This window comes from Pseudomonas sp. Irchel s3b5, assembly GCF_900187435.1.
Taxonomy (GTDB): Bacteria; Pseudomonadota; Gammaproteobacteria; order Pseudomonadales; family Pseudomonadaceae; genus Aquipseudomonas.
In genome coordinates this window covers 22,447-80,117 of sequence record NZ_FYDY01000010.1, presented here as the reverse complement: position 1 = coordinate 80,117, position 57,671 = coordinate 22,447, and the positions used below count along the sequence as shown (strand labels likewise).

Genomic DNA, 57,671 nt, shown 5'->3' with positions numbered 1-57,671 from the left:
CACGTATCTGAAATTGTTGTACCTGGAAAACGACGCCCATGCCGAAGCGCTGTCGGCGGACCTGTCCAGCCTGATGCTCGACATGCGCCTGGCCCAGGACGGCTACCAGCGTCTGGCGCCGAATCTGTTGCTGGCACCGGGAGACGAATGACCACAACGTCTACACTCTGGCGCGACGGTCTTTCGATTTCAGGAGTGCCAGATGTCCGCCAGCGGTGCCAGCCATCACCTGCGTTTGCCTTCCGTTGACAGTTTGTTGCGTCATGCGGCGTACCAGCCGTTGGCCGAGCGCTTTGGACGCGACGCGTTACTTGCCGCACTGCGTCAATTGCTCGACGAGTTGCGCGACGATGTTCAGCAGCGTTTGCTCGCGCCGGTTGAGGTCAGCCCCGAGGTGCTGGCGGGTAGAGTCGGCGAGCGGTTGGCCAGCCAACACCGCAGCCATGTGCGGCGGGTATTCAACCTCACCGGCACCGTCCTGCACACCAACCTCGGCCGGGCGTTGTTGCCCGAAGAAGCGATAGAGGCCGTACAAATGGCCGCTCGCTATCCGCTCAATCTGGAATTTGACCTGCAAACCGGCAAGCGTGGCGACCGCGACGATTTGATCGAGGGCCTGATCCGCGAATTGACCGGCGCCGAAGCCGTGACCGTGGTCAACAACAATGCTGCCGCTGTGCTGCTGACCCTCAACAGCCTGGGGGCGCGCAAGGAAGGCATCATTTCCCGGGGCGAGCTGATCGAAATCGGCGGCGCTTTTCGCATCCCCGACATCATGGCCCGTGCCGGGGTAAAACTGCACGAAGTCGGCACCACCAACCGCACCCACGCCCGCGACTATGAAGCGGCCATCAGCCCGCGCAGCGGCTTGATCATGCGCGTGCACGCGAGCAACTACAGCATTCAGGGATTCACCACGAGTGTGCCGACCGCCGAGTTGGCGCAACTGACCCATCAACATGGGTTGCCGTTGCTCGAAGACCTCGGCAGCGGCAGCTTGCTGGATCTGACCCGTTGGGGCTTGCCCGCCGAACCGACGGTGCGGCAGGCGCTGCAGGACGGCGCGGACATTGTCACGTTCAGCGGCGACAAACTGCTTGGTGGCCCGCAGGCCGGGCTGATTGTCGGAAGCAAAGCGCTGATCGCCAAGATCAAGAAGAACCCGCTCAAGCGCGCCTTGCGTGTCGACAAACTGACCCTCGCCGCCCTCGAAGCGGTGTTGAACCTGTACCGCAACCCGGACCGTCTGGCTGAGCGGTTGCCGAGCCTGCGCCTGCTGACCCGGCCGCAAAACGAAATTCTGGCCCAGGCTGAACGCCTGCGCCCGACGCTGGCCACGGTAGTGGGCGAGGAGTGGACCGTCAGTGCGTTACCGGCCCTGGGCATGATCGGCAGCGGCAGCCAACCGGTGGCGCGGTTGCCCAGCGCCGCATTGTGTCTGCGGCCGCTCACGTCGAAGCGTTTGCGTGGGCGTGCCTTGTTGAATCTGGAGGAAGCCTTTCGACGTTTGCCGATTGCCGTGCTCGGTCGCATTGACGATGACGCCCTGTGGCTGGACTTGCGGCAACTGGATGACGAACCGGCGTGGCTGGCGCAGCTCGATCAATTGCACATGGAGGGCGGGGCAGGGTGATCGTCGGCACCGCAGGGCACATCGACCACGGCAAGACGGCCTTACTCCAGGCGCTCACGGGCCAGGCAGGTGACCGACGCCGGGAAGAACGCGAACGCGGCATGACCATCGACCTCGGTTATCTCTATGCGGCGCTGGAGCCGGGAGCGGGCCTGACCGGTTTCATCGATGTGCCCGGTCACGAGCGCTTCACTCACAACATGCTGGCCGGGGCTCAAGGCATTGATCTGGTGTTGCTGGTGGTGGCTGCCGATGATGGGGTGATGCCGCAGACCCGCGAACATCTGGCGATTGTCGAACTGCTGGGCATTCCCCGGGCAATCGTTGCGATCAACAAATGTGACCGGGTCGATAGCGCCAGGATCGAAACCGTACACCAGCAAATCCGCGCCTTGCTGGCCCCAGGACCCTATGCCGATGCACCGCTGATTGCAGTGTCGAGTATCACCGGCGAAGGCGTCGAAAGCTTGCGCCAACTGCTGTTGCAAACCCAGCGCGAAGTGCAGCAACGCAGTACCGAAGGCGGCTTTCGCCTGGCGATCGATCGGGGATTCAGCATTGCCGGTGCGGGCATCGTGGTCACCGGCACGGCGTTGTCGGGGCAAGTGGCGGTGGGCGATACGTTGTTGCTGGGGCCGCAGGGCAAACCGGTGCGAATTCGCGGGTTGCATGCACAGAACCAGACGGCAGACAGCGCTTTTGCCGGTCAACGCGTGGCCCTGAACCTGAGCGCGGATCGCCTGGTGCTGGAGCAGATTCACCGTGGTCACTGGCTGCTTGCCGACTGGCTTCACGCACCCACCGAGCGCCTGGATATCGACCTGCAGCTGCTGGCGAGCGAGTCTCGCGCTTTCGAGCACTTCCAACCGGTTCACGTTCACCTCGGCACGCAGGACGTGACCGGGCGAGTGGCCTTGCTCGAAGGCGCCAGCCTGCCACCGGGCGAGCGCATGTTTGCGCAAGTCTTGCTCAATTCACCCGTGCACGCCGTGAAGGGTGACCGGCTGATCCTGCGCGACCAAAGCGCTCAGAGAACGCTCGGTGGCGGTCGGGTGCTCGACCCGTTTGCCCCCAGTCGCCAACGGCGCAGCCCCGAACGCCTGGCGCAATTACACGCTTTGGCCAACAGCGAGAAACTGGAAGAGATCCTGCCGGCGTTGTTGTCCTTCAGTGATGTCGGACTGGACCCGCAACGCGTGGAGCGTCAGTTCAATCGACCTCGCAACACCTGGGCGTTGCCCGACGACATTCGAATGATCGACACCCGGCAAGGCCCGTTGCTGTATAGCACCGCCCGTTGGGAAGCGCTGAAAGCTCCATTGCTTGCGCACCTCGCACGCTTTCATCAACTGGAACCCGACCAGATGGGCCCGGACCGCGACCGCTTGCGGCGCTTTACCGGCACCGCGCTCGACCGCCCGACCTTCATCAGCTTGCTCGACGAGTTATTGGCCAGTGGCGACATCGCCAGCAGCGGTCCGTGGCTGCATCTGCCCGACCATCAGGTGCGCTTGAGTGAAGAAGACGAAGCGCTGTGGCAACGCTTGCAACCGCTGTTCGAACAAGCCGGTTTCGACCCGCCGTGGGTGCGCAACCTGGGGCATGACGAAGCGACCGTGCGCGCGCTGTTGCGCAAAATGGCGCGTCTGGGCCTGTTGCATCAAGTGGTGCGTGACCTGTTCTACACCGACAGCATGATCCGTCGATTGGCAGCTATGCTTGTGCAACTGGCGGCCGTCGACCCGGTGATTCAGGTGACGGCGTTTCGCGATGCCGTCGGTTTGGGGCGCAAGCGCAGCATTCAGATTCTGGAATACTTCGACCGCATAGGCTTGACCCGGCGCTTCGGTGATCGTCGGCAGATTCGTCTGGACAATGCATTGGCTCAACACCCCGAGCCCTGATTTCAAGGAAGGCAATCGCGCCCGGTGGCGCGGCCGGGCTTCAAACCCGGTTGGGGACGGCATCCGTTCCCGGGCAGGTTCGACTCCGGCTGCCTTCCGCCAATTCTCTGCGCCGGGTCGATATCCCGCCCGGCGCTCTCCACGGCAGTCGAACTGGATGGATGATGCACTTTTTGATTTCACCGTATTTGAAACATGGACGAAACATTCAAGCCCTATGATTCGCGTCATCGAAAACAAAGGGCAAGGAAGAGATGAATCGGCCATCAAGAAGCGTGCGCAAACTGCTCGACTCCGTCGCCTCCAACAATGAGGCAGCGGCGCTCGATGTGATGCGTGCAGCTGAGCAACTCAAGGACGAGGTGTTGCGCCAACGGTTGCTCAACCTGATCCACCAGCTCCATCAGGACGCCTATGATTTGCGGATGGCGCGGGATGAGATCCAGGGCGGAACCATCAAACTGGCCTAGACGAGCGAAAAAAACTTCAAAAAAGAAGCCACTCAATCGAGTGGCTTCTTTGTTTTTGGCCGGGATTAAATACCGCTGAACATGCCGATGATCACTGCGTTGACCAAGTCAATGAAAAAGCCGCACACCAACGGCACGATCAGGAAGGCCTGGTGGGCTGCGCCGTACTTTTGCGTCACGGTCGTCATGTTGACAATGGCGGTTGCCGTGGAGCCGAGGGTAATGCCGCCGAACCCGGAAGCGATCACGCTGGCTTCGTAATCGCGCCCCATGAAGCGGAAGACCACAAAATACGTGTAGACGACGGTCAACAGAATTTGCAGGGTCAACGCGCACATTATGAACATCAAGGCGCCGCTGAGCTGCCATAACTGAAGCCCCATCAGGGCCATGGTCAAAAACATGCCCAGGCAGATATCCGAGATCAGTGCCAGACCCAGGCTCGCGCCGCTCCAGGTTTTCAATCGCGAATCACCCAGCACGGCCAGAACGATGTGGTGAATGACGATGCCCGCGAACAGGCAGCTGACGAACTTGGGCAGGGTGATGCCGGCATCGACCAGCAGCAGGTTGAGTCCATAGCCGAGCATCAGGGTCAGGTTGAGCCACATCCATGCCCAGAGCACGTCGTAGTAGTCCAGTGCCTTGCTCGGTTGTTGCTCGAGAATGCCGACTTCCAGCTCCGCATCCCGGGAAGGCGTCAGGCCATGACGATTGATCAAACGATTGGCGATAGGGCCGCCGATCACGCAAGCGGCGATCAGACCGACAGTGTTGCTGGCAATCCCCAGTTCATGGGCGTTACTGATGCCCAGTTTTTCGACGAAGATCGGTGCCCAGGCCAGGGTGGTGCCGACTCCACCGGTAAGGGAAATCGAGCCCACCATCAAACCCGCCTTGGGATCGAACCCAAAGGCTTCGGCCACACCCATGCCCAGCGTGTTTTGCAAAACAATGAATACGCTGGCGAGCACCAGCAGGATCAGCAGCGGGCGTCCGCCTTTGATGAGTTGGCGCATGTCCGATCGCAAACCAATACCGGCAAAGAAGTAGAGCAGCAACGTGTCGCGGATCTGCAAATCGAATTCGATCTGAATATTGAGGCCGAAGTACAGGAGCGACGTTACCGCCGCACAGACGAACCCGCCGACCACCGATTCGGGAATGCAGTATTGGCGTAGAAACGTGTTGTGTTGAACGATGGTTTTACCGAGGAACAGCAGGAGTATCGCAAGGGTAAAACTCACGAGTCCGTGAACTTCAAAAAGCTGGGAGGTCATCGAAAGCCCGCCTGGAAATCTGAAAAGTGCATTATCAGGATATAGCCGTCCAATGTTCAGACCTGCGTCAATGAACGGTGATTGGAACATAGCAGGAAAGCCGAAGCCTTCCTGTTTTCCCCCAAGGATCATGATTGCGAGTCGCAGAACTCGGCTAGTGCCCGAATCTCGGGACCATCACCCAGCGGCTCGCAAAGGGGAGGCTGCCGAAATCTGACAACCATTTATCGGTGAACTACGCTGCGAAACAAGCCTCTATCTGAATTTTTTGTGAAGTAAGGAAATGACCCATGCGGAGCAGGGTGCTCGCTGTATTGTTGACTGTATTCGGTCTGTTCTGGTCAGCGTTGTCATGGGCTGATGAAACACCCAAGGTGATCGATGCGCCCGCTGAACTGAAAGTGGCCAACCGCAGCATCATGGTGTTTCGAGCGACGATCCTCGGCGAAGCGCCGGCGTCGCGGGTCAAACGGGCGAAAGGGGTCATCGGCGAAGCCTTGGATGAAGCGGATGACCTGAGTGTCACCGTTGATCCTGTGCTGAAAAGCTACATGGTGCTGTTGGGCAGTCGCCGTGCCTTTATCGTGTCGCCCAAGGATTACGATGAAACCGAGTACGAATCGGCGCAACAGGCAGCCGAAGCGGCGGCTGCAAAACTGCGACAGGTAGTGGCCGAAATCCAGGAAGGCCGCAGCCTGCGGTTGATACTGCGGTCGGTGGCTGCGGCGTTGCTCGCCACGGGGATCTACCTCGGACTACTGCTGTGCATGGTGTTTCTGCGTCGCCGGGTGCTCAAGCGACTGCCCGAACTGATGCACAAGCACACTCAGGCGATCAAGGTCGGACGGGTGCCGTTGTTCGACGCCAAGTTTCTCTATCCGCTGGTCAGCCGCCTGCTCGAGTTTCTGCGTTGGGTCATCGTGTTGTTGCTGACGTATGAGTGGCTGGGGTTTGTCCTGTCGCGTTTTCCCTATACCCGGCCATGGGGTGAAAGCCTCAACAACTATCTGTTGGAAGTCGGCGATTATTTATTGCAAGGCATTCTCGGCGCGATCCCCGGCCTGGGCGTGGCGTTGGCGATCTTTTTCATCGCTCGCGGCGCCACGGCGTTCATGCGCCGGATTCTGCGCCGCATGGCCATGCCCGGCACCTTCAGCTGGCTGAACCATGAAACCCTGCAACCGACCCAACGCCTGACGTCCCTGGCCATCTGGCTGTTTGCGTTGGCCATGGCGTATCCGTACCTGCCGGGAGCGGGTACCGATGCGTTCAAAGGCTTGTCGGTACTGGTCGGTCTGATGATTTCACTGGGTGCTTCCAGCGTGGTCGGGCAGGCTGCGGCCGGGTTGATCCTGACGTACACCCGAACCTTGCGCCCCGGTGAGTTCGTGCGCATTGGCGATCACGAAGGGACAGTCACCGAACTGGGTATGTTCACCACCAGTATTCGCACCGGTCTGGGCGAGGTGTTGACCTTGCCCAACTCGATGATCACCGGCACGGTCACCAAGAACTACTCACGGGTCGTACAAGGCCCCGGTTACGTGGTCGATACCGTGGTGACCATCGGCTACGACACTCCGTGGCGACAGGTCGAAGGGATGTTGCTGGAAGCTGCAAGGCGCACGCCCGGGATTCTCGAAAACCCACCCGCGCAAGTGTTTCAAACGGCATTGTCCGATTTCTACCCGGAATACCGTCTGGTGGCCCAGGCCATTCCAAGCCAGCCTCGGCCGCGCGCGGTGTTGCTCAGCCTGTTGCACGCCAACATTCAGGATGTGTTCAACGAGTACGGCGTGCAGATCATGTCGCCGCACTATCTGGGCGATCCGCAACAAGAAAAGTGGGTGCCCAAGGACAAGTGGTTTACGGCTCCGGCGCAAGAACCCAAGGATCTTTGACCGCCACTGGAAGGGAGTTCGCACCATGCTTGAGTTTCTGCTCCACGCCTTGCGGACCGACCCGGAAATCGCGGTGTTCCTGGCCGGGGCACAAACCGAAGCGGCGTTGATGGCGGGGTAGTCATGGCTTTTTCTGACCACGTGTCGCGCGCGACCTTCCTGGCTTACTAATTATGATTTAATTCGATTCAAAGAGATTCGCTTTGAATCAAGGTTGCGCATGCTTGAGCTGACTGCATTGGTTGGCAAAGGAGTAATGATTATGGCTACATCCGTCAAAACCCGATCTGTAACGGCTCACGTACCTGTAGATCTAGCCGAGAAGGTCGATGAAATGGCCGAGCGTCTGGAACGATCCAAAAACTGGATCGTCAAGCAAGCTCTATGCGCCTGGATTGACCTGGAAGAGGAGCGCAGTCGTCTAACCCGTGAAGCCCTTGCTGATGTAGACGCAGATCGCGTGATTGACCATCAGGCTGTCCAGGCCTGGGCTGACAGTTTGGGAACAGACACGCCGTTACCGGTGCCACACTGATGGCGGTGAAGTGGACTGGCAAGGCACTTTCCGATATCTCCCGTCTTTACGAGTTTTTGGCAACAGTAAACAAAAACGCCGCCATTCATACGGTCCGGCAACTTACTTCGACAGCAGGTATTTTGCTCGCCAATCCTCGCATTGGTGAGCGCATCGAGGAGTTTGACCCGCGTGATGTGCGTCGAATCCTGGTTGGTCACTACGAACTACGTTACGAAATCCAGGGTACAACCCTCTATCTGCTTCGCTTGTGGCACACACGTGAGAATCGATAGCGATTTGAAGTCTGTCGCTCTCAAAACCCGCGCTCCCGCATAAACACCGCCATCAAATGGGTCGCACCATCCCCCAGCAAACTCCGGCGTTCGCCTTCGATCTTCAGGTGGCCGCGACTTTGCTTGGATCCGGGGTTTAACCCAAAGTTATGAAATCGCTGGCGTGCAGGTCCTGAACGCCCACCAGTTGAATTTCGATCTCGGGTGTGGCCCCCGCATTCACGCTGCCCTGGAGAATGCCATCGGCAAAGCGCAGTTGACCGGTGGCGTTGGCAGGGTCGAAGGCGTTGCTGCCGATGAAGGTGAAGGCGTCGACAGCGACGGTCTGCGGGTTGGCGTCCAGGCCGGTGAAATCCAGGTGATCGCCCTCGGTGCTCTTGAACCCGTTGATCACATCGAGCAAAGCCCCGACGCCCATGTCCGACAGCGCACTGAACGCGAAGGTATCCGCGCCAGTGCCACCAGTGAGGTTGTCGGTGCCTGCACCACCGATCAACCGGTCATCGCCCGAACCACCCACCAGCGCATCGTTGCCCGCGCCACCGTTCAGAACGTTCGCGGCGCTGTTGCCCGACAGGCTGTCGGCGTAGGCGCTTCCCGTCAGGTTTTCGCAGGATTTCACGGTGTCGAGCCCGGAACCCACGGTGTTTTGTTGCGCAGATGTCGAGAGGTTTACGGTCACGCCGGACAAGGCGCGGTCATAGGACACCGTGTCAATGCCATCGCGCCCGTCCAGTACATTGTTGCCAGCTCCGGCGAACAGCGTGTTGTCCAGCGCATTGCCCGTACCATTGGCGGCGCCAGTGCTATCGACATACAGATGTTCGACGTTATTGCTGAGGGTAAAGGCCGCCAGGCTGCTGTGCACGCTGTCGATCCCACCAGGCGTTGCATTGCTGTTGGTCTCGATCACGGCGTCATCGGCGTTGTCGACGTAATAGGTGTCGTTGCCATCGCCGCCGCTCAGGCTGTCGGCTCCTGCTGCACCATCAAGCACGTTGTTTGCGGTATTGCCGGTGATGAAGTTGTGCCGCTCATTGCCGGTGCCGTTGATGGCCGACACGCCGGTCAGCACCAGGTTCTCGAGATTGGCGCCCAGGGTCCAACTGACCGAGGCCTGCACCGCATCGATCTGTGAGGTCGAGGTGTTGGTTTCCACCTCGCGGTCTGATGCGTTATCGACCACATAAATGTCGTTGCCATCGCCACCGGTCATGGTGTCGGCGCCCAGGTTTCCATCCAGCGTGTCATTTCCCGAACTGCCCACCAGGGTATCCGCCTGAACGGTACCGGAAATCATGTTCCGGGCGTTGTCGAAAATCTCCTGCACGCTGTTGTTGTCGTTGGGGTTGCCCTGGAAGCCAAGGTCATTGGCGATGTAGTCGGCCAGCCGCTGGCCAACGATCTCTGCCGACTCTTCGTGCAGGTGCCAGACGTCGTCGGGATACGCCAGCGGCTCGACTTCGTAGCGCAAGGGGAGGTCGGTGTAGTCCGCCGCCAGCTTGACGTCTGCACGCTCGGCGGCGATGGCTTCCTGGGCGGCCCGGACATAGCCAACGCCCTCGACGATGGAGGCAATCTTCTCCTCCGAATAACCACGGGCACGCGCCGCGTCCTGCTCGTAGTGACCGGTTTCCATCAAGTACACGTTGAAGTTGCCGAGTTGGGCATGCAGGTAATCAAACACCTTGAGGGTCGCGGCCTTGTAGGCCGCGGCGGCCGCTGCTTTGTCCGTGGCGCGGCCGATCTCCTGGGCCGCTTCCTCGCCCTGGCCCCAAATGATGCCCATGGTGACGTTACTGATCGATTGAAGTTCGGTGAGCTGGTCCCGCAGTAGCGTCACGGCGCGCAACAGCGCAGCCCCGGGTTGATTGGTGTCGGTCAGCCACCAGCACAACTTGAGTTCCTCGGCGCTGAGCGTCGACAGGCCGGTGACTGTGCTGCCGCCCACCGCAATGTCGATGCCGTTGCCATTGCCATCGGTGAACTGGCTGCGAACGTCGTAGGGGGTGTAGCGGTCCAGGTCGTTGACCAGCATCGAGGTGCCGGACTGATTGTCGTCCTCCGTCATGCGCAGTAGGCGCGCATTGGATTGGCCGAGGGTGGGCAGGTAGAGGATGTCCTGCTGGGCGCGCTCGCCGAACACGAAGTCGCTGGCGGTCAGGGTGTTGAGGTAGTTGCCGCTGAGGGCGATTTCAAAACGATTGCCATCGGCATCCGCTTCGGCGGACTTGATGTAGGTCTTGTCGCCAGCCGCGTTGAGGGTGATGTACAACGTGCCATTGTGACCATCGCCGAGGCCGAAAAAGCCCAGGCCCGAAACATCGATCTTGTCGACACCCACGGTGAAGTCATAAATCGTGTCGCTGGCCGTGATACCACCGGTGTCGTAGTCGCGGTAGCTGTCGAGCACGTTGCTGTAGCGGAAGGTGTCGGCACCCGCGCCGCCGTACAGCGAATCGCGCCCGGCGCCGCCGTCGAGCATGTCGTCGCCCGCGCCGCCACTGAGGCTGTCGTTACCCGCAAGGCCGAGCAGGGTATCAGCCGAATCGCTACCCAGCAGCGAGTCGCTGGCGCTGGTGCCGGTGATCACGCTATTGAAGATGAAGTTGCTGGCGGTCAGGGTGCTGGCGAAGTTGCCCGAGAGAATCAGCTCGAAGCGGTTACCGCTGGCGTCGGCATCGTAGTCCTTGATGTAAGTGCGATTGCTGCTGGCACTGTAGCTGACTTGCAGAGTGCCGCCACGACCATTGCCCAGGCCGGTGAAGCCGAGGCCGGCGAGGTCGATCTTGTCCTGGGTGACATCGAAGTCGGTGAGGGTGTCATCGAAGCTTGTGGTTGCGTTGCGGTAACTGTCGGACTGAGTGACAAAACGGAACGTGTCGGCGCCGGTACCGCCGGTGAGTTTGTCGAGGCCCGCACCACCCACCAGAATGTCGCCACCGGCACCGCCGTTGATCGTGTCGTTGCCGGCCCCGCCGTAGAAGATCTCGGTCGCGGAACTGCCCAGCAGGGTGTCGTTGCCAGCCGTACCTTGCACGATGGTCATCGGCACCGTGGCACTGACGTAGCTGCCGTCGCCATAGATCAGCGTGGCGCCGTTGCTGGTGTGGCTGATGGTGTTGCCAATAATGGCGTTGCGATCAGTGCCGTCTTCATTGCGCTCTGCAATGCCGTAGGTCGACAGGTTGCTGCCGATGATGACGTTGCCCTGGAGGGTGTTATCGCTGCCGTTGAAGTACTTGCCGGACACGCCCAGGGTGTCGTTGTACGACTGAATAATGATCTCCGGGACGGGGCTGCCCAGGGAATTGTTGTTGAGCGTGTTGTCGATGATCTCGACGTGGTTGCTGCCGTAGATGCGAATCCCGGCGCTGGCGTTGTCGTGAATGTCGACGCCGCTGACGGTCACCTCGCTGGACAGTTTGATCAACACCCCTTCGGCGCCGTTGCCGTACACCTCGCCGCCGGTGATGGTGATGTTGCTGGGGGAGGGGATGTCCTCGCTGCCGCGCTGCACCACGATGCCATTACCGCCGTTGCTGTAGGCAACGTTATTGGTGAGCGTGAAGTCGTGGGTGCTGGTAACGATGTTGAAACCGTGCCGGTCGTTGTCGTAGGCAACATTGTTTTCGAAGGTGCTGTCGCTGAGGAAGTCGGCAACGAATCCGTCCAGGCCGTTGCCGTGGGAGACGCTGTTCTTGATGACCATGTTGACGGTTTGCTCGTGGGGGTCAAAACCGTACCCGGAGCAATCCTTGATCTCGACGCTGTCGAGGGTGACGTTGGAGTCGTAGCCCGCTTCGCCGGGAATGTAGCCGTTGAACCAACCGTCGATCTTGCCCGTGGTGTTGTCACGGTTGCCGTCGATGGTGAGATTGCTGACGCCGAAGTCGTGGGTTTGCTCGCCATAGGCGGAGCGGATGACGCCGGTGATTTTCGTGTCGGAACCGTCAGCCACCTTGACGGTGGTTGCGCCCATGCCATCGCCGTACAGGTAGACGTTGCTCTTGAGCATCAGGCAGCCGTCGGAAGGTTCCTCACCCCCCGAAACGATATAAGTTCCGGTCGGCGCATACACTTGCCCCCCGCCTGCAGCGGCCGCCGCATCAATTGCGCGTTGTATCGCCGCCGTGTCGTCAGTGATGCCATCTCCCTTGGCGCCAAAATCTCGTACATTGAAAATCATGAGTTTATCTCCGTATCAGGCGAAAACCTCGGTAAATGCCAATATTCCATCTGCAGTTACCGTTTTATGACCCGGAGGAGCTCAAAAGTTGTGACCGCACATCGGTCAGGCGTCAAAAAACAGATTTTACTGATTAACGGTTATAAAACATTTCGGAAAAATAACGTTTTGTTGACGACCGCTCGGGGAGCGAAGTCGCAGTGAACCAGCCAAAGAGTTGGCGGAAAATTGTCTGGAGTCGCAGAGAACTTCAAGAACAACGGCAGCAAGACGGGGATCAGTACGCTGAATCGGCTCTACGTCTACCGTGCGGTTTAGTGAGATACTGGCACTGTGACACTTTGGACTTCCCTTTTTACTGCATGGATTGCACCTCGTTTGAAAACCATAGCGCTTGCCTTTGCTCTAGTTATGCCCCTCGGCACCCCGTACGCTCTGCAAGTTGAGAAGCCCGAATGATGCTTACCAAACGGCGCAGCTCTTTGGTGGGGTTCATGCTTTTGGCGGTCGGTTTGGTGGGGTTTTCGACGTTGCTACTGCTGACGTCCGAGACTGAACGCCGGAAAACGCGTTTTTCAGAATACGTACAGAACATTTCCGGCATCGTGCGCAACCAGCTCGATACCAATGAAGCGGTATTGTCGGGTTTTTCTGCATTTCTTCAGGCCGTCGACCAGAGCGATACGGAAGCAGCCGCTCGCTATGCGGCAGCGGTTTTATCCGCGTACCCTCATATTTACATGCTCGAGGCGGCGAGGGCGGTACCCGTCGCCGAGCAGGCAGCCTTTGAAAAACTGTTGAGACGCACCTGGCGTCCGGATTTTGCACTCAAGGATTTCCCGAGCCTGGCTCAGCAACCTGCCCAGCATCAGGTCAATCTCAATGAGACCTGGCCCGTGTTGTTCATGTACCCGCCAGCCCCGGAGTCCAGTTCGATCTATGGCGTTCGGCTGGAAACCGTTGGGCATCTTTCATATGCACTGGCGCGAACCCGCAGCAATCAGAAACCCGTCGTATCACCCGTTTTCTCGATGTACGAAGGGGGTAATGCCTACATTCTGATGCAGTCCGTCAGTCGCACCGAGGATGCACGAGAGAGCACGCGCCCCAACTTTTTCGGCAGCACGATGTTGTCGTTGCTTTTGATCAAAACGGACTCGCTATTGCAGGCCGTCAACGATGCGAACGTCGATCCTTTCGTCCAAATCAGCGCTGTTCTGAAAACCGGGGCGGGTACAGAAAACAACGTATTTTCTACAGACACAGAGCAGGCTGGCGTCCTGGATCAGTTTTTCTTGCCGTGCCTGTCTGATCGGGTCGACATCAGAAACGCATCACAACCCATGACGTTGCTATTTGAGCGTCAACTGCGTTTTGGGGATGTTCTGACCGCCGAAACATGGGTGATTCTTGCCGTTCTGGCCGGGGCACTTGTCCTCATGCCACTTGTGTTGATCCGGCATTTCAAGGCGATAGAACGGGCTGAAGTCGAGCACGAACGAGCAACGTATCTGGCAACCCATGACGTACTCACAGAACTGCCCAACCGCTACCTCTTTGCCGATCGTTTTGAGCAGGCCATCGCCAACTGGAAAAAGGATGGGACGCAGTTTGCCGTGTTGTTGATCGACCTGGATCACTTCAAGGAAATCAACGACGAATGCGGCCATGAAGTCGGCGATCAAGTGCTTCGAACAGTCGCAAGTCGCATGCTTCAGGCGACCCGCTCGCGTGACACCGTCGCACGTTATGGAGGGGATGAATTCGTCATTCTGCTCACGGACATTACCAGCGCCGAGAGTGCGGAAAAAAAGGCGGAGAGGTTGTTTGGAGCCATCGCTCAGCCGGTCATGACAACCGCTGGCGAGCGAGCGCTCTCGTGCAGCATCGGGGTTTCGCTGTTTCCTGTTCACGGCCAGAGTCTCGACACGCTGCTTAAAACGGCGGATCAGTCCATGTATGGCGTCAAACAATTAGGTCGCAAAGGCATCGCAATGACTGAAACGCTAGAGGCCTGATCTGACGCAGAGATGATGGACTGCTTGCCGGCTGTGCTGCGTAACGGACCGAAACATGCGCTTTTGTAACGCGCCATGCATGAGGCCGTGCACCAATCGAAGGCGACGCAACGGGCTTTGCGTCCACTACCTCAGTCGTCTCGATGTGTTTTCCATGCCAGTTCGCTTTCCTGGACGTCTGGTTACCTTCAACTGACGTTTGCCTGGACCGCGGCCGCCGACTGGCACAAAGGCTGCAAGACCCGCATCGGATTTATCTGTACATATTTTCCTGGGCAGCCCGGTCAATGACGATCGAATGGGCTGACATGTCCGGAGTGATATCGGGTATGTAAGGCAGGCTTCAACACCACAAAAGAACAGGCAAAGGCGCCTGAAACCAAAAGGTTTCAGGCGTTTTTTTTTGATTTTTTAACCGTGATTCGCAGGGTAGGCACTTATGAAAACAGTCGCACAGTTGCTGAAACTGAAGGTCTTGCAAAACCAGCAGGTGCATAGCATCGCGCCGGATCAGACGGTGCTCGACGCACTGAAGATGATGGCTGAGAAGAACGTGGGTGCTCTACCTGTCATCGAGAAGGGTTTGGTTATCGGTGTTATCAGCGAACGCGACTATGCGCGCAAAGTCGTTCTACAGGGCCGATCTTCGGTGGGTACGCCGGTCAGGGCCATCATGAGCGCGCCCGTCGTGACGGCAGACAGTCGGCAGAGCATAGAGCGCTGCATGGTGGTCATGACCGACAGTCACCTACGTCATTTACCGGTGCTGGAGGGTGATCAACTGATTGGCCTTTTATCGATTGGTGATCTGGTGAAAGAAGCCATCGTCGAGCAAGCCAATCTGATCCGGCAGCTGGAGCACTACATTCGCGGAGATTAAAGCGACCAAGGGTAAGTGCATTGTCTCAACCCACGAGTAAAGGCCTGATCGTCCGGTGGCGGGCGTGTGGGTTGACAAGGACGCGGCCCGTCAACCCCTGTGCCTCAGTTGTTGATGTCTGCCGCGTAGTGGCAAGCCACCTGCCGGCTGTCGAGCAGGCGCAGGGCTGGCTCTTCGGTGCTGCAACGCTCGGTGGCGTACGGGCAGCGCTTGTGGAAGGCGCAGCCGGACGGTGGGTTCAGCGGGTTGGGCAACTCGCCGACGATCTTGATTTTCGGTTTGTTCGGGTCTGGGTGAATGGTCGGCGTGGCCGACAACAGGGCCTGGGTGTACGGGTGCAGAGGACGGGTGTAGATGTCCTCTTTCGGGCCCATTTCCACCGGGCGACCGAGGTACATCACCATCACGTGATCGGCGACGTGACGCACCACCGCTAGGTTGTGCGAGATGAACACGTAGGCCGTGTTGAACTCTTGCGTCGACTCCGCCGGAGTCGAAGAGGCACGATGGTGCGACAGAGAGTATCTCGCGGCGGTAGATAATTCAGAGTCCTCAGGTCGTGTTTGCAATTCAGCTTTCAAGTACTTTCACGCTCGATCACCAGGCAATCCAGCAGATTTATCCGCTGCACCTCGCCCTCCACCGGCAGCACTCCCAGGCTTTCCAGCACTCGCGTCGCCGCCATTACACCGATTTCCAAGGCCGGTGGTTTGATAGTGCTTAAACTCGGGAGCAGCATTTCGGCAAACGGGTAATCGCCAAACCCAAGCACCGCGCAATCTCCGGGAATATTCAGCCCCGTGCGTTGCCCGGCCAGCAACCCGCCGGCTGCGAGGTTGTCGTTGGCGAAGATGATTGCATCGGGAGGGGCAGAGGCCTGCATGAGTGCTTCCATCGCCTGTTTTCCGGCTTCAAACGGCGCCAGACCCACCTCCGGCGCAAATACCCACGGTTCCAGTCCCAGTTCACGAACACAGGTGATGTAGCCATCGCGGCGCTCCAGCGCACTGAAATCACCGGCGGCACTGTTCTGCACAAAGGCCATTCGCCGATAACCCTTGTCATGCAGGTAGCGCGCGGCTGTCACGCCCACGTCAAAGTGCGAAAAGCCGATCTGCATTGGCCCGCGCTCCGGTTGGTAGTCCCAGGTTTCAATCACCGGGATGTCCGCTTCAGCGATCATTTTTTCGGTGCCAACGCTGTGGAAGTGACTGGTCAATACCAACGCCGCCGGCGACCAGCCAAGGAACGCCCGCACCGCACTTTCTTCCTGTTCGACACTGAAATAACTCGACGCCAAAAGCAGCTGATAACCGTTGCGACTGAGCGTGTCGCTGAAACCCTGAATAGTGTTGGCGAAGATCGGCCCGGAAATGTTCGGGATCACCATGCCGACGATTTTGCCGCGCGCCGAGGCCAACCCTCCGGCGACCAGGTTTGGCACGTAGCCCAATTGCGCAACCACGGCAGCGATGCGCTCGCGTCGCTCAGGCGATACCTGCTCCGGCTGGTTGAAGAAGCGCGAAACGGTGATGGCCGAGACACCGGCCTGTCGCGCCACGGTGTTGAGGGTAACGCGGCCGGCGCCTCGGCGTTTACGAGGTAAATTTTCGCTCAACTCGCAATCCTTTTAAAAACCAAAAGATATATAAAACTAAATTATTAGTATTTGACGATCTATGTAGCGGTTGTTGATACTGTCGATGTTAGCGCTACCAAAGCGTTTTGTCTGCTACTCGCTCGAGCGAATGCCCAAGACATATTTCAGACGCTGTCGTCGCAGAACGGCAGCGGTTCAGGGCACACTTTCGAGCGGGTAGACCATGGGCAATTTTCCTGGGGCAAGAAACACATTGGCGCATTCGATTCGCGCTGCGGGGTGGTTATTTACCGGCTTAGCCGTGTTGCCGTCTGGTAATGCGTTCGCCGCCGACAACAGTGAGCCGACGCTTACATCCGTCACTGTCACCGCGACTCGTCGCGAAGAATCGCTGCAAAAAATCCCGGTGGCGGTGTCAGTCGTCGATGGCGAACAGCTGGAGCGAGACAACCGTAACAGCGTATCGAGCATCGTCCAGCAAGTACCGTCGCTGAATTTTCGTACCGGTGCCTCGAACAAGGACACCTCGTTGTTTGTGCGTGGCGTGGGGACGATATCCACTTCCCCTGGCGTTGAACCGACCGTGGCTACGGTGATCGATGGCGTGGTCTACGCTCGCCCAGGTCAAACGACCCTTGACCTGCTGGATCTGGAACGGATCGAAGTCCTGCGTGGCCCGCAAGGCACGCTGTTCGGCAAGAACGCTTCGGCCGGCGTACTCAATATCATCAGCCGGGCACCGACCGCCGAAACCCAAGGTTACATCGACCAATCGAACTACAGTGGCAACGAAAGCCGTACCCGTTTCGGTCTCGGTGGCAGTCTGATTCCTGACACTTTGAAGGGCTCGATCACCACCTTGTTCGGCAGCTATGACGGCAACGTCGATAACGAGCACAACGGTCAGGAGGTCAATGGCTACAACCACAAAGGCGCACGCGGCAAACTTGAGTTCACGCCTAACGATGACCTCAAGTTCACCTTTATCGCGGACTACATGCAGTCCCATGACGATGCACCGAATGGTGTGGTCAGCGAGTCACTGACGCCGGCCTTTGCAAATGCGTTGAGCCCGGTGCGGGCGTCCAGCGACAACCGCAAGATCAATACTGACACGCGCAGCCACGTCGATGACATCAACAAGGGCCTCTCTGGCCAACTCGACTGGAGTCTTGGCGATTACACACTGACCTCGATCACCGCGTGGCGTGGCTGGGATAACACCCAATATCAGGATGGTGATCGTCTAAGCACCATCACCGCCGCTTTTCCAGGCTCAGCCGACATAGGCGATCTGGCGTTCGATCAGTATTCGCAAGAGCTGCGCCTGGCGTCACCGAAGGGCGAGTTCCTGGAGTACGTTGGTGGCCTGTTCTACATGCACGGCAAGGACGATGAAACCTATCAGCGCACGTTGACCACTCCCACAAGCGTCAACCGTGGTATCGCCGATTACAGCACCAGCAACGATAGCTACGCGGTCTTCGGCGAAAGCACGCTGAACTTCACATCGGCCGTTCGTGGCATCGCCGGTCTGCGCTGGACGCATGACGATCTGGAATACGATCACCGCCAGGTTTCCACTTCGGCGACCGCCGTCACCGGCATCCAACCGGGCACCAGCAGTTCCGGGTCAGTGGACGAAGACGGCTGGTCAGGTCGGCTTGGCCTGCAATACGACCTGACCGATACAGTAACCACTTATCTGACCTATTCGCGGGGCTACAAAGGCCCGGCCTACAACGTGTTCTTCAACATGCAGCCGCGTGATACCGACGCACTGAAGCCGGAAACGTCCAACAACTGGGAGCTGGGGATCAAGGCCACGTCCTGGAACAATCGCCTGATCACGAACGTCGCGGTATTCCACAGCGAGTACGACAACTACCAGGCGAACTTCTTCGACACCGTGGCAGGGCAAGTGGTGACCCGTCTGGTCAACGCCGGCAGTGTCAGCACCGAAGGCGTCGAACTCGACTACGCCTTGCAGGCCACCCAGCAATTGAAGTTTTCCGGCGCGCTGGCTTACACCCATGCACGCATTGACGAGTTTGCCTGCCCACCGGGTGCCGCAGCGTCGTGCAACGTCAATGGCAAGCCGCTTCCGTACAGTCCGGACTGGAAGAGCTACGTGCGCGCCGACTACAGCATCCCGCTGGATAACGGTCTGGATGTCGAACTGGGTACCGACTTCAGCTGGCAGAGCGAAGTGCAGTACGACATCAGCCAGAATCCCGACACCAAACAGGGCGCCTACGGGATCTGGAATGCCAGCATCGCTCTGGCTGACTACAACAACGGTTGGCGAGTAGCGCTGCTCGGCAAAAACCTCGCGGACAAGTCCTATTCACCAATGCTGGCCACTGGCGGCAACTACATCTACCGCGCCGTGCCACGGGACGACGAACGCTATTTTGGTGTGCAACTGCACAAGGACTTCTGAACATGACTCGACAGCTGAAACTGGGGGCCTTTCTCATGGCCGGCGGGCATCACATCGCCGCATGGCGACACCCCGAAGTGCCGGCCGACGCCGGGCTGGATTTCACCCATTACAAACGCCTGGCGCAGATTGCTGAAGCCGCGAAGTTTGACGCCTTGTTCGTCGCCGATAGCGTCGCCGCGCCGAGGGATGAAATTGCCAGCCGCATGGCACGCTCGGCTTACTTTGAGCCGCTGACGTTGCTTTCAGCCTTGAGTGTGGTGACCGAAAATATCGGTCTGATCGCCACGACCACCACCAGCTACAACGAGCCGTACCACGTAGCGCGCAAATTCGCTTCCTTGGATCACCTGTCCGGCGGGCGAGCGGGGTGGAATTTGGTGACCTCGGATAACGCTGCCGAAGCACAAAATTTCGGCCGGTACGAACACATTGGGCACGCTGATCGCTACAGCCGCGCCCGTGAGTTTTGTCAGGTCGTCACGGGGCTGTGGGACAGTTGGGAAGACGACGCGTTTATCCGCGACAAGACGAGCGGCGGCTATTACGACCCGGCCAAGTTGCATGTGCTGGATCACGTGGGTGAACACTTCCGGGTCAAGGGGCCGCTGAACGTTGCGCGCTCCCCGCAAGGACAACCGGTGATTGTGCAGGCCGGCTCCTCTGAGGTCGGCCGCGACCTGGCGGCGCAAACGGCGGAGCTGGTATTCACGGCACAAACTTCGTTGGCCAATGCCCAGGCGTTTTACGCCGATCTCAAAGGCCGTTTGAGCCAGTACGGCCGCAGCCATGACTCCCTGAAAATCATGCCCGGCGTTTTTGTAGTGGTCGGGTCAACGGAAGAGCAAGCGCAGGAAAAATTTCAAACATTTCAGCGATTGGTCGAGCCTGAAGTTGGCGTTGCTTTGCTTGGGCGCATGCTGGGCAACTTCGACCTGTCGAAATATCCACTGGACGGGCCGCTCCCGGACCTGCCGCTCACAGAAAGCGGCCAGCAGAGCCGGCAGAAACTGCTGACAGAGTTGGCAGGCCGGGAAAACCTCAGCCTCGCCGAACTGGGCAGAAAAATTGCCGGTGGTCGCGGGCATTACAGTCTGGTGGGCACACCGGTGCAGATCGCCGACCGACTGCAGGAATGGTTCGAACAAGGCGCGGCCGATGGATTCAACGTGTTGGTGCCGCACCTTCCTGGTGGTCTGGAAGATTTCGCCAACGAGGTAGTGCCGGAGCTGCAACGTCGAGGACTTTTCAGAACCGAGTACGAAGGCCGTACTTTGCGCCAGAACCTGGGGCTGGTTAGGCCTTCAAACAAATTTATCCAGCCTCGCCCCCCATTTCCAGACAACCAGGAAATAGCTCAATGACTTACATCGCTGCCGAAAACCGCTACGACTCCATCCCTTATCGTCGCGTGGGTCGCAGCGGCCTGGTGCTGCCAGCGCTGTCCCTGGGCCTGTGGCACAACTTTGGCGACAGCACGCCGATCGACACCCAGCGCGCGTTGTTGCGCACGGCATTCGACTTGGGCATCAACCACTTTGACCTGGCCAACAACTACGGCCCGCCGTACGGCAGCGCCGAGATCAATTTCGGTCGATTGCTGCGTGAAGACTTCAAGCAGTATCGCGACGAGTTGATCATTTCCAGCAAGGCCGGTTGGGACATGTGGCCCGGCCCATACGGTCAGGGCGGCGGCTCGCGCAAGTACGTGCTGGCCAGCCTCGATCAAAGCCTGCAACGCCTGGGCCTGGATTATGTGGACATCTTCTACTCCCACCGTTTCGACCCGGACACCCCGCTGGAAGAAACCGCCAGCGCCCTGGCCACGGCGGTGCAGCAAGGCAAGGCGTTGTACATCGGCATCTCCTCATATTCAGGAGTGAAAACCCGCGAAATCGCGGCGTTGCTCAAAGAGTGGAAAGTCCCATTGCTGATACACCAACCGGCGTACAACCTGCTCAATCGCTGGGTGGAAAAGGACTTGCTGGACATCACCGACGGACTTGGCGCCGGGGTGATTGCCTTCACGCCGCTGGCGCAGGGGTTGCTGACCGACAAGTACCTCAACGGCGTACCGGCGGATGCGCGGGTCAACCGTCCGGGCGGCGCTTCGTTGCAGGCGTCGCACTTGTCCGAAGCCAACATTGCCCAGGTGCGGGCCCTCAACGAAATCGCCAAGCGTCGCGGTCAGACCCTGGCGCAGCTGGCATTGGCCTGGACGCTTCGAGATCCACGGGTGACGTCAGCGCTAATCGGTGCAAGTCGACCGGAGCAGATCATAGAGAACGTAGGAGCGTTGAAGAATCTGCGCTTTAGTACGGAAGAACTGGCAGAGATTGACCGATTTGCCCGAGAGGGCGGGATCAATCTTTGGGAAAGGCCGTCGAGTGCTGAATAAATAAAAGCCCAACTCAGGCGTTCTCCCAGATTTCAAACAGCGAGACAAAGATGACATTTCTAAAAGTTTTTTTTACGGGGTTAGCACTGTTCAGTCTGACAAACTCCGTAATGGCAGCAGACCCTGCAACCCTGAGAATCGGCTACCAGAAAGGCTCGATTGCCTTATTACTCGCTAAAGAGCACGGGCTTTTGGAGAAGCGTTTTCCTCAAACGGCAGTGCAGTGGATTGAATTTCCTGCCGGGCCGCAGATGCTGGAAGCGATCAACGTCAATGCGCTGGACATTGGCTCCACCGGGGACATCCCGCCGTTATTCGCGCAAGCGGCGGGAGCCGATCTGGTCTACATCGGAACCGAGCCGCCAAAACCACAAGCGGAAACCATATTGGTACGCGCTGACAGCCCGCTAAAAGACATTGCCGACCTAAAAGGCAAAAAGGTGGCATTTCAGCGCGGATCCAGTTCACACAACCTGATACTTAGGGCGTTGAATAAGGCCGGTTTGAGCTACCAGGACATCCAGCCTATGAACCTGCCTCCCGCTAATGCGCGTGCAGCCTTCGAACAGGGCAGCGTAGATGCCTGGGCAATTTGGGAGCCTTACTCCTCGCTTGCCTTGAGTCAGGGCAATGTGCGCGTGCTTGCCAACGGCGAAGGTTTGAACCTGTCAGGCCCTGTGTACACCGCACGACGCGCCTACGCGCAAGCCAATGGCTCTTTTGTCCACGCGCTGCTCGATGAGCTTACTGCCGCCGAAGAGCTGACCCGCAGCCAACGGGAAGAAAGCCTGAAGGTGGTAAAAAAATACATGGGACTGCCCGACAGTGTGATTGCCAGCTACCTCGATAATCGGCCGCCTTCTCCAATACTGCGCATTGATGAAAACATCATCAATGCGCAGCAAATGACGGCCGATCTGTTTTATCAAAACAAGCTTCTGCCCAAGAAAGTAGATGTGCGTGACGCGGTATGGAACGAGTCCAATTGAGCACGAATATGGCCAATCTCCAGAACTCCAACACTGCTTTCGAAGTGTTCCGACATCCGCTGCGTGGCGGCTAATTGCTCGATCTTGGTCAGGTCTTGCGCAAATGGGGAATGCGCCGAGAGATGATTAGCCAGAGCTTCACGACGCGGTCCGAATTTCGCCAACTCGAAAAAACCTCGCCGAACAGCTCCGTACATCGTCACTTGGCACCATCGATGCAGTGCCCAGTACGCAATTAACCTTTGATCCGGCAATCCGGCAGAGTCTGGATTTCGTGCTGAACTCAATCGCATATTGATCAGGAGGGATCATCATGGCCACGATGAAAGCGGCAATTTTCGTCGAAAAAAACCGGATCGTGCTCGACGACAAACCCATTCCTGAAGTCGGGCCCCTCGATGCGTTGATTCGCATAACAACCACCACGATCTGTGGTACCGACGTGCATATACTGCGTGGCGAATACCCTGTAGCCAAAGGCCTGACAGTCGGTCATGAGCCAGTCGGCATCATCGAGCGGCTCGGTTCGCAGGTACTCGGTTTTGTCGAAGGCCAGCGGGTGATCGCGGGCGCGATTACCCCCAGTGGACAGAGTTATGCTTGCCTGTGCGGCTGTGGCTCACAGGATGGCCCGGATACCCGGCATGGCTTTCGGGCCACCGGTGGCTGGAAGTTCGGCAATATCATTGATGGTTGCCAGGCTGAATATGTATTGGTGCCTGATGCGTTGGCCAATCTATGTCCGATACCGGACGGTCTCAGCGACGAACAGGTGCTGATGTGCCCGGACATCATGTCTACCGGCTTTTCTGGAGCCGAGCGAGGAGGGGTGGAAATCGGCGATACCGTGGCGGTATTCGCCTTGGGGCCAATTGGGCTCTGCGCGGTGGCCGGTGCACGGCTTAAAGGCGCAACCACGATTATTGGAGTCGATGCAGTCACCGAACGTATGAACGTCGCTAAAAAACTGGGGGCGACGCATGTCGTCAACTTCAAGGACGGTGATGTGGTTGAACAAATCATGGCCCTGACGGAGGGGCGTGGTGTCGATGTGTCCATCGAAGCATTGGGGACTCAGGGGACTTTTGAGTCGGCATTGCGGGTTCTGCGTCCGGGCGGTCGACTTTCCAGCCTCGGGGTTTACTCCAGTGACCTGAAAATCCCACTAGACGCTTTCGCCGCTGGTCTAGGGGATTACAGCATCATCACCACCCTATGTCCCGGCGGTAAGGAACGCATGCGACGCTTGATGGCGGTGGTGGAAAATGGCGGGGTGGACTTGTCGCCGCTCGTGACGCATCGCTACAAACTCGATGACATCGAAGAGGCGTATGACCTGTTTGCGCATCAACGCGACGGGGTGATGAAAGTTGCAATTACCCCGTGAGGATCTTTGGGGAGTAGGCGGTTTGTACGAGCGTTAGGGATTTCATGCCCTGCACCAAATTGGCAATCGTCCGGCCGCGCCATCTTGCGTAATTGCATGGAATTCGCCCCCGCATTTGCATTGCCACTGGCCAGTCAATTGCACAAGTGCTGCCCCATCGGTTGCACTCGACTTGACCAGCGTGCGCACGTTCCGCCATGAAAGCTATTGCCTGGGGTGGGATGTTTTTGTCTTTGTCGCCATAAACAAACAACGATGGAACGGTTTCCCGGGCGCAATGGCTGGTCGGTGGGCACTGATGCAGCGAAGGCTGCAGTCCCACACGAAGTGGGAACGATCAACCTCAATCAAACTGCTTTGATGCGCTGGCGATGCGCTGGTACTTACGCAGCTGCCGGTTAGCGCTGCGGATATCCAGAAACAGTATCTCTCCGCTACGCCAGAGCAGCATCCACGCGGTGACGGTAACGACGCCCACGGGGATGGTGCCTTCAATACCCAGAGCCGTGCCTGCCAGCGCCAAGGCTAGTGCCAAGCCCAAGAGTGTCAGCGCTACCAGCCGCTGGGAGCGAATATCCACTCTGAGTTGTTCGCTCTTTTCCGCAAAGGTATTGCTGATGGCTTGCTGCAGGCGTTCTCGCTCATCTTCCGGGCAGCGAATCTGCAGGCACAATTCGTGGTGGTACCAGGCGCTATCCGACAGGTAATCCACCAGTTCGGGGCTTAGCTTGGGGTTGTCCGGCGAGGCAAACGGATTGAGGTAATCGTGGGTGATCGTCAGGTCGATTTTTTTAGTCATAACGAACCTTTACCTGGTTGAGTTGTGGGCGGAGGCTTTCGTGTTCGAGGTAAAGCTAGTCGCAAGACAGCTACTCTGCTTGATCGGCAGTCGCACGCGCTGTTGTAGGAGCGGATTTATCCGCAATGCGTTGGCTGAATGTGCGCCGCGACCCGCCTTACAAATGCACAATGCGGCCTCACCAGTGACCAGCAGGAGAGTGCCCTGTGGGCGATTTACGTCGAATCGGATTTGGATGCCACGGCAGGATCGGGATGGAAGCGCCTTCGCATATATAAGGTGCTCGAAAGGTTGAATATTGATGAATTGGATTAATGGATCCATTGATCGTTATTTATCACATAAACCTTGACTAAAATCCGACTAATCCGATCAAATGGATCCATAACAACAAGCCTGCTCCGGAGATTCGCATGTATCCGAAAAACACCTGGTATGTCGCCTGCACCCCCGACGAGATCGCTAGCAAGCCCCTTGGGCGGCAAATATGCGGTGAGAAAATCGTTTTCTATCGAGGCCATGAAGGGCGCGTTGCCGCCGTCGAGAATTTTTGCCCACATCGAGGCGCCCCCCTTTCGCTTGGGTATGTCGAGAATGGCAACCTGGTCTGTGGGTATCACGGCCTGGTAATGGGCTGTGACGGCAAAACCGTCGAAATGCCAGGTCAGCGCGTCCGGGGCTTTCCGTGCAACAAGACCTACGCGGTTGAAGAGCGTTACGGTTTTATCTGGGTCTGGCCTGGGGAGCAGGGCAAGGCTGACCCAGACCTGATCCATCATCTGGAATGGGCTGTCAGCGATGAGTGGGCCTATGGCGGTGGGCTTTTCCATATCAACTGCGACTATCGACTGATGATCGATAACCTGATGGATCTCACCCACGAAACCTACGTGCACGCCTCCAGCATTGGCCAGAAAGAGATCGATGAAGCGCCGCCGGTCACAACCGTTCAGGGTGACGAAGTGGTCACCGCACGGCACATGGAAAACATCATGGCACCACCGTTCTGGCGCATGGCCCTGCGTGGCAACAACCTGGCCGACGACGTGCCGGTAGACCGTTGGCAGATCTGCCGCTTCAGTCCGCCTAGTCACGTCTTGATCGAAGTGGGCGTGGCTCATGCTGGCAAGGGCGGTTACAACGCTGAGCCGCAACACAAAGCCGCGAGCATAGTGGTCGACTTCATTACACCGGAAACCGAGACCTCGATCTGGTACTTCTGGGGTATGGCACGCAACTTCAATCCGCACGACGAAGCCCTGACCGACACCATCCGCGAGGGCCAGGGGAAGATTTTCAGCGAAGACCTCGACATGCTCGAACAGCAGCAGCAAAACCTGCTGGCCAATCCTGAGCGTAACTTGCTCAAGCTCAATATTGATGCCGGTGGCGTGCAGTCCAGGCGCGTGCTGGAACGCCTCATTGCCCGTGAGCGAGCACCGGCTGTCGAGCTGATTGCTGCGGTGAAATAGCGAAAGGGAGCGCCCTTGAGCAATACGCCAGTCCACTCCCATTGATCTGTTCGCGGCCACTGCGGTGGCCGGACTTGAAGGTTCGCCATGATTGAAGTCGTCGTGACATCCCGCAACAACGAAGCGTTGGATATTTGCAGCTACGAGTTGACCTGTGCACAGGGCGGGGCATTGCCCAGCTTCAGTGCCGGGGCTCATATCGACGTGCACCTGCCCAGCGGACTGATCCGCCAGTACTCACTGTGCAATCACCCGCAAGAGCGCCATCGCTATCTGATCGGTGTGCTCAAGGACGCTGACTCGCGCGGTGGTTCTCAGAGCATGCATGAGCAGATCAACAGTGGCGATCGGCTGTTCATCAGTGAACCGCGGAACCTCTTCCCGCTGGTGGGTGAGGCTCGGCGCAGCCTGTTGTTCGCTGGCGGCATAGGCATCACTCCGATTCTCTGCATGGCCGAGCAACTGGCCCACAGCGGTGACGATTTCGAGCTGCATTACTGTGCTCGCTCCAGTGAGCGTGCGGCATTTGCCGACCGACTCAAAGGGGCCTCCTTTTCCGATCGCGTGCACCTGCATTTCGATGAAGAGGCCGATTCGCGTCTGGATGCCGCCAAGATCCTGGCTAATCCGGGCCCGGACTTGCACCTGTATGTCTGTGGCCCTTCAGGGTTCATGCAGTTTGTGCTCGACAGCGCCAAGGCCCAAGGTTGGAGCGATGGGCAGTTGCACCGTGAATACTTCGCCGCAGCGCCGGTGGATACCCGTGGCGATGGGACGTTCCAAGTCAAGCTTGCCAGTAGCGGGCAGGTGTTCGACATTCCAGTCGACAAGACGGTGGTTCAGGTGCTGGAAAGCCACGGTGTCGAGATTGCAATTTCCTGTGAGCAGGGCGTCTGTGGAACCTGCTTGACCCGTGTGCTGGAGGGGGTGCCGGATCACCGTGACCTGTTCCTCACCGAAGAAGAGCAGGCGGCAAACGATCAGTTCACACCCTGCTGTTCAAGGGCTAAATCGGCGCTATTAGTGCTGAATCTTTGACCAAGCCGGTTATTCGCCGCGCGCGATCACTTTCATCCGTTCGCTATTGCTGATCGCGCCGAATACCTCGGCGTAACGCAGGGTCGCATTGGCGTGTTCACGCATAATGGCCTCAGCGCGTGCGCCTTGGCGACTGACCAGCGCGTCGAAGACCGAGTGGTGTTGCATGTGAGCGAAGTTGAAGCGCCGGTATTCGCGTGCCATGTCTTCACGATCGATAGCGAGCGCTGAGACTGAAGCGAAGGGCCGATGGTCGTTTCGTGACAGGGCTTCGGCAATGGCAGGGTTGGCGCTACTTTCGACGATCACCTGATGAAAGCGCATGTTGAGGTCATGGAAGGCCTCAAGGTCTTCTTCTGTCACATAGCCTTTGTCGAACAACGCATCGCCTTGTACCAGGCATTCCTGAAGCGCCGCCTGTGCTTGCTCGCTCAATCCGCGTTCGGCGCTCTGCCGCGCTGCCAGCCCCTCCAGTACCCCGCGCACTTCAACGGCTCCGGCGATATCGTCGGCGCTCACCGAACGCACCTGATAGCCCCGTCCGCCATGGCGCACCAGTAGACCTTCCTGTTCCAGAGTAAGGAAGGCCATGCGCACCGGCATGCGCGAGACGCCGAAGCGTTCCGCCGTCGGAATCTCCATCAGCCGCTCGCCAGCCGCCAGCTCTCCCGAAGCGATCATTTTGCGCAGTGCGACTAGCACCATTTGACCCGGTTTGCTCATGCAGGCGACTTCCAGAAAGTGGTTCGCCATAGTAACGCAAGGAAGGGGGGGGATGCAGGGGCGACTAGCGCCCCTGGCGGGAGGATCAGAGAGACAGTGGGTAGCTGACGATCACGCGGGTCTGATCGAAATCACTGTTGAAGCTGCGACGGTTGGTGGCGTTGTTGACCCGCACGCTAAGGTTTTTCATCGGGCCACTTTGCAAGGTGTAGCTGACCTCGGTGTCACGTTCCCATTCCTTGCCATTGCTACCCGCCTTGGTGGTGGCGTTCTCGCCGTGACCATAGCGGGTCATCAGCAGCAAGCCGGGGATGCCGGCGGCTACGAAGTTGTAATCATAGCGAGCCTGCCAGGAGCGCTCGTCGGCGTTACTGAAGTTGCCGTTGAACATGTCGTTGCCCAAGGTGCGCCCACTACTGCCATACACGGACATCCAGCTGGTATCGCCGCTGACCTTTTGCAGTCCCAGATACAACGTATGGCCACCCAGGTTGGCCGAGAACAGCCCGTAGCCAGTAGTACTTTGCACGTTACCAATACGGGCGCTGCCGTCATCGTTATCGATGAAGTAGCCCAGATTCGCGCCGAGAGTCCAGTCACCAAACTTCTGCTTATGTAGCAGGTTCAGATAGCTTTGTTGATAAATGTCTTCGAGTTGCGAGTGCCAAGCGCCAATCAGGGTTTGTTGCTCGTTGAAACGATATTCAGCGCCCGCATAGTTGAAACTGTCTGACGTAACGGTGGGCGCAGCCCAGGCAGAGAGGTCTTGCATGTTTGAGGAATTACGCAGGCTCGTGGCGGTGTATTGCCCACCCTGCAGGCTCAAGCCGGGTAGCTCTCGGGACACCAGCATGGTGCCTTGGAAGGTCTGTGGCAGTAGGCGTCCGTCATCGTAGCGCAGCAGCGGAACATCGGGCATGAGCTCGCCCAGAAATAGCTCAGTGTCAGAAAAGCGCATTTTTGCGGCCACCCCTGCACGCCCATAGCTGTCGGCGGAGTGACCATCTGCATGCACCGGCAGCAAGTCGGAACCGCTGGTCTGACGGCTGCTGTCGAGCTTGATACCCAGCATCGCTATACCGTCAAGGCCAAAGCCTAGAACGCCAGGGGTGTAACCGGAATTGAACTTGAGGATAGCGCCCAGGGCCCATTCTTCTACCTTGCTCTTGCTGGCGCCGGGATCGTTGTAGTCACGATTGAAATAGTAATTTCGCAGCAACAGACTGGTCTTGGAATTCTCGAAAAAGCCGCTGCTCTCGGCATACGCTGAAGGTAATAAGGCAAGCGCTATTGCACCGCCGAGCAGGGCCCGGGGGAGAGGAAGGTAAGTCATTATTGTTGTATTCCTGGGGGTAGTAGTCAGTAGCGAGGCAAGGCCTCGCTACCTCTTTGCATTGCGTCAGGCGTGGCTGAGCTCGGCAGCAGGTTGCACTTGGGTGTTGAGCTTGAGTAGCAGCAACACGGCGGCGGCAATCACGAAAACCACGGCAAAAACCCCGTACAGGTGCAGTGGCTGCCAACCGCTGTCCAGCAACAGGCCGGCGACGGTCGGCGAAAGGATCGCGCCGATGCGTCCGATACCGATGCCCCAACCGACCCCTGTTGTCCGAACTGAAGCGTCGTAGACAATCGGCGAAAGCGCGTACAAGCCAGCCACGCAACCGTTGGCAAAGAGCCCGATCAACAGGCCCAGGCCGAGAGCCATTGATACGGATGAAGCGGAACCGACGAACAGTACCAGCAGGCCCGCGGTAATCAGCATGAACAGCGACAGCACCCGGGTCAGCCGCCAGCGCGAGGCCATGCCACCAATCAGCGCCGCGCCGAAGATACCGCCGACGCTCAACAGCACGCCGCCGCTGATGCCTTGCTGTGCCGATAGCCCTGCTGAAACCAGCAGTTTCGGCGTCCAGCTCATCACGAAGTAGAAGCCGAACATCACCAGGAAGAACAGCAGCCAGATCAGCAGGGTGGTGCGCCGTGAATCAGGCGAGAGCAACTGCGCCAGGCGCCCACGGCCTGAAATCGGCGCGGAGATGGCGACGGGCAGTTCGCGCAGTGCTGGCTGGCCGAGGCGGGCGGCCAGTCGATTGATGCGTGCCAAGGCATTCTCGGGGCGGCGGGCGATCAGAAAGTCCAACGACTCAGGCAAGTACATCAATACCAGTGGAATCACCGCCAGGGTCACGGCTCCACCGAATAGGAAAACCGAACGCCAGCCAAAGTGCGTCAGCAGCCACACCGACAACAGCCCGCCCAAGGTCGCACCCAAGGCATAACCGGTGGATTGCAGGCTCACCGCCAGGCCTCGCCAGCGTTTGTTGGCATATTCACTGGCAATCACGTTGCTGCTGGCCAGGATTCCGCCGATACCCAAGCCAGTCAACCCACGCAACAACGCCAGCTGCACCGGTGTCTGGCTCAGTGCCGACAACAGCATGCCGGCCCCGGAGAGCAGCAGGCAAAACAGGATCAATGGCCGACGACCATAGCGATCCGCCCACGGCGCAATAAACAAAGAACCTGCTGCCATGCCAAACAGCCCGGCACTCAACAGCAGCCCGATCTGCGCGCCATTCAAGCTCCATTCGGCAGACACCGAGGAAGCCGTGAAGGCCATTACCAGCACGTCGAAACCATCGATCATGTTCAGAACAATACAGATGCCCACGGCCAACCATTGGAACCGCGCCATGGGACGCTCATCTACCACGCTCTTCAGATCGACACTCATGGCTGCCCCTCGAGATGAGGCTGCGTAAAGTTAAAGCGAGGGAGGCACACGAAGGTGGGTGCAAGCCGAAGCTTGTGCCCGATTGAGAAGTGATTCATCACGACACCCTATTATTTTTATGAGCGGGACAGGCGCAGTACCTGACACCGTGCGGGGCCAGTCAATCAATTTATGGATCCACTGTGAAGAGTAATTACATGTATTTTTGTCTGATTTTTTTATAAAAGTAATAAAACCTTTAAAAACAATACGTTAACATTTTTTAAATCGTTCGATAATCGAACATGGATGAGGGGTGGTCAAATAAAGGATCCATTCCTATCGGGCTGAGTCGGCTAGTAGGGGGCTATGTAGATACCGAAATCCTGATGGATACGGAAGCGCGTTATGATGAGTTGCTGAAGGTTGCTGACGATTATCGATGCCGAGGGATTATTGATAGATCAGAGCGCAACACATTGATTGAGATTGCAACGGCGGCCTACGCGCGATCGGTAGCAGACCTTTCAGCGTAAAACATTGGGCCTTAGCGATGTTTCTTGCTTGGCCAGTTTCAGTATGTCGTGACCGGCAGAAGTCGACCCATTGCTGCCAGTCGTGGCTGGCAGTCAATGATAGATTTTCAGGAAGGCTTTACATTCAATGCACCTAGGATTTGATCAGCTACGCTTGGTGTAAGACAAACTTCAAGGATGATGCTGTCCAACTGGCTAACCCAACCTCTGAAGGTGGCTCGAATTTGTCCTCGCGTGCTCAAGCACAATCTATTTCTTTGAATAAATACCCTCCGACCGTTTGCACTTGCTGACGGGATTAGACGAGGCTTCAGATGGCGCCCGTTAGAAAACATTGGCACTCTGTCGTCGTTCGATGGGAATCGGAGGCCCAATCTGAGTGCCTGAAAACGCTGGCACCAATCGATGACCGTAGGGCGAGTTGTCGATGCTCGCTGTCGACTTGAATCATCTGGTGACGCGTTTATAGTGACTCGAAGGATGAACAGGAGCGGCCCGAGTGGGATGTATGAAAAGGAGGATGTTGGCCGCGATTCTGGCTTTCAGCTCATCCCATGTCCTGGCCGATGAGTGGCAGGTATTGACGCACAGTACCGGCCTTGAGGTGTCCCGTACGAGCGGGAGCCTGCGCGGCTTGCCACATAGTGGGAAGCGCGCCTTCTACCTAGAGCTGGTACGAGCGTTGTTGTCAGAGCTCGGCGAGCCTATGGAGATTACCGAAGTGCCACTGGCTCGAGGCCTGGCGCTGGTACAACAAAACGAAGGCATTGCCTTTTTCAATGTAAGCCGAACGGCGGACAGGGAATCGACCGTCAATTGGGTAGGGCCGATTTCCAGCGAAACGGATCGGCTATATGAAAGCGCCGAACATCCAACCGGAATCAAAACGCTATCTGATGCTCGCCATTTACCCGTCTGTGTGCTGAACCACAACGTGGATGATGCTGCCCTTGTGAGCCAAGGTTTTACTGCCATCATCCGTAGCAATAGCTATTCGGGCTGCTTCAAGATGCTGCAAGCGGGCAGAGTGCTGCTTGTAGCTTCATCGATATGGGGCTTACAACATAAGCTGGCCGAAGCCAAGGTCTCTGCCTCTGCATTGCGTCTAACGCCGGTGACGATCCTCACCTCCGATGGATACATAGCACTGTCCAAAAGCACACCTGGTTCGGAAGTGGCTCGATGGCAACGGGCACTCGACCAGATCAAACAGAGCGGCAAGTATGACGACATATTGAGTCTTTATGCGGATTGATCGGGCTGTACGAGATCTATCCTGCCGAGAAGAAAGCAGGCACAAAGGAAACGACTGATCTGAACTGATTTAACCGGTCGCGCATTTCACCAGAAAGGCTCGAGGATGCAGAATCTTGATGTTTATTGCTCCGTGTATCGACGTCCAGCGCCAAAAAAAGCCTTTTAAATTGGCCTGTTGGTACTTCAATATCAACTTCAAACCATAGTGGGTGGCTCTGGTCATTGTCGACAAGCTAGGTGGGCTCTGGCGATCACATTCTTAGGTGTATTGTTTTACAACATGAGGATCTGCGAGCTACCCGGCTCAAGGTGCGAATTCGTGTTTACCTGAGTGACCGCTATTGGCCGTTCTCTGCCGGTCGTAACTACGGCGTGTGCTGGTCCATTCCGTTTTCAAGCTGCGAAACACGAGCTCCATCGGGGCATTATCCCAGCAGTTTCCACGAGGAAATTACCTGGTTGCTATAAACCACTTTTTTGAGTTGTTAACCTCATTAGTTTACAGATCAAAAAATTGGTTTACTAGGTGTCTAGCGAATCCACTGTGATTCAAGGTGCGTTGACGATGTCGCCTAAGGTGAAATGGACCTTGTCGCGCCCACTGTTCTTGGCCGCATACAGTGCCTTGTCGGCTTCGTTGAGCCAGTCTGCGGCGTCGGTCATTGCACTGCAGCACGATGCCAAGCCGATACTCAGGGTGACTCGCAGCTCAGGCAGTTGCTCATTGCGGTAGTTGCCCATTGCCCCTCGCAGTCGTTCCATAATTTCGCCAGCCTGGCTCAGTGGGCTGTTGGGCAGGATCACACAGAACTCGTCTCCACCAAAGCGACCGGCTAGGTCACCTTGGCGAAGGTTTTTCTTAAGTTCGGCGCTCAGCTGGCGTAGCACGCTGTCGCCAACGAGATGGCCGTAAGTGTCGTTGATCTGTTTGAAGTGATCGACATCAATGATCGCGATCACCGTTTCGAAGCTCTCCTGCCGGAAGGCGAAAAACTGCAGGTGAAGCAAATCCTTCCACGCCCCATGATTGAGCAGGCCGGTGAGACTGTCGGTACAGCTCAGGGCGCTAAGACGGCGCTTGTGGTCGGCGAGCTTAATGGCCAGGCGATAACAGACCCAGCCCAGCGCTAATGGGTAGAGCGTCAGCATTGGCAAGCAGGCGTAGATCTGTAGGGCGGTTGCAGTAAGTTGCACCTGCGGGCCGAACAGTGTTATCGCAAGCAGAATTCCGACAACTTGGGCCAGCGCGCCATGCACGAATAAACGCTGGCCGCCTGCAGCGACGTTGTTCATCGTCATCATCGAAAGAATGGTGACGGCAGGCAACGGATTGAACTGCATGGTCGCGGTCCAGAACCCGCCCATCACTGAGTCGTAGAGTAAGTTGCGCCGCTCCGCCTGATATGGCTCACTAGCACGGGTGGCCAATTGATAGGCCAGGTGCGGCCAAACCAAGCCGTTGAAAAGCAACAGTACCCATACCCATCCCGGCAGGCCCAGCGGCGCAATGGCGGCCAGTACGCTCAGCATGCCAATCGCCAGGCCAATAAGGCGTGGCAGGTAGATTCGTTTGGCAAAAGACTGTCCTTTGCCAATCTTGTTTTCCATTACCCCATCACCATTCATGTTTCGCTCCCTCGATAGTTATTGTCTACTGCAGGAGTCACCGCTAATCGCATAAACATTCTTCAATATTAACGCGAGGGTGAAGAGCGACCTTGCAAGCGCTCTCAAGGCTTAGGCAAACCGTTCTAACTCCTGGCCTGCCACGATCGTACAAGCCTCGCTGGCCTTTCGATCATAATATTGAATCGCCAGCAGAGCGACTTCTGAATCGGTCCTGGTTTCATAGGCACACCTGACGGGCTGTTTTTGGCCGATAGCGGAGTCACCCCACGTCTCGCGGTCGATTCAATACTCAGGTCAGCTGTCGTGCTCCCAGGCCCAGAATCAGACTACCGCACAGGCGATCAATCACTTTCCGAGCCTTCTGATACTCCGAGGAAATCGTTGGTTGCGACAAAGCCACCGCAACCAGTCCATACCAGGTCAGCGAAACGACCAACACAACCGCCAGCATTGAGACGAAGGTGCTGACCGAGGAGTGGGTGGGGGCTGCTGCTGAAAAGACGGCGGCGTAGAAGGCTATGGATTTAGGATTGCCGATGTTGGTGATGACACCCTGAAAGAAAGATTTCCGGACGCTGCCAGCCGGGCCCTCGCAAGGCCGTAAGGCGGGATGCTTGCCTGCTTTAATGATCAGGCGTGTGCCAAACCACATCAGGTACGCCGCACCCATTATCTTCACAACCAGTACCGCCCATGGGAAGGCTGCAAATACAAGGCCTAGGCCTGTGATCGCACAGCCAGACCATAGCAGGTTCACGGTCACTATACCGGCGACTAAGGCCAGCGCCTCGGCACGTGTCGCGGCTACTGCCTTGTGAACAACGGCGACGAAATTCGGCCCCGGAACCACTACGCCTGCCAGATAAACCCAGAAAACAGTGAGCACCGCGGAACTGTCGAACATTTCGATCCCTCTTAGCGCTGATCGGTATCAGCGTCTGGTTGAAGATTTCATCACGTTTTTCGCCGCGAGAGCATCAATGCTAGCGGCCGAAGGGGCCGACAGTCAGACACAGATTCCACAATAAACTCCGATACAGTGACCTTTTATGCTGAGTAAGTCCTGCCCGGCGATGAGGCGGTCAGGGATCGCTATGGCCAGGCGAGGAATACTTCGCGATAAGGGCGGATGTGTGCTGCCTCCAGGTAGTCCAAGATTTCCGCCGCATCCCCACGTGGTGAAGCAAGATTGCCCCACCTATAAATCTGTAAAAATCTCGCGTAGGCAATTGGTTCGAGAGGAGCAGACTGGGTCAGTGACATCTCGGCAATTGGCTCAATTCGACGTTGGCGCCAACATACTCGACCTTCACTGACATGATCATGTCTCCTAGGTGTGAGCCAAGGGTTAAAAGTGGATTTCAGCGGTTTTGAGGCCTAGGTCTCGAAGCTCGGCAATCAAGTCATCCAGATGCCCGAAAGACTCGACCTCCTCGTTGTCATCAACCAAGAAGAAACTCCTGCCCGCGTCCTTCTTGAAGAACACAATCCACTCCTTGGGGTTGGTCGGGTTCGCGATCACATGGGAGTCGAAGGTCACGCCTTCGGCATGTTTGGTTTTCACAGTTTTACGATTCATATTGTCACCACGCTACGCGCGCTCTCAAAATTATCTATTTTCAGTGTATGCCCGCCAGTTCCATCTGAGCTTTCACTTTAAACGTCTCCAGCCGCACGACGCTGTGGTTCAAAGGCTTTTCAATTATAACTGCATGTTAATACTATGCACATACACTCATTGAGGAGCGAGCCATGATTGCGATAGGTGAGGCATGGAAGGCGGGACTGTTGGGTCGAAAGCACTGGCTCAGCAATATGGTGTCTGGCGTGATAGTCGGGGTCGTGGCGCTCCCCTTGGCAATGGCTTTTGCCATTGCATCTGGCGTCAAGCCTGAGCAAGGCATCTACACCGCAATCATCGGCGGCCTGCTGGTTTCACTCTTTGGCGGAAGCCGCTTGCAGATTGCCGGCCCGACAGGTGCGTTCATTGTGATTCTGGCGGGAGTCACGGCCAAGCATGGCGTTGACGGTCTTCAAATCGCTACGATGATGGCGGGCGCCATGTTGTTCTTGCTGGGTTTTGCCCGGCTTGGGGCAATCATTAAGTTTATCCCCGATCCGGTGATCGCCGGATTCACCGCAGGAATCGGCGTGATCATCTGGGTTGGACAGTGGAAGGATTTTTTCGGTTTACCGACGATCAGTGGAGAACACTTCCATGTAAAGTTCTGGCATTTGTTCCAGGCCTTCCCTGATCTTCATATAGCCACAAGCCTGCTGGCTGCACTCAGTCTTTTCCTGGTAATCACCACCTCCAAAATCCCCGGTCTCAAACGGGTGCCTGGCCCGCTAGTCGCAATGGCGGTTGCTACGGCAATACAGTCAGCTTTTCATTTCCAAGGGGTAGCCACGATTGGCAGCGCATTTGGTGGCATTCCTCAAGGTCTTCCAGCGTTTAGCCTGCCTGACATCACGCTGTCTCGCGTCATCGATTTGATTGGCCCAGCGTTCACTATCGCCATGCTTGGAGCAATCGAATCGCTGCTGTCGGCAATGGTGGCCGATGGTATGGCGGGCACTAAGCATGATTCCAATCAAGAGCTGATCGGGCAGGGGGTGGCTAATCTGGTCACGCCATTGTTTGGTGGTTTCGCCGCTACCGGAGCCATTGCCCGTACTGCAACCAATATCCGCAACGGAGGCACAAGCCCGTTGGCCGGCATTACGCATGCGGTCACCTTGTTGCTGATTATTCTGTTTCTGGCACCTCTAGCCTCAAACATCCCACTGTGTGCCCTGGCCGCCATTCTTTTCGTGGTCGCCTACAACATGAGCGAGTTAAAACACTTCAAGCGCATGCTCCAGCGAGCCCCACGCGCAGACGTGTCTATCCTGCTCATCACCTTCAGCCTCACCGTGTTCAGTGACTTGGTGATCGCCGTGAATATCGGCGTCATTCTGGCGATGCTGCAGTTCATGCGCCGCATGGCCTCATCTGTCGAGGTGCAGCAGATAGTCGAGCACGAACTTGAAGAAGAGTTAAGAGCCAACGGCCATGTTCGCTTGCCGCCAGGGATACTGATTTATACGATAGAAGGGCCACTGTTCTTTGGTGCAGCTGAGACCTTCGAGCGTGTGTTAGCACAGACCCACACAGACCCACGTCTGCTGATTATCCGTCTGAAGCGCGTACCGTTTATGGATATCACGGGCTTGCAAGTGTTGGAGGAGGTCATTCAGCAGCTACACCAGCGCAATATCGTGGTGAAACTCTGCGAAGCGAACACGAAGGTGCTCAACAAGCTCGATAGGGTGGGTATCCTGCAAGAAATCAGCCCGGAGCACTATCACGCCGACTTCAATACCGCGCTGGCTAAAGCTGTCAGTCACGTTGAGGGTACGTCGACGCTCTAGAGAACAACTGCCAGTGTTGGGTTATGACTTGGTACTGGCGGCATGCTTGCTCTTGGTCGAATAGCTGGCGCCGTGAGTATCCAGGTAGTCACGAATCAACTGGCGGACTACCTGCGAAGACGTCAGGTCTTGTGCTGCACAGAGTTCCTCGAAAGCTTTTTTCTTGATGGGGTCAATGAGCACGGTGAGGCGCGCAGTCTTGCTTTCCATGGGGTATTTAATCGCTCAAGTCGCTGGATGTTAATCAAATTGTAATTGCCTTGTTCTGTGCTGTCACTGCACAGGCGGATTGCTGCTCAGCACCCTTTGTTCTTGCTGATTGTGTCCAAAGCACCACGATCGTTGCCGGCGACCTCCGCTGACCCGCGCGGCTCGACCCAGAGTGTCAGCTCCATGATCGCGGCTTCGAGGGCTAGCTGGTTTTGATTGATCTTGAAGAGTAGGGAAGGGAGTAGGACTGAGTTCGACATTGTGATTCCTCCGTGGAAGAGGACAGCGTAGCAAAGCTCTGAAACAGTCGGGCACGGTTTCGGCGCTGTTGGGTCGTGGCTGACCACGTGATTTTGGTTTGAGTACAAAAGGGCCCAGCGGGCCCTTTTTTGTGGACGCCTAAATTTCTGCTCTCATCCTGAATGAGCGCCCCCCAAAAAAGCAAAAGATATGGTCATTCTGCTTGTAACCAAAAAGAAAATCAGTCACTAATTGCCCACTTCTAAGGCAGACGGCGGGCGGTAAATCATGAGTCAAACAGTCACTAATTCAGCACCCGCTCGCGGCCCGGCCGACCATGATGTTCGCACTCAGATTGTCGCCGCTGCCACCGAGCACTTCAGTCATTATGGTTACGAGAAGACGACCGTCTCCGATCTCGCTCGATCAATCGGTTTCTCCAAGGCCTACATCTACAAGTTTTTCGAATCCAAGCAGGCGATTGGCGAGATGATTTGTGCCAATTGCCTGAGCCAAATCGAGGCCGAGGTGAGGGCCGCGGTCAACGAAGCCAATCACCCGCCGGAGAAGCTACGGCGGCTGTTCAAGGCGATAGTCGAGGCGAGCCTTCGCCTTTTCTCACAGGATCGCAAGCTCTACGAGATTGCCACTTCAGCAGCGTCCGAGCGCTGGGGGGCGACGATCGAATACGAGGAGCGCATCCGCGAATTGCTTCAAAACGTTCTGCAGGAAGGTCGCCAAAGCGGAGACTTCGAGCGCAAGACACCTCTGGATGAAACCGTCATGTCGATTTATCTGGTCATTCGGCCATACCTTAACCCGCTGCTCCTGCAGCACGGCTTCGATTACATCGATGAGGCACCTGGAAAATTGTCCAGTCTGGTGCTGCGCAGCCTTTCGACGTAATTATAATGCGGTAGTGACTATTGACTAAATCGGTCACTAGATACAAGGTGGGCGTCCCGATCCTTTTTGTATGGGACTCTCATGCGCCTGCGCCGCTTTGTATTGCCTATTGTCATTTGCCTGTGTCCACTTGCGTTGGTCGCTTGCGGCGAAACAGCGCAAAACGATCCACGCACCCAATCGCCGTCGGTGCGTGTAGCGATCGCTCAAGCAGCAACACCAACGCCACGCTCTTTCACCGGCATCGTAGCGGCTCGTGTTCAAAGTGACCTAGGCTTTCGAGTCTCCGGCAAAGTGCTGGAACGCCTGGTTGATACGGGGCAAACCGTGAAGCGGGGCCAAACCCTCATGCGCATCGACCCAGTCGATTTGAAACTGGCCGCACATGCGCAACGCGAGGCCGTTGCAGCTGCGCAAGCGCGAACGCGACAAACAGTTCAGGACGAAGCACGTTACCGCGTGCTGCGTGGAACGGGCGCGATATCAGCCTCGACCTACGACCAATTCAAGGCTGCGGCGGATTCTTCCGGGGCTCAGCTCAGCGCTGCTCAGGCTCAGGCGCAAGTGGCCTTTAACACCATCCAATATGCAGAATTGCGTGCGGACGCGGATGGCATCGTCATGGACACGCTGGTCGAACCAGGTCAGGTGGTGAATGCTGGACAGGTGGTGGTACGCATAGCGCATGCTGGGCCGCGAGAAGCGCTGATCCAATTACCGGAAACCCTGCGACCTACAATCGGTTCTATTGCACAGGCCTCGCTATATGGCAAAGAAGGCCCCAGTGTGGCTGCGAAGTTGCGGCAGTTATCGGATGTTGCAGACAGCCTGACTAGAACGTTTGCAGCGCGCTACGTGCTGGACGGCGAGCAGGCAATTGCTCCTCTGGGTACCACCATCACATTGCAAATTTCAGATGAATTTTCTTCCCCCCAGACAGGAGGTGTGCAGGTACCAATAAGCGCTCTGTACGACTCCGGCGACGGCCCGGGAGTATGGCTCATAAGGGGGGATCCGACGCAAGTTCACTGGCAGCCAGTTGTGGTTCAACAACTTAATGATGAACTCGCGCGAATCTCCGGTGAGTTAAAGCCAGGTCAGCAGATCGTCGCGCTCGGCGCCCACCTGCTACGGGAAGGCCAGCAAGTTCGGGTAACGGGGCAAAGCAACGTCGCGACTATCGAAGGGGTTCGTCGATGAGTGAGCGTCGCTTCAACCTGTCGGCACTCGCGGTACGCGAGCGTTCCGTCACACTGTTCTTGGTGTGCTTGATCTCTCTAGCCGGGCTTGTAGCATTCTTCAAGCTGGGGAGGGCGGAAGACCCGGCGTTCACGGTGAAGGTGATGACTATCGTCACAGCCTGGCCCGGGGCAACTGCTCTGGAAATGCAGGATCAGGTGGCGGAGAAAATCGAAAAGCGCCTCCAGGAGCTGCGCTGGTACGACCGTAGCGAAACCTACACGCGCCCCGGCCTCGCCTTTACGACCCTGACGCTGCTCGACAGCACGCCACCATCGCAGGTGCCCGAAGAGTTCTACCAGGCGCGCAAGAAGGTCAGCGACGAATCGAAGGAGCTACCGGCCGGTGTGATCGGGCCAATGGTTAACGACGAATACTCGGATGTCACGTTTGCTCTGTTCGCGCTCAAGGCCAGAGGGGAGCAACAGCGTTTGCTGGTACGTGACGCCGAGAAACTGCGTCAGCGTTTGCTGCATGTGGCGGGGGTGAAGAAGGTAAACATTATCGGTGAGCAAGCCGAGCGCATTTATGTGGAGTTTTCGCATGAGCGTTTGGCAACGCTGGGCATCGGCCCGCAGGAAGTGTTCGCCGCGCTGAACGGCCAGAATGTTCTGACACCGGCCGGCTCCGTGGAAACCCAGGGGCCGCAAGTGTTCACTCGTCTGGATGGTGCGTTTGATGAAATGTCGAAAATCCGTGACACCCCTATCATCGCGCAAGGCCTTACGCTGAAGTTGTCGGACATCGCCACCGTCAAGCGCGGCTATGAAGACCCGGCAACCTTCATAATCCGCAATGGTGGTGAACCCGCGCTGTTGCTGGGCATTGTCATGCGCGATGGTTGGAACGGCCTGGATCTGGGGAAGGCACTGGACACCGAGGTAGAGGGGATCAACGCAGAGATGCCGCTGGGGATGAGCCTGACCAAAGTGACAGATCAAGCAATCAACATCAGCTCAGCGGTTGATGAATTCATGATCAAGTTCTTCGTCGCTTTGTTGGTAGTGATGCTAGTGAGCTTTCTTAGCATGGGCTGGCGCGTCGGCGTGGTGGTCGCAGCGGCCGTGCCGCTGACTTTGGCGATCGTCTTCGTGGTGATGGCGGCGACGGGTAAAAATTTTGACCGTATCACCCTGGGCTCGCTCATTTTGGCGCTGGGCCTGCTGGTGGATGATGCCATCATCGCCATCGAAATGATGGTTGTGAAAATGGAGGAGGGCTACAGCCGCATCGCCGCTTCTGCTTACGCTTGGAGCCATACTGCCGCCCCGATGTTATCCGGCACGCTGGTCACTGCTGTCGGTTTTATGCCCAATGGTTTCGCCCGCTCTACGGCAGGCGAATACACCAGCAATATGTTTTGGATCGTTGGTGTCGCTTTAATAGCCTCGTGGCTGGTTGCTGTGGTGTTTACACCCTACTTCGGCGTTAAGTTGCTACCCGAAATCAAACTGATCGCAGGTGCTCACAAAGCACTTTACGATACGCCGCGATACAACCGCTTTCGCCGTTTGCTGCTGCAAGTCATCGTGCACAAGTGGCTTGTCGCTGGTGCTGTAATCAGTCTTTTTGTGGTGGCCATACTCGGCATGGGGTTGGTCAAGAAGCAGTTTTTCCCGATCTCCGACCGCCCTGAGGTGTTGGTAGAAATTCAGATGCCCTACGGCTCCTCCATTGCCCAAACCAGCGTCGCCACTGCAGAAGTGGAAGCTTGGCTGGCAGAGCAGAAAGAAGCCAGGATCGTTACAGCCTACATTGGTCAGGGCGCGCCACGCTTCTACATGGCAATGGGGCCGGAATTGCCTGACCCGTCATTCGCCAAGATCGTGATTCGTACTGACAACGAGCAAGAGCGTGAGGTGTTGAAACATCGGTTGCGGGAGGCGATTTCCGAGGGCTTGGCTCCACAGGCGCGGGTGCGAGTCACGCAACTTGTATTTGGCCCTTATTCGCCATTCCCGGTTGCATACCGGATTACCGGGCCAGATCCGACTAAGTTGCGCGAGATTGCAGCTGAGGTGCAGCAAGTCATGGTTGCCAACCCGATGATGCGCACAGTCAATAGCGACTGGGGCGCACGCACACTTGCTCTGCACTTCACCTTGCAGCAGGATCGCTTGCAAGCCTTTGGACTCACCTCCAGTGCGGTAGGGCAACAATTGCAGTTTCTGTTGAGCGGCGTGCCGGTGACCGCCGTGCGAGAGGACATCCGCACTGTGCAAGTGGTGGCCCGCTCAGCAGGAGGCAATCGCTTCGATCCGGCAATGGTCATGAACTTCACGCTGGCTGGTGCAAACGGGCAACGCATCCCGCTGTCGCAACTCGGCGAGGTTGATGTCCGTATGGAAGAGCCGATTATGCGTCGGCGCGACCGGGTGCCAACGATCACTGTGCGTGGCGATATCGCTGAGGGTCTGCAGCCGCCAGACGTATCAACAGCGATCTCCCAGCAGTTGCAGCCTGTCATGGAGAAATTGGCGAAGGGCTATCGCATCGAGCAAGCGGGGTCTATTGAGGAATCTGGCAAGGCGACCGTAGCGATGTTGCCGCTGTTTCCAATTATGTTGGCGCTTACCCTGATCATCCTTGTTTTGCAGGTGCGCTCGATATCTGCAATGGTCATGGTTTTCCTGACCAGTCCGCTGGGGTTGATCGGTGTAGTGCCTACGCTGATTCTTTTTCAGCAGCCATTTGGCATCAATGCGCTGGTAGGCCTGATTGCACTGTCGGGCATCCTAATGCGCAATACGCTAATTCTGATTGGGCAGATTCATCAGAACGAGCGGGCGGGACTGGAACCGTTTCATGCAGTAGTCGAAGCGACCCTGCAGCGTGCTAGGCCGGTGATCCTGACCGCACTGGCGGCGATTCTGGCCTTTATCCCGCTGACTCATTCGGTGTTCTGGGGAACGCTTGCCTACACGCTGATTGGAGGAACGTTGGCGGGTACCGTATTGACTCTGGTGTTTCTGCCGGCCATGTATTCGATCTGGTTTAGGATCAAGCCCGTCAGGAATAACGCCCTTGTAGGGCAGCCTGCGTAAACCGGAAAGCGCGGCGGATCATTCCGCCGCGCTGACTTTAACCCGAAAGAGCTCACCTAGGGCTTGGTCGGTAAAAGGCTGCCAAAGTCCTCACTCCGGCGAAGTCGTAGAAACCAAGGGCGGCAACCACAAGACGCTGAAGGAATGGAAAGCAGAACACGGCTCCGCGACGGTCGAGTCCTGGCTGAGCAAGTGATCTTGGTTTGAGTACAAAAGAGCTCGAGAGGGCCCTTTTTTGTGCGCCACTGTTTCTTCAACCGATGCATTTCAGGATTACTCGAACAGCGGTTTGAATAACCGAAGGTAACGTTCAGAAAATACAAATACAAATGCGAATACGTATCAAACGCTGGCGATGTGGTATACCATGCGCCGCGATTTGTTGGCACGTATGCCATTCCATTTGGCTATTTTCTCAAGGTTTCCTCGATGCGTCGTACTCTGGTTTCGATCTGTGTGCTTCAGGCGATTTCCGTTTCCTCCTGGGCGGAGCAAGCGGCAACCGATAAATCCAGTTTGGAGTTGCAAGCGACCGACATCGTCGGCACATCCGACTTTGAAACTGCCCTGGGGCCAGTGGACGGCTATCGCGCAACCCGTTCAGCCAGTGCGACCCGCACCGATACGTCGATCCATGAAACGCCGCAGTCAATCAGCGTGGTGAGCAAGGATGTCGTGGAGGACATCAGTGCCACTCGATTGCAGGATGCGCTCGATTATGCCGGCGGGGTGGGGCGAGCCAACAACTTCGGCGGTCAAGGCCTGACCACGTTCACGGTGCGAGGGTTTACCACAGGCGAGTTTTATCGCAACGGCTTCCCAATCAACCGTGGCTATCCGAACATGCCGGATGCGAACACCATCGAGCGGCTCGAAGTGCTGCGAGGGCCAGCGACCATGCTGTATGGCCGAGGCGATCCTGGAGGCACATTCAATGTCATCTCCAAACAACCTCTGGCCGTACCTACGGTCACGCTGGGCAGCCAACTCGACGACCAGGGTATGCAACGAGGCACCCTGGATGCTTCCGGCCCGCTTGATGAAGAAGGGCGCCTCGCCTATCGCCTGAACGTCGTTGGTGAGGGCGGTGATACTTTCCGCGATCATGTCGAAACCGAACGCTACGGCGTAACGCCGGTACTAGCCTGGCAGGTTAACGACGACACCAAGGTGATTTTCGAAGGCGACTTCATGCGCAACAATCACCCGCTCGATCGCGGCGTGACGCGCTATCCGAATCAGATCCGCACCGCGTCCCGCGATACCTTCTTCGGCGAAAAAGACGTTGGCAAATTGCACAACGACAACAACATGGCGCAGCTGCGGTTCGAGCATGTGCTGAGCGATAACTGGACGTTGGGCGGTGGTTTTCAATGGCTCGATGGCACCCTTAAAGGCAATGCCGTTGAGGCCAATGGTGTCGCGTCCGATGGACGCACCCTGGGCCGCAACTTCAATTACCGCAAGCTGGAGTGGACGGACAAGGACACCCAGCTCAACCTCACCGGACATTTCACCGCAGGCGGTTTCGATCACACGTTGTTGACCGGTGTCGAGTACGAGGATTACGACTACAAGTCGATCATTCAGCGTTCCAGTGGCGCGGTGAGTGCCTATCCGATTGACATCTTCGACCCGGTGTATGGTCAACCTCGGCCAGCTTTGACTCGAACTCCGACCAACGACAAAGAAAACCTCAAGACCTATGCCGCTTTCGTCCAGGATCAGGTGGCATTGACCGAGCGTTTGAAACTATTGGCCGGCGCGCGTTTCGAGCGCTTCGAGCAGGACTACGAAACCTTTGTGCCAGGCAGTAGAAGCTGGGAGGCCAGCGACAATGCCGTGACACCGCGTGTAGGGTTGACCTATAACCTGACCGACACCGTGGCGCTCTACGCCAATACGGCTCGCTCGTTCAAACCCAATACCGGTGCCAGTCGCCAGGGCGGAGGGTTTGACCCGGAAAAGGGCAAGTCGTATGAGCTCGGCGTCAAGTGGGATGCACTGGACAATCAGTTGAGTGTCGAGGCGGCGATCTACCAGATTGAAAAGCGCAATGTGCTCACCACCGATCCTGTGGACTCGACCTTCAGCGTGGCAGCAGGCGAGGTGCGCAGCCGAGGTTTCGACCTGAACATCGCCGGCAACCTGACCCCGCAATGGCGAGTGATTGGCGGCTACGCTTATGTCGATGCCGAAGTGACCAAGGATAACGTCATCCAGTCCGGCACTCGTCTAATGAACATCCCACAAAACAGCTTCAGCCTGCTCAACGTTTACGAGTTTCAGGATGGCGCACTCAAGGGATTGGGTCTAGGGACGGGCCTCAAGTACGTCGATGAGCGTGCGGGGCAGACGGCCAACACGGCGTTTTCGATGGGCAGCTACACCGTTGTCGATCTACTGAGCTACTACAAGGTCAACGACAAAATCAGGCTTAATCTAGATGTGAAAAATCTGACTGACGAAGACTATGAGGAAGGGGCATTTGGCAACGTTTACGCCTATCCAGGGGCGCCGAGAACCGTGCAGGTCGGTATTTCATATACGTTGTAATTCGCTTGTGTGGGGAGTATTTCATGTTGTGAAAGCTCAACGCGGCTCCGCAACTGTCGAGTCTTGGCTGATCAAGTAATGTTGTGTTGAGTACAAAGGGCCCTGTGGGGCCCTTTTGCCATCCGGGTTTTAATCGGAGCCAGCCTTTACTTGGTCAGTTATCAGTTGGGCCAGTATCCGCACAGGTTCGGTAAAGCTGTGCCGAGACTGTTGACGCTGACGCCGAATTGACCCACGAGCTGAAGCAAGACTGACCCACCTCTAAATCTGCACAAAACCCGCATAGGCAATGGTTCGAGAGGAACAGACTGGGTCTGTGACATCTCGGCAACTGGGTCAATTCGGCATCGGTGCCAACAGCTTGGCCAGTCTGACCGTCAAAAGCTGCAACAGAGGCCGTATTTATGACTACACCGCGCTCACCTTCTTCATTTGGCTCTCCTCCCGCCATAGCCTCAGCAGCAAGGCGAATCACGTTGAAGCTACCGATCAAATTGATTTCGATAGTCCGGCGAAAACTCTCAAGCCCATGTGCGCCATTACGGCCTAAAATCCGTTCGGCTGGTGCAACACCCGCGCAGTTGATCACCCCATGCAACGCGCCAAAGACACTGACTGCAGAGGCAATTGCTGCGCGGCAATCAATTTCACTGGTGATGTCTGCTCGCACGAAAATCGCACGTTTTCCTAGCTCGTCAGCAAGGGCTGCACCAGCGGCTTCGTTCACATCGACCAGCACCACGTTTGCACCCCGGCCCACCAACTCTCGCGCTGAAGCCAGACCTAGTCCAGAACCTGCGCCAGTAACTAGGAAGACTGAGTTTTCGATGCGAATCATGTTTCCTCAAAAATTGGCAGTACCGCATACGCGGTTATTTGACATATAAAAGGCTCAAGGCGAGATCGATGCCGGCCTCCGGTTTACTTCAGGTGTAAGCCACGCTGGAGATTCTCGAACGGATAGTGTCGGTGGTCAGTGGCCACGACAATGCTCAAGCGCCTCAGCTTGGATGAATGCTTTGGACAATTTAGGTCAGGCAACGAGGGCTGGAAGGAAGTGGCAAATGTGCTACCTGATAACAAAAACATCGAGGTGACATGCAATGCTGTGAGGTGGGTGTTGACGCCGACGCCGAATTGACCCAGTGGCCGAGATGTCACTGACCCAGTCTTATTTCTCGCGAACCATTGCCTATGCTGGATTTCTGCCTACTTGGGGTAGGGCAGTCTTGCGTCGGCACGTGGGGCAATTCGGCGTCGGCGCCTACACTTCGTGCTTCTGGGGTTGAGGAGGTGGAAGAGTTCTACGATGCCCTGGTCGAATGTCTGCGTAATTCAATGTCCTGTTACTGCCGAAGCTAATGGTGGGTCGCTGATGTGCGTGACGGATCGTTTTCGGGCGGAAAGCGTGAAAACGTTGTGGAGACTACTTGTTCGAAGTTGACCAGCTTCAACAGCGTGATGCGTTCCGCTGGCCGAACAAGCTGAAAATCTATTCAGTCGGGCGTCATAAGTACCGCTAGTGTCATGTCGATGAATTCTTCGTTCCGGTTGATCGTCGTCAGGGCGCCGCGAACATTGTTTCCAACCTCACCTGCGCCACGCTGTTCGAGATACGTTCCTTCCCACCTATCTTCAAGCGCAAGGAAAGCGGCGCCGGGCGGTCTGTTACAAAATATATTTTGTGCCCCCCCCTTGAAAATGAAAAAACGAAACGGAGTTATTATATTTGATACCAAAAAAAAGCAGGGATCTGCGCTCACACGGTTTTTTCAGATTTCCAGAGGCTTTGGGCCATTCGACTCGATTGCTTCGTCGCAGCTTTCGCTCCTGCATTGCCCTTCTGGAAATCTATAGTGAGGTGAGTGGTAGGGAGGAGCGGAAGGTAGTTTTACCCGCAGGGGTGGAGGGAGATCGTTTTTTGCGACGCAGTCGCGGCTAGCTTTTGATTTTAGAGTAACCGTGATTCCGCCTAAAAAATCGAAGGAACTTTGATTCCTAGGCATGCTAGCGAGGAGATTCTTCTATCACCATCGGGCCCCGGGCCGATGGGCGCGCGCTTCCCCTGGAAAGCCTGACGGGCATGCTCATTGGGAACAAATGTCCAATTCAGCGGGTTACTTTAGATTGCTCTGAAAAAAGCTCGTCAGCTTGTCGAAAGGGATGAGGTTGACGCGATCATATAGGTCGACATGGCCGGCGCCAGGGATGATGACGAGCTCCTTGGGTTGTCCGGCGAGCTTGTAGGCCTCCTCGCTGAACTCCCTTGAGTGTGCATCGGCCCCGGCAATGAACAACATCGGACGCGGAGAAATCGTCTCGATATCATTGAACGGGTAGAAGTTCATGAACTTGATGTTGCTCGTGAGTGTAGGGTGCGTCGTCAACTCTTTGGAGGAGCTGGATGGCGTGTACTCGCCGCGTGGTGTGCGGTAGAAATCGTAGAACTCACGCTGGATGGGATGAGTATTCTCATCTAGCTGATGTACCGTACCGCTGGTGTAGAGAGTTTTACCGCCAGTGAATTCTACATCACGCTGCTGCGCTGCTTGCGCGATGATGTCCTTCCGTTGCTCAAGCGTCTGCGAATGCTTCAACCCATTACGATTGGCTGCGCCCATGTCATACATGCTGACTGTTGCGATGGCTTTCATGCGCGGGTCGATCTTGGCCGCGCTGATGACGAAGCTGCCGCTGCCACAGATGCCGATCGCGCCAATCCGCTCTTTGTCGATGAAAGGCTGTGCACCGAGAAAGTCTATTGCTGCACTGAAGTCCTCGACATAGATGTCCGGCGAAACTGCGTTTCGCGTTTGCCCCTCGCTTTCACCCCAGAATGAAAGATCCAGGGACAGTGTCACGAAGCCTTTCTCTGCCATTTTCGTGGCATAGAGGTTAGCGCTCTGCTCCTTGACCGCTCCCATCGGATGGCCAACAACAATCGCAGGGCTCTTCGTTTTACCGTCTAGGTTTTTCGGGATGAACAGATTCCCTGCCACATTCATTTGATATTGGTTTTTGAAGTTAACCTTCTGCACGGTCACTTTTTCGCTGGTATAAAAATTATCCGCGCCGTTGGACATATCGGCTCCTACTGCTGAGAGTGAACTGACAAGAAGCGTTAATAGAACAATGAGCTTTTTCATTGGAATCCTTGTTGATGCGGAGTCATCAGTCTTTAGAGAACAGCACTTGCACATCCCCGCGCCCTAGCGCCTGAGCCAGATCAGCGGTGTCATCCACTCGCCCAAGGCGCGTGTAGGAGTACGTCGAGTCGAACGTTGAATAGAAGACGACCAAGGTGTCCCCTCCATACAACATCAAGTCGCCGTTGCGGATCGTTCCCGGTTTGCTCGCATCGGCAGGCAGGTTTTCTGGAAGACTGGAGTGTTTTTCATTGCGGTTCAGATCGCTCATGTCGAGCGTTAGCGGTAGTCGCTTGGCAAATGCACCAGCGGCGGCGTTGTCGACCAAGGTAATGGCGAAGCGTTGTTCCCCGATGGTCATCCACATGCGAAATTTCTCCGGTATCGACGACGCCGACGCGGCATCATTCACAGATACATAACTACCCAACACGAGCATTGCAGACAGCAAACCAAGCCAACGAAGTGTCCTCATGACCCGTCTCCCCTAAAGTTGCATAGCTCAAGCGGATTGAGGTGTTGTTGAACGGAATGTCAGCACCGTCACAAATGCGGCAAGCAGCAGCACGGCTGCGCTCACGACGAAAGTGCTCTGGTAGCCGCGACTATCGAACAGCAGTCCGCCAACGGTGGAGCCCAGGGCGATGGCCAGTTGAATCACCGCCACCATCAAGCCACCTCCGGCCTCGGCATTTTTTGGTAAGGCCTGTGCGATCCAGCTCCACCAGCCCACAGGGGCCGCAGTTGCCAGCAACCCCCAAAATCCAAGCAGTGCGCCAACGACAACGACGGAGGTTCCAAAAGGGATCAGTGCCAAAGCAATCAACGCCATCAGCACCGGTATGACTATCAATGTCCGGAATAGACCGCGTCTTATGAAAAGGCCGATGATCAAAGTCCCGATAAAGCCCGCTATACCGATCACCAGCAGGACTAGCGACAGCGTGGATACGTCGACGCGCGTCACCGTTTCGAGGAAAGGCCGCAGGTAGGTAAACAGGGCGAACTGCCCCATGAAGAAGGCGCCGCATCCGGCCATGCCGAGCGCAACGGAACGGTTCCTGAGCAACTTCAAGACGTTGCCGGTTCCCGGTGTGCGCGGCTCTACCTTCATGGTTGGCAGGCTGATCCACAGCCAGATGAACGCAACCGCCGCTATTGGCACGAGGCAAAAGAAAGCGCCGCGCCAACCGATGATCGAGCCCAGATAGCTGCCCAGCGGGGCGGCGATTACGGTAGCCAATGCATTGCCACCGTTGAAGATGGCCAAGGCCTTGGGCACCTGCGTGGCAGACACCAGCCGCATGGCCGTCGCAGCGGACATCGACCAAAAACCTCCGATGACCACACCGATAAGCGCACGACCGACCATGTACGTAAGATAATTGGGTGCCAGCCCGACAATCGCGCCGGAGACAGCCATCAGCCCAGCAAGTGCCAGCAAGAGTGTCTTGCGGTTGAGGGTTCCGGCTATCCAAGAGATCGACAGGCTGGTCAGCACAGCGAATGCCCCGGAGATCGCAATGCCTTGACCTGCCATCCCTTCTGTAACATGAAGATCAACGGCCATCGGCGTCAGCAGGCTGACAGGCATGAACTCCGAAGCGATCAGCGCGAATACACAAAGCGTCATTGCAAAGACGCCGCTCCAGCAAGCAGGAACATCGTTTGTTGAGGAAATAGTGCCCATCGGGGCCTCAGGTACATTCGTATTCATGCCGGCAATGGTGACGAATGAACACTCGGGCGACTAGCTAATGAATGCTTAACATGGTTATAAGTACAGCTAATCAATAGACTAAATAGACGGTTGCACAATGGCCAGAAGGAATCTCAACGATTTGCTGTCTTTCGTGACAGTAGCGCGAGAAGGCAGCTTTACGCGCGCAGCTGGAGTACTGGGCGTTACGCAGTCTGCAATAAGTCAGGCCATCACCGGTCTGGAAGCACGTCTGCAAATCAGATTATTGACGCGCACCACGCGTAGCGTTTCGCCGACAGTAGCGGGGGAGCGACTGCTGCAAGCGATCGGCCATCGCTTCGATGAAATCGAAGCGGAACTTGATGTCTTAACGGAAATGCGCGACAAGCCAGCCGGCACGGTACGCATTACCTGCGGTGATCACGTTCTGCGGACAACGTTGCTGCCCAAGCTCACTGCATTGCTACACGAATACCCGGATATCAAGGTCGAATTCGACGTCAATTACGGATTCAGAGACATCGTAGCGGATCGTTTTGATGCGGGTGTGCGCCTGGGTGACACCATCGACAAAGACATGATCGCAGTCCGAATTGGGCCGCCGTTACGTATGGCCGCTGTTGCCTCCCCAACATACTTTGCCGCTCATGCCATTCCCAAAAGTCCGCGTGACCTTATGAGCCATATCTGTATCAACCAGCGGATGCAGACATCGGGTGGACTCTATGTATGGGACTTTGAACGGCGCGGAAAACAATTGAACGTACGAGTAGATGGCCAGCTCATTTTCAACACGTCGACCCACATTGTGGATGCTGCACTGGCCGGGCTGGGCATTGCCTACCTTCCGGAAGAGGAGTTTGAACCTCATCTCCAGGAAGGCCGGCTGGTGCGGATGCTGGAAGATTGGTGCCCACCATTTTCTGGATACTATTTGTACTACCCTAACCGTCGGCAGCCCTCTCCGGCGTTTTCGCTAGTTGCCAACGCGCTGCGCGAAGCAATCTAGATAACGCGATTTACTGATTCAGATTATCTTTGCCACAAGCAAATTCGCGCCATCCCCTACGCTTCGTAGTAGATAGTAATCGGCAGAACATAGATCGCGATGTATGAAACGACTAGCATTTGAATCGCTAGACCCATATAGCTTGAACATAGCCTGTTATTCCTAAAATCTAGTACAAAGCAATTTTATAGTGCGTTTTAATCTATTCGGATTTTCTGAATTGATTGGAGCACTTGTCTTTGAAAACTACGGCGCTTTTACCTTTTGGCTTTGCGTTACTGGCTACATTCTCGACGGCTTTCGCGGGCGCCACGCTGGATCGCGTAACCAGCAGCGGGGAGCTGAGCGGCGTACTGATGGAAAGCTATCCGCCATTCTCCTTTCTCAATGAACAGAACCAACTGGACGGGTTTGATGTGGATGTCGCCAAGGCCGTTGCGCAACGGCTAGGGGTGAAGCTGAAGCTACAAACACCGTCCTGGGATGTCATCGCAGCCGGACACTGGAACGGACGATATGACATCTGCGTCTGCTCGATGACCCCGAGTAAGGCGCGGGCCGAAGTGTTCGACTTCCCGGTGGAGTATTACCAGTCACCGGCTGTGATCGTGATAAACGCCAAAGACAAGGGCATTGTCACTGGCAAGGATCTTTCAGGTAAAAAAGTCGGTGTGATCAGTGCGTCGACCTATGAAGCCTATTTGAACAAGGATCTGGTGATTGAGGGCGCCGAGGACAAGCCGTTGAGCTATCCATTCGAAAGCGTCCAGGTCGCGCCATACGACAACGAAACGGTGGCCTTCCAGGATCTGGCCTTGGGCACGGGCGTGCGCCTGGATGCCATGGTCACCAACCTCATCACTGCTCGTGAACGCATCGCACAGGATCCTCGCTTTAAAATTGCGGGCGACACGCTGTATGCAGAACCTAACGTGGTGGCGATTGAAAAGGGCGATCCGCAATGGAATGCCAAAGTCACTGAGGTCGTCACCCAGCTCAAGGCCGACGGCACATTAAGCAAGATTTCACAGAAGTGGATCGGTGCCGATATCAGCCAATGACAGCCCTCAATCCACACCCCGCCAAGGCGGCTGTCGCCTCCGAAACCGAGGAGCCTCGTTTAAGCCAGCTACTTGGTTTTCGCACTCGTTTGTATTTGACCTGGGCAGCGCTGTTCGGCTTGTGCGTTATGTTTTTCATGAGCTTCGACCTGAAGTTCTCGATCATTCTGCAGAAGTTGCCCAACCTGGTCGGCGTACATTTGGGGCCTGACGGTTTTTTGCAAGGCGCCGCGCTGACGCTGTTTTTGTGCTTCTGCTCGATCTGGCTTTCGTTGCTCCTTGGCTTCGTGACGGCGCTGGCTCGCCTGTCTCGCAGTGCGGTGGCTTTCGGTATTGCCAGTTTCTATGCGTCTTTTTTTCGCGGTACTCCGCTGCTGATCCAGATCCTGCTGATCTACCTGGGGTTGCCGCAGTTGGGTGTTGTTCCAGGCGCCATCAGCGCCGGGATCATTGCGCTCTCGCTCAATTATGGTGCCTACCTCAGCGAGATTTTTCGTGCCGGCATCATGGCTGTGGCACCTGGACAGCGCGAAGCGGCGATGGCCTTGGGGCTGAGACCGGCGGCAATGTTCCTGCACATCGTCCTGCCGCAAGCCATGCGCACGATTATTCCCCCGACAACCAGTCAGTTCATTTCAATGCTCAAGGACTCATCGTTGATATCGGTGATGGGCGTCTGGGAGGTGATGTTCCTGGCGCAGTCGTACGGTCGCTCGTCCTACCGCTACATCGAAATGCTCACCACCGCAGCCGTGATCTATTGGCTCCTGTCCATTGGACTGGAGTTGATACAGAACCGTCTTGAACGCCACTACGGCAAAGGTTTCAAGAATCAGCGGTGACCCGCCAAATTCAATGATTTGTACAGGTACCAAGATGTCCGATCCAAAACCCCTGTTGTTTGCGCTGTATGAACAAGCGAGCGTTGGCTGTGGCGGCGCGCCAAGTCTCTGGACGCACCCAGCTGATGAGCGACTGTCCATCAACTCTCTGGGCTACTGGTCTAACCTGGCACGTGTCGCCGACCAGGCTAATCTCGATATGTTGTTTTTTGGTGATGTGCTGGGCTTCTACGATGTGTTTGGCGGAAATGCCGACGCGGCCATGAAGTGGGCGGTGGAAGCACCTGCCAACGATCCGTTGATGATCATCCCGGCATTGGCCGCCGTGACGGAAAACCTGGCCTTCGGTGTCACTGTTACCACCAGTTATGAGCATCCTTTCACCCATGCCCGGCGCTTCAGCACGCTGGATCACCTGACCAATGGCCGGGTCGGTTGGAACATCGTCACCTCCTACCTGAACAGTGCCGCTCGCAACTTCGGCCTTGAGCAGATGATCAAGCACGATGATCGTTATGAACGCGCCGAGGAGTTTCTCGATGTCGTTTACAAACTTTGGGAAGGCAGTTGGGCAAACGATGCTGTGGTTGCCGACAAGTCTCGCCTGGTCTATGCCAAGGGCGATCGCGTGCGACCGATCGATCATGTTGGCGAACATTACAGGGTGGCCGGGCCGCATTTGACGTCGCCGTCACCGCAACGCACACCCTTGCTGATCCAGGCCGGCTGGTCAGGCCGTGGTCGTGAGTTTGCGGCGAAGCACGCCGAACTGATTTTTATCGCCAAGTCCAACCCGCTGGAAATTCGCCAGGGATTGGAAGATATATGGACACAGGCCAGGGCACGGGGTCGTCACGCTGAGGATGTGAAATCACTGACAGTACTTAGGATCGTCACCGCCAAGACCGAGATCGAAGCCCAACGCAAATATGATGAACTGCAAAGCAATTACCACTTGCAGGCGCAACTGGTCAGTTATGCCGGCGATACCGGTATCGACATCAGCCGCTACGCAGACGGCGACGCGTTGTCGACTCACACCGAAGGTATGACCTCCTATGTGATGCGTCCCGATGGCAGTGGCAAGCCCTTGACCGCCGGCGATGTCAAACAGCGCTTTGCCAATGTCACCCGGGGCAGTGATCTGATTCTGGTGGGCACGCCGCAGCAGGTGGCCGATCGCATCGAAGAGCATGCACGGATCTCCGCCACCAGCGGCTACATGCTCAACCCGCTGATTAGCCCAGGTAGTCTTGAGGACTTCGTTGAGTTGGTCATTCCTGAACTGCAAAAACGAGGCTTGTACCGCACCCAGCCACAGAGCGGTACTTTCCGTTCGCGGTTACGGGACGATGGCGCTAACCATTTACCGGATTCTGCTTACGGCGCCTCATTCCGCTTTGATTAAAGCTTTTAGGGTGGAGTTGCCTTTACGCACTATGTGTCCATGCTCGGCGAGTGTTGGCCTCCGCGATCGTCGAGTTCTGGCTAACCAAGTGATTTTGGTTTGAGTACAAAAGGGCCCTTCGAGGGCCCGTTTTTTGGGGGCGGCAGGCATGCGCGTTTCGCGAAGCGCAACCAGCGTGGCTATGTTTCCTCGCTGGTGACCTAGAGGTCACACTCGGCAATACGTGCATTTCTGGCCAAAAGAGGGTCGCAGGAACCTCAATGCTGATCAACGTCTCCAGGTAAAGACCCACTCTGACCGGCCCTGCGCAGTATCAATACCGTCACCTCATAAACAAGCACGGTTTTTCCCGCCGTCGTAGCAACGTCGACTTTGAACACAACCCACCCTCGTTCATGGTTTCCTGCATGGATGAGTGATCGAACAACTTGAGCTGACAGTTTGAGAATATCTCCAGGTACTACTGGAGCAACCATCCGAAAACCATCGATCTTCCCACCCGCAACGACATTTGTTTGGAGCAGTAAGGCATCACACATCAAACGTTGCGAGAAACCGAAGGTTTGTACCCCACTGGCGCAGTGCACCCCAAGCGGACTGGAATGGGCAAGGTCGGGATCAATATGTATATCGAGAGGATCGTACTCGGCAGCAAAGGCGATAATTTGTTCCGTTGTGATAGGAGCAGATTGCTTGGATGTCCAAGTTCTACCTAGGGGGAAGTCTTCCCAAAACAGCTCTTTCTCTGCCACGGTATCTCCTCGATTTTGTAGCGTTAAACTCGCGACACCGCCGCTAAAAACTTAGCTATGCGCTTCTCCACAAATGCTTGAATCGCTTCTTTCTGGTCTGGCGTTGTGTTGATCGCATTCAGCTTCTGGGCGGTGAAGCGTGTTCAAGCCATCCCGTCCACTTGCTCAACTATTAAGATCTGGTAGTTCGCAAGCAGACTCTTCGTGCAAAAAAATATGAGAGGCTCGGCAGGAGCCTTATTACCGTCGGACAACGCTACTCTATGAGAGGAGCTCGATAGCAATCGCGGTCGCCTCGCCGCCACCAATGCACACAGAAGCGATGCCACGCTTAAGCCTGTTCTGCCTCAAGGCATTTACTAACGTAACAACCACGCGCGCACCTGACGCGCCAATCGGGTGCCCCAAAGCGCATGCCCCGCCGTGGACGTTTAATTGCTCATGTCCGACGTTCAAGTCTCGGATAACAACCATGGGAACTACGGCAAAGGCCTCATTGATCTCAAAGAGATCAACATCCTTTATTGACCAGTTGGTTCGCTCGAGCAAGCGTTTAATCGCACCGACCGGAGCGGTGGCAAAGAGGCCGGGGGCGTGCGCGTAGGATGAGTGACCTGCTATCCGGGCCAACGGTGTAAGGCCTCTACGCTCGGCTTCAGACAAGCGCATCAGTACGAGGGCAGCCGAGCCATCCGAAATAGAACTGGAGTTCGCCGCAGTCACCGTCCCGCCTTCGCGAAACGCAGGTTTCAACGTAGGAATTTTGTCGATCCGGGCCTTACCTGGCTGTTCATCGCTTTCAATCGAAACCGTCTCACGGCCAGACGAAGCCAGCACAGGGACAATCTCGTCTTGGAAACGCCCTTCGGTGATTGCCTTCTGAGCACGGGTCAGCGAGCTGATCGCAAACTCATCCTGCTGGTCTCGAGTAAATCCATAACTCTGAGCACAGTCTTCGGCGTATGTGCCCATGAGCCGGCCTTTCTCGTAGGCATCCTCCAACCCATCGAGAAACATATGATCAATGATCTTGCTGTGGCCCATTCGATAGCCTGAGCGAGCTCGCTCCAACAGGTAGGGAGCGTTTGACATGCTTTCCATACCTCCAGCAATCACCACCTCCGCGCTCCCCGCATGGAGAAGGTCGTGGCCGAACATCAGCGCTTTCATGCCAGAGCCGCACATCTTGTTGACTGTTGAGCACACAACTTGCTCCGGAAGATTCGCCAACAGCGCGGCTTGGCGAGCCGGAGCCTGGCCTTGCCCAGCTTGTAGCACGCATCCCATGATGACCTCGCCAATGTCACTGGGCTGCAGGCTGGCTCGTTCCACGGCGGCACGAATTGCAACCGCACCCAGCTGCGCAGCGGTGACTTCCTTGAAATTCCCAAGAAAGCCTCCTAACGGAGTTCGGACAGCACTGACAATGACGATAGGGTCGGTATGGCTCATAACTGAATCCTCTGTTTCATGTTGGGGGGCTTGTGCCCGATCAAAGACTTTTAGCTCGATCTATTTCGCGGCCATTCTCAAAGCACCATCCAAACGAATCACCTCACCATTGAGCATGGAGTTTTCGATGATGTGCGCTGCCAACGCTGCTTACTCGGAAGGCCGTCCCAGCCGTGGAGGGAACGGCACATTGGCGGCCAATGATGCCTGCACGTCCTGAGGCATACCCGCCATCATCGGGGTCTCAAATATTCCGGGTGCAATGCACATAACACGGATGCCTGAACGAGCCAGGTCGCGTGCCAATGGCAATGTCATGGCAGCAACTCCACCTTTGGACGCGGCGTAAGCAGCTTGGCCAGTCTGACCGTCAAAAGCTGCAACAGAGGCCGTATTTATGACTACACCGCGCTCACCTTCTTCATTTGGCTCTCCTCCCGCCATAGCCTCAGCAGCAAGGCGAATCACGTTGAAGCTACCGATCAAATTGATTTCGATAGTCCGGCGAAAACTCTCAAGCCCATGTGCGCCATTACGGCCTAAAATCCGTTCGGCTGGTGCAACACCCGCGCAGTTGATCACCCCATGCAACGCGCCAAAGACACTGACTGCAGAGGCGAT

At 56.6% G+C, this 57,671-nt stretch carries 43 protein-coding genes, 1 tRNA gene and 4 pseudogenes (1 of these 48 running past the window's edge); 28 read left to right on the top strand and 20 right to left on the bottom strand.

The window, feature by feature from the left end; all coding sequences use genetic code 11:
• From fdhE to CKW15_RS13665, 5 genes are all read left to right on the top strand, one after another.
• On the top strand, positions 1-151 hold the end of the coding sequence (gene fdhE / locus CKW15_RS13685; protein WP_095152214.1) for a formate dehydrogenase accessory protein FdhE. Its footprint begins 776 nt before the window's first position; the window shows 151 of its 927 coding nt (coding positions 777-927); the start codon falls outside the window, past its left edge; the stop codon is at positions 149-151.
• 51 nt (positions 152-202) lie between these two features.
• Positions 203-1,633 (top strand): L-seryl-tRNA(Sec) selenium transferase, encoded by a 1,431-nt coding sequence (gene selA / locus CKW15_RS13680; RefSeq protein ID WP_095152213.1) that lies wholly within the window; start codon positions 203-205, stop codon positions 1,631-1,633.
• Positions 1,630-3,537, top strand: a complete 1,908-nt coding sequence (gene selB, locus CKW15_RS13675; protein ID WP_095152212.1) for a selenocysteine-specific translation elongation factor — start codon at positions 1,630-1,632, stop codon at positions 3,535-3,537. Before selA ends, selB begins: the two co-directional genes overlap by 4 nt.
• A gap of 6 nt (positions 3,538-3,543) precedes the next feature.
• A tRNA-Sec gene (locus CKW15_RS13670) sits at positions 3,544-3,639 on the top strand.
• Between the two features lie 152 nt (positions 3,640-3,791).
• The gene (locus tag CKW15_RS13665; RefSeq protein WP_095056168.1) at positions 3,792-4,007 is read left to right on the top strand and encodes a hypothetical protein; all 216 of its coding nucleotides are present in this window, start codon (positions 3,792-3,794) and stop codon (positions 4,005-4,007) included.
• Positions 4,008-4,072: 65 nt separating this feature from the next.
• Here the strand turns inward: CKW15_RS13665 and gltS are convergent, their stop codons facing one another.
• Positions 4,073-5,287 carry a sodium/glutamate symporter gene (gltS, locus tag CKW15_RS13660; protein ID WP_095152211.1) on the bottom strand — a complete coding sequence of 405 codons (1,215 nt, stop codon included), beginning with the start codon at positions 5,285-5,287 and terminating at the stop codon, positions 4,073-4,075.
• A gap of 290 nt (positions 5,288-5,577) precedes the next feature.
• Between gltS and CKW15_RS13655 the strand changes: the two genes are divergently transcribed.
• From CKW15_RS13655 to CKW15_RS13645, 3 genes are all read left to right on the top strand, one after another.
• Positions 5,578-7,188, top strand: coding sequence for a mechanosensitive ion channel family protein (locus CKW15_RS13655; protein ID WP_095056170.1), 1,611 nt, complete (start codon positions 5,578-5,580; stop codon positions 7,186-7,188).
• A 262-nt stretch (positions 7,189-7,450) separates the two neighbouring features.
• Entirely contained in the window at positions 7,451-7,723 is a 273-nt protein-coding gene (locus CKW15_RS13650; RefSeq protein ID WP_095056248.1) for a CopG family ribbon-helix-helix protein, read from the top strand.
• Positions 7,723-7,998 carry a type II toxin-antitoxin system RelE/ParE family toxin gene (locus CKW15_RS13645; RefSeq protein ID WP_095056171.1) on the top strand — a complete coding sequence of 92 codons (276 nt, stop codon included), beginning with the start codon at positions 7,723-7,725 and terminating at the stop codon, positions 7,996-7,998. Before CKW15_RS13650 ends, CKW15_RS13645 begins: the two co-directional genes overlap by 1 nt.
• 136 nt (positions 7,999-8,134) lie before the next feature.
• Here the strand turns inward: CKW15_RS13645 and CKW15_RS13640 are convergent, their stop codons facing one another.
• Positions 8,135-12,187, bottom strand: a complete 4,053-nt coding sequence (locus CKW15_RS13640) for a glycosyl hydrolase family 28-related protein (protein WP_095152210.1) — start codon at positions 12,185-12,187, stop codon at positions 8,135-8,137.
• 458 nt (positions 12,188-12,645) lie between these two features.
• Here CKW15_RS13640 and CKW15_RS13635 point away from each other — a divergent pair, with 458 nt between their 5' ends.
• Positions 12,646-14,205 (top strand): GGDEF domain-containing protein, encoded by a 1,560-nt coding sequence (locus tag CKW15_RS13635; protein ID WP_177450578.1) that lies wholly within the window; start codon positions 12,646-12,648, stop codon positions 14,203-14,205.
• Positions 14,206-14,644: 439 nt separating this feature from the next.
• Positions 14,645-15,085 carry a CBS domain-containing protein gene (locus CKW15_RS13630; protein WP_095056174.1) on the top strand — a complete coding sequence of 147 codons (441 nt, stop codon included), beginning with the start codon at positions 14,645-14,647 and terminating at the stop codon, positions 15,083-15,085.
• Between the two features lie 104 nt (positions 15,086-15,189).
• Here CKW15_RS13630 and CKW15_RS13625 read toward each other — a convergent pair.
• A pseudogene (locus tag CKW15_RS13625) lies at positions 15,190-15,561 on the bottom strand (oligopeptide/dipeptide ABC transporter ATP-binding protein); the annotation flags it as partial.
• A gap of 101 nt (positions 15,562-15,662) precedes the next feature.
• The gene (locus CKW15_RS13620; protein WP_095152208.1) at positions 15,663-16,703 is read right to left on the bottom strand and encodes a LacI family DNA-binding transcriptional regulator; all 1,041 of its coding nucleotides are present in this window, start codon (positions 16,701-16,703) and stop codon (positions 15,663-15,665) included.
• 205 nt (positions 16,704-16,908) lie between these two features.
• On the opposite strand from CKW15_RS13620, the gene CKW15_RS13615 reads away from it, so the two are divergent.
• The 5 genes from CKW15_RS13615 to CKW15_RS13595 all read left to right on the top strand — a co-directional run bounded on the left by CKW15_RS13615 (position 16,909) and on the right by CKW15_RS13595 (position 23,902).
• A complete protein-coding gene (locus CKW15_RS13615; protein WP_095152207.1) occupies positions 16,909-19,128 on the top strand; it encodes a TonB-dependent receptor in 2,220 nt (739 codons plus the stop codon).
• 2 nt (positions 19,129-19,130) lie between these two features.
• Positions 19,131-20,492 (top strand): LLM class flavin-dependent oxidoreductase, encoded by a 1,362-nt coding sequence (locus CKW15_RS13610; protein ID WP_095152206.1) that lies wholly within the window; start codon positions 19,131-19,133, stop codon positions 20,490-20,492.
• Positions 20,489-21,526, top strand: coding sequence for an L-glyceraldehyde 3-phosphate reductase (mgrA, locus tag CKW15_RS13605; RefSeq protein ID WP_095152205.1), 1,038 nt, complete (start codon positions 20,489-20,491; stop codon positions 21,524-21,526). The genes CKW15_RS13610 and mgrA overlap by 4 nt, the downstream gene beginning before the upstream one ends.
• Positions 21,527-21,576: 50 nt before the next feature.
• Complete coding sequence (locus CKW15_RS13600) at positions 21,577-22,515, top strand: sulfonate ABC transporter substrate-binding protein (protein WP_095152204.1); 939 nt, start codon at positions 21,577-21,579, stop codon at positions 22,513-22,515.
• A 313-nt stretch (positions 22,516-22,828) separates the two neighbouring features.
• A complete protein-coding gene (locus CKW15_RS13595) occupies positions 22,829-23,902 on the top strand; it encodes an NAD(P)-dependent alcohol dehydrogenase (protein WP_095056180.1) in 1,074 nt (357 codons plus the stop codon).
• Positions 23,903-24,068: 166 nt separating this feature from the next.
• On the opposite strand, the pseudogene CKW15_RS28750 reads toward CKW15_RS13595, so the two are convergent.
• Positions 24,069-24,164, bottom strand: a pseudogene (locus tag CKW15_RS28750) (alpha/beta hydrolase); the annotation flags it as partial.
• A gap of 81 nt (positions 24,165-24,245) precedes the next feature.
• Positions 24,246-24,701, bottom strand: a complete 456-nt coding sequence (locus CKW15_RS13585) for a hypothetical protein (RefSeq protein WP_095056181.1) — start codon at positions 24,699-24,701, stop codon at positions 24,246-24,248.
• A gap of 413 nt (positions 24,702-25,114) precedes the next feature.
• Here CKW15_RS13585 and CKW15_RS13580 point away from each other — a divergent pair, with 413 nt between their 5' ends.
• Positions 25,115-26,173 (top strand): aromatic ring-hydroxylating dioxygenase subunit alpha, encoded by a 1,059-nt coding sequence (locus CKW15_RS13580; protein ID WP_095056182.1) that lies wholly within the window; start codon positions 25,115-25,117, stop codon positions 26,171-26,173.
• 87 nt (positions 26,174-26,260) lie between these two features.
• Positions 26,261-27,211 (top strand): PDR/VanB family oxidoreductase, encoded by a 951-nt coding sequence (locus CKW15_RS13575; protein WP_095056183.1) that lies wholly within the window; start codon positions 26,261-26,263, stop codon positions 27,209-27,211.
• A 9-nt stretch (positions 27,212-27,220) separates the two neighbouring features.
• On the opposite strand, the gene CKW15_RS13570 is transcribed toward CKW15_RS13575, so the two are convergent.
• From CKW15_RS13570 to CKW15_RS13560, 3 genes are all read right to left on the bottom strand, one after another.
• Entirely contained in the window at positions 27,221-27,934 is a 714-nt protein-coding gene (locus CKW15_RS13570) for a GntR family transcriptional regulator (RefSeq protein ID WP_095152250.1), read from the bottom strand.
• Positions 27,935-28,019: 85 nt separating this feature from the next.
• Positions 28,020-29,267 (bottom strand): OprD family porin, encoded by a 1,248-nt coding sequence (locus tag CKW15_RS13565; protein ID WP_095152203.1) that lies wholly within the window; start codon positions 29,265-29,267, stop codon positions 28,020-28,022.
• Between the two features lie 66 nt (positions 29,268-29,333).
• On the bottom strand, positions 29,334-30,668 hold the full coding sequence (locus CKW15_RS13560; RefSeq protein WP_095056185.1) for an MFS transporter: 1,335 nt from the start codon (positions 30,666-30,668) through the stop codon (positions 29,334-29,336).
• A gap of 1,038 nt (positions 30,669-31,706) precedes the next feature.
• On the opposite strand from CKW15_RS13560, the gene CKW15_RS13550 reads away from it, so the two are divergent.
• On the top strand, positions 31,707-32,438 hold the full coding sequence (locus CKW15_RS13550) for an ABC transporter substrate-binding protein (RefSeq protein WP_159953400.1): 732 nt from the start codon (positions 31,707-31,709) through the stop codon (positions 32,436-32,438).
• Positions 32,439-32,989: 551 nt separating this feature from the next.
• Here CKW15_RS13550 and CKW15_RS13545 read toward each other — a convergent pair.
• The 3 genes from CKW15_RS13545 to CKW15_RS13535 all read right to left on the bottom strand — a co-directional run bounded on the left by CKW15_RS13545 (position 32,990) and on the right by CKW15_RS13535 (position 35,648).
• Positions 32,990-34,048, bottom strand: coding sequence for a diguanylate cyclase (locus CKW15_RS13545; protein ID WP_095056931.1), 1,059 nt, complete (start codon positions 34,046-34,048; stop codon positions 32,990-32,992).
• Between the two features lie 310 nt (positions 34,049-34,358).
• The gene (locus CKW15_RS13540) at positions 34,359-34,973 is read right to left on the bottom strand and encodes a LysE family translocator (RefSeq protein ID WP_095152202.1); all 615 of its coding nucleotides are present in this window, start codon (positions 34,971-34,973) and stop codon (positions 34,359-34,361) included.
• A gap of 444 nt (positions 34,974-35,417) precedes the next feature.
• On the bottom strand, positions 35,418-35,648 hold the full coding sequence (locus tag CKW15_RS13535; RefSeq protein WP_095056216.1) for a hypothetical protein: 231 nt from the start codon (positions 35,646-35,648) through the stop codon (positions 35,418-35,420).
• Positions 35,649-35,821: 173 nt separating this feature from the next.
• Between CKW15_RS13535 and CKW15_RS13530 the strand changes: the two genes are divergently transcribed.
• A complete protein-coding gene (locus CKW15_RS13530; protein ID WP_095152201.1) occupies positions 35,822-37,483 on the top strand; it encodes a SulP family inorganic anion transporter in 1,662 nt (553 codons plus the stop codon).
• A 21-nt stretch (positions 37,484-37,504) separates the two neighbouring features.
• Here the strand turns inward: CKW15_RS13530 and CKW15_RS13525 are convergent, their stop codons facing one another.
• Positions 37,505-37,693: a ribbon-helix-helix protein, CopG family gene (locus CKW15_RS13525; protein ID WP_095056214.1), complete on the bottom strand. Its 189-nt coding sequence runs from the start codon at positions 37,691-37,693 to the stop codon at positions 37,505-37,507.
• 528 nt (positions 37,694-38,221) lie between these two features.
• On the opposite strand from CKW15_RS13525, the gene CKW15_RS13520 reads away from it, so the two are divergent.
• The 5 genes and pseudogenes from CKW15_RS13520 to CKW15_RS13500 all read left to right on the top strand — a co-directional run bounded on the left by CKW15_RS13520 (position 38,222) and on the right by CKW15_RS13500 (position 45,678).
• Entirely contained in the window at positions 38,222-38,839 is a 618-nt protein-coding gene (locus tag CKW15_RS13520) for a TetR/AcrR family transcriptional regulator (protein ID WP_095152200.1), read from the top strand.
• 81 nt (positions 38,840-38,920) lie between these two features.
• Positions 38,921-40,039 carry an efflux RND transporter periplasmic adaptor subunit gene (locus CKW15_RS13515; RefSeq protein ID WP_095152199.1) on the top strand — a complete coding sequence of 373 codons (1,119 nt, stop codon included), beginning with the start codon at positions 38,921-38,923 and terminating at the stop codon, positions 40,037-40,039.
• Positions 40,036-43,122, top strand: a complete 3,087-nt coding sequence (locus CKW15_RS13510; protein WP_095152198.1) for an efflux RND transporter permease subunit — start codon at positions 40,036-40,038, stop codon at positions 43,120-43,122. The genes CKW15_RS13515 and CKW15_RS13510 overlap by 4 nt, the downstream gene beginning before the upstream one ends.
• 88 nt (positions 43,123-43,210) lie before the next feature.
• Positions 43,211-43,318 (top strand): annotated as a pseudogene (locus CKW15_RS28745) (transcriptional regulator); the annotation flags it as partial.
• A 233-nt stretch (positions 43,319-43,551) separates the two neighbouring features.
• On the top strand, positions 43,552-45,678 hold the full coding sequence (locus CKW15_RS13500) for a TonB-dependent siderophore receptor (RefSeq protein WP_095056226.1): 2,127 nt from the start codon (positions 43,552-43,554) through the stop codon (positions 45,676-45,678).
• Between the two features lie 154 nt (positions 45,679-45,832).
• On the opposite strand, the gene CKW15_RS13495 is transcribed toward CKW15_RS13500, so the two are convergent.
• From CKW15_RS13495 to CKW15_RS13475, 4 genes are all read right to left on the bottom strand, one after another.
• Positions 45,833-46,513: an SDR family NAD(P)-dependent oxidoreductase gene (locus tag CKW15_RS13495; protein WP_095152249.1), complete on the bottom strand. Its 681-nt coding sequence runs from the start codon at positions 46,511-46,513 to the stop codon at positions 45,833-45,835.
• A 1,282-nt stretch (positions 46,514-47,795) separates the two neighbouring features.
• On the bottom strand, positions 47,796-48,824 hold the full coding sequence (locus CKW15_RS13485; RefSeq protein WP_095152196.1) for an alpha/beta hydrolase: 1,029 nt from the start codon (positions 48,822-48,824) through the stop codon (positions 47,796-47,798).
• Between the two features lie 25 nt (positions 48,825-48,849).
• On the bottom strand, positions 48,850-49,299 hold the full coding sequence (locus CKW15_RS13480) for a cyclophilin-like fold protein (RefSeq protein ID WP_095152195.1): 450 nt from the start codon (positions 49,297-49,299) through the stop codon (positions 48,850-48,852).
• Between the two features lie 27 nt (positions 49,300-49,326).
• Positions 49,327-50,514, bottom strand: coding sequence for an MFS transporter (locus CKW15_RS13475; RefSeq protein ID WP_095152194.1), 1,188 nt, complete (start codon positions 50,512-50,514; stop codon positions 49,327-49,329).
• Positions 50,515-50,641: 127 nt separating this feature from the next.
• Here CKW15_RS13475 and CKW15_RS13470 point away from each other — a divergent pair, with 127 nt between their 5' ends.
• The 4 genes from CKW15_RS13470 (at position 50,642) to CKW15_RS13455 (ending at position 54,846) form a co-directional block, all read left to right on the top strand.
• Positions 50,642-51,535, top strand: coding sequence for a LysR family transcriptional regulator (locus CKW15_RS13470; RefSeq protein WP_095056220.1), 894 nt, complete (start codon positions 50,642-50,644; stop codon positions 51,533-51,535).
• Positions 51,536-51,891: 356 nt separating this feature from the next.
• A complete protein-coding gene (locus tag CKW15_RS13465) occupies positions 51,892-52,596 on the top strand; it encodes a transporter substrate-binding domain-containing protein (RefSeq protein WP_256580285.1) in 705 nt (234 codons plus the stop codon).
• Positions 52,593-53,438, top strand: coding sequence for an amino acid ABC transporter permease (locus CKW15_RS13460; protein ID WP_095056218.1), 846 nt, complete (start codon positions 52,593-52,595; stop codon positions 53,436-53,438). The genes CKW15_RS13465 and CKW15_RS13460 overlap by 4 nt, the downstream gene beginning before the upstream one ends.
• A 34-nt stretch (positions 53,439-53,472) precedes the next feature.
• Positions 53,473-54,846: an LLM class flavin-dependent oxidoreductase gene (locus CKW15_RS13455; RefSeq protein ID WP_095152193.1), complete on the top strand. Its 1,374-nt coding sequence runs from the start codon at positions 53,473-53,475 to the stop codon at positions 54,844-54,846.
• Between the two features lie 257 nt (positions 54,847-55,103).
• Here CKW15_RS13455 and CKW15_RS13450 read toward each other — a convergent pair whose 3' ends face one another.
• From CKW15_RS13450 to CKW15_RS13440, 3 genes and pseudogenes are all read right to left on the bottom strand, one after another.
• Entirely contained in the window at positions 55,104-55,598 is a 495-nt protein-coding gene (locus tag CKW15_RS13450) for a MaoC/PaaZ C-terminal domain-containing protein (RefSeq protein WP_095152192.1), read from the bottom strand.
• Positions 55,599-55,859: 261 nt separating this feature from the next.
• Positions 55,860-57,050, bottom strand: a complete 1,191-nt coding sequence (locus CKW15_RS13445; RefSeq protein ID WP_095152191.1) for an acetyl-CoA C-acyltransferase — start codon at positions 57,048-57,050, stop codon at positions 55,860-55,862.
• Positions 57,051-57,110: 60 nt separating this feature from the next.
• Positions 57,111-57,671, bottom strand: a pseudogene (locus CKW15_RS13440) (SDR family oxidoreductase); the annotation flags it as partial.

Excerpts from the sequence above, each read along its gene's own strand:
- selA (WP_095152213.1), top strand. The coding sequence starts at position 203 with ATGTCCGCCAGCGGTGCCAGCCATCACCTGCGTTTGCCTTCCGTTGAC.
- CKW15_RS13665 (WP_095056168.1), top strand. The coding sequence starts at position 3,792 with ATGAATCGGCCATCAAGAAGCGTGCGCAAACTGCTCGACTCCGTCGCC.
- gltS (WP_095152211.1), bottom strand. The coding sequence starts at position 5,287 with ATGACCTCCCAGCTTTTTGAAGTTCACGGACTCGTGAGTTTTACCCTT.
- CKW15_RS13655 (WP_095056170.1), top strand. The coding sequence starts at position 5,578 with ATGCGGAGCAGGGTGCTCGCTGTATTGTTGACTGTATTCGGTCTGTTC.
- CKW15_RS13650 (WP_095056248.1), top strand. The coding sequence starts at position 7,451 with ATGGCTACATCCGTCAAAACCCGATCTGTAACGGCTCACGTACCTGTA.
- CKW15_RS13645 (WP_095056171.1), top strand. The coding sequence starts at position 7,723 with ATGGCGGTGAAGTGGACTGGCAAGGCACTTTCCGATATCTCCCGTCTT.
- CKW15_RS13640 (WP_095152210.1), bottom strand. The coding sequence starts at position 12,187 with ATGATTTTCAATGTACGAGATTTTGGCGCCAAGGGAGATGGCATCACT.
- CKW15_RS13635 (WP_177450578.1), top strand. The coding sequence starts at position 12,646 with ATGCTTACCAAACGGCGCAGCTCTTTGGTGGGGTTCATGCTTTTGGCG.
- CKW15_RS13630 (WP_095056174.1), top strand. The coding sequence starts at position 14,645 with ATGAAAACAGTCGCACAGTTGCTGAAACTGAAGGTCTTGCAAAACCAG.
- CKW15_RS13615 (WP_095152207.1), top strand. The coding sequence starts at position 16,909 with ATGGGCAATTTTCCTGGGGCAAGAAACACATTGGCGCATTCGATTCGC.
- CKW15_RS13610 (WP_095152206.1), top strand. The coding sequence starts at position 19,131 with ATGACTCGACAGCTGAAACTGGGGGCCTTTCTCATGGCCGGCGGGCAT.
- mgrA (WP_095152205.1), top strand. The coding sequence starts at position 20,489 with ATGACTTACATCGCTGCCGAAAACCGCTACGACTCCATCCCTTATCGT.
- CKW15_RS13600 (WP_095152204.1), top strand. The coding sequence starts at position 21,577 with ATGACATTTCTAAAAGTTTTTTTTACGGGGTTAGCACTGTTCAGTCTG.
- CKW15_RS13595 (WP_095056180.1), top strand. The coding sequence starts at position 22,829 with ATGGCCACGATGAAAGCGGCAATTTTCGTCGAAAAAAACCGGATCGTG.
- CKW15_RS13585 (WP_095056181.1), bottom strand. The coding sequence starts at position 24,701 with ATGACTAAAAAAATCGACCTGACGATCACCCACGATTACCTCAATCCG.
- CKW15_RS13580 (WP_095056182.1), top strand. The coding sequence starts at position 25,115 with ATGTATCCGAAAAACACCTGGTATGTCGCCTGCACCCCCGACGAGATC.
- CKW15_RS13575 (WP_095056183.1), top strand. The coding sequence starts at position 26,261 with ATGATTGAAGTCGTCGTGACATCCCGCAACAACGAAGCGTTGGATATT.
- CKW15_RS13570 (WP_095152250.1), bottom strand. The coding sequence starts at position 27,934 with ATGAGCAAACCGGGTCAAATGGTGCTAGTCGCACTGCGCAAAATGATC.
- CKW15_RS13565 (WP_095152203.1), bottom strand. The coding sequence starts at position 29,267 with ATGACTTACCTTCCTCTCCCCCGGGCCCTGCTCGGCGGTGCAATAGCG.
- CKW15_RS13560 (WP_095056185.1), bottom strand. The coding sequence starts at position 30,668 with ATGAGTGTCGATCTGAAGAGCGTGGTAGATGAGCGTCCCATGGCGCGG.
- CKW15_RS13545 (WP_095056931.1), bottom strand. The coding sequence starts at position 34,048 with ATGGAAAACAAGATTGGCAAAGGACAGTCTTTTGCCAAACGAATCTAC.
- CKW15_RS13540 (WP_095152202.1), bottom strand. The coding sequence starts at position 34,973 with ATGTTCGACAGTTCCGCGGTGCTCACTGTTTTCTGGGTTTATCTGGCA.
- CKW15_RS13535 (WP_095056216.1), bottom strand. The coding sequence starts at position 35,648 with ATGAATCGTAAAACTGTGAAAACCAAACATGCCGAAGGCGTGACCTTC.
- CKW15_RS13530 (WP_095152201.1), top strand. The coding sequence starts at position 35,822 with ATGATTGCGATAGGTGAGGCATGGAAGGCGGGACTGTTGGGTCGAAAG.
- CKW15_RS13525 (WP_095056214.1), bottom strand. The coding sequence starts at position 37,693 with ATGGAAAGCAAGACTGCGCGCCTCACCGTGCTCATTGACCCCATCAAG.
- CKW15_RS13520 (WP_095152200.1), top strand. The coding sequence starts at position 38,222 with ATGAGTCAAACAGTCACTAATTCAGCACCCGCTCGCGGCCCGGCCGAC.
- CKW15_RS13515 (WP_095152199.1), top strand. The coding sequence starts at position 38,921 with ATGCGCCTGCGCCGCTTTGTATTGCCTATTGTCATTTGCCTGTGTCCA.
- CKW15_RS13510 (WP_095152198.1), top strand. The coding sequence starts at position 40,036 with ATGAGTGAGCGTCGCTTCAACCTGTCGGCACTCGCGGTACGCGAGCGT.
- CKW15_RS13500 (WP_095056226.1), top strand. The coding sequence starts at position 43,552 with ATGCGTCGTACTCTGGTTTCGATCTGTGTGCTTCAGGCGATTTCCGTT.
- CKW15_RS13485 (WP_095152196.1), bottom strand. The coding sequence starts at position 48,824 with ATGAAAAAGCTCATTGTTCTATTAACGCTTCTTGTCAGTTCACTCTCA.
- CKW15_RS13480 (WP_095152195.1), bottom strand. The coding sequence starts at position 49,299 with ATGAGGACACTTCGTTGGCTTGGTTTGCTGTCTGCAATGCTCGTGTTG.
- CKW15_RS13475 (WP_095152194.1), bottom strand. The coding sequence starts at position 50,514 with ATGGGCACTATTTCCTCAACAAACGATGTTCCTGCTTGCTGGAGCGGC.
- CKW15_RS13470 (WP_095056220.1), top strand. The coding sequence starts at position 50,642 with ATGGCCAGAAGGAATCTCAACGATTTGCTGTCTTTCGTGACAGTAGCG.
- CKW15_RS13465 (WP_256580285.1), top strand. The coding sequence starts at position 51,892 with ATGGAAAGCTATCCGCCATTCTCCTTTCTCAATGAACAGAACCAACTG.
- CKW15_RS13460 (WP_095056218.1), top strand. The coding sequence starts at position 52,593 with ATGACAGCCCTCAATCCACACCCCGCCAAGGCGGCTGTCGCCTCCGAA.
- CKW15_RS13455 (WP_095152193.1), top strand. The coding sequence starts at position 53,473 with ATGTCCGATCCAAAACCCCTGTTGTTTGCGCTGTATGAACAAGCGAGC.
- CKW15_RS13445 (WP_095152191.1), bottom strand. The coding sequence starts at position 57,050 with ATGAGCCATACCGACCCTATCGTCATTGTCAGTGCTGTCCGAACTCCG.